44 protein-coding genes (1 of these 44 running past the window's edge) are annotated in these 51,898 nt (G+C 72.4%); 18 read left to right on the top strand and 26 right to left on the bottom strand.

Features of this window, described 5'->3' with window-relative positions; genetic code table 11:
• Window positions 1-401: 401 nt before the first annotated feature.
• On the bottom strand, window positions 402-1,406 hold the full coding sequence (locus ACIQ9G_RS25850) for a stage II sporulation protein M (protein WP_403613767.1): 1,005 nt from the start codon (window positions 1,404-1,406) through the stop codon (window positions 402-404).
• A gap of 131 nt (window positions 1,407-1,537) precedes the next feature.
• Between ACIQ9G_RS25850 and ACIQ9G_RS25845 the strand changes: the two genes are divergently transcribed.
• Window positions 1,538-2,566 (top strand): RDD family protein, encoded by a 1,029-nt coding sequence (locus ACIQ9G_RS25845; protein WP_403613765.1) that lies wholly within the window; start codon window positions 1,538-1,540, stop codon window positions 2,564-2,566.
• Window positions 2,567-2,572: 6 nt separating this feature from the next.
• Here ACIQ9G_RS25845 and ACIQ9G_RS25840 read toward each other — a convergent pair whose 3' ends face one another.
• A complete protein-coding gene (locus ACIQ9G_RS25840) occupies window positions 2,573-3,190 on the bottom strand; it encodes a hypothetical protein (RefSeq protein WP_403613763.1) in 618 nt (205 codons plus the stop codon).
• Window positions 3,191-3,358: 168 nt separating this feature from the next.
• Window positions 3,359-4,816 carry an adenosylhomocysteinase gene (gene ahcY, locus ACIQ9G_RS25835; RefSeq protein ID WP_403613760.1) on the bottom strand — a complete coding sequence of 486 codons (1,458 nt, stop codon included), beginning with the start codon at window positions 4,814-4,816 and terminating at the stop codon, window positions 3,359-3,361.
• Window positions 4,817-5,224: 408 nt separating this feature from the next.
• On the opposite strand from ahcY, the gene lepB reads away from it, so the two are divergent.
• On the top strand, window positions 5,225-5,896 hold the full coding sequence (lepB, locus tag ACIQ9G_RS25830) for a signal peptidase I (protein WP_403613758.1): 672 nt from the start codon (window positions 5,225-5,227) through the stop codon (window positions 5,894-5,896).
• Between the two features lie 71 nt (window positions 5,897-5,967).
• Here lepB and ACIQ9G_RS25825 read toward each other — a convergent pair whose 3' ends face one another.
• The 6 genes from ACIQ9G_RS25825 to ACIQ9G_RS25800 all read right to left on the bottom strand — a co-directional run bounded on the left by ACIQ9G_RS25825 (window position 5,968) and on the right by ACIQ9G_RS25800 (window position 11,973).
• Window positions 5,968-6,948 carry a cation diffusion facilitator family transporter gene (locus ACIQ9G_RS25825; RefSeq protein WP_403613756.1) on the bottom strand — a complete coding sequence of 327 codons (981 nt, stop codon included), beginning with the start codon at window positions 6,946-6,948 and terminating at the stop codon, window positions 5,968-5,970.
• 168 nt (window positions 6,949-7,116) lie between these two features.
• Window positions 7,117-8,268, bottom strand: a complete 1,152-nt coding sequence (gene manA, locus ACIQ9G_RS25820; RefSeq protein ID WP_403613754.1) for a mannose-6-phosphate isomerase, class I — start codon at window positions 8,266-8,268, stop codon at window positions 7,117-7,119.
• A 145-nt stretch (window positions 8,269-8,413) separates the two neighbouring features.
• Window positions 8,414-9,541 (bottom strand): SIS domain-containing protein, encoded by a 1,128-nt coding sequence (locus tag ACIQ9G_RS25815; protein WP_403613752.1) that lies wholly within the window; start codon window positions 9,539-9,541, stop codon window positions 8,414-8,416.
• 28 nt (window positions 9,542-9,569) lie between these two features.
• Window positions 9,570-9,740, bottom strand: a complete 171-nt coding sequence (locus tag ACIQ9G_RS25810) for a Trm112 family protein (RefSeq protein ID WP_086725970.1) — start codon at window positions 9,738-9,740, stop codon at window positions 9,570-9,572.
• 225 nt (window positions 9,741-9,965) lie between these two features.
• Window positions 9,966-11,330, bottom strand: coding sequence for a phosphomannomutase/phosphoglucomutase (locus ACIQ9G_RS25805; protein WP_403613748.1), 1,365 nt, complete (start codon window positions 11,328-11,330; stop codon window positions 9,966-9,968).
• A gap of 220 nt (window positions 11,331-11,550) precedes the next feature.
• Window positions 11,551-11,973 carry a DUF3499 domain-containing protein gene (locus ACIQ9G_RS25800; protein WP_403613745.1) on the bottom strand — a complete coding sequence of 141 codons (423 nt, stop codon included), beginning with the start codon at window positions 11,971-11,973 and terminating at the stop codon, window positions 11,551-11,553.
• Between the two features lie 305 nt (window positions 11,974-12,278).
• Between ACIQ9G_RS25800 and ACIQ9G_RS25795 the strand changes: the two genes are divergently transcribed.
• Window positions 12,279-12,728: a metallopeptidase family protein gene (locus tag ACIQ9G_RS25795; protein WP_356188676.1), complete on the top strand. Its 450-nt coding sequence runs from the start codon at window positions 12,279-12,281 to the stop codon at window positions 12,726-12,728.
• A gap of 68 nt (window positions 12,729-12,796) precedes the next feature.
• Here ACIQ9G_RS25795 and ACIQ9G_RS25790 read toward each other — a convergent pair whose 3' ends face one another.
• The 3 genes from ACIQ9G_RS25790 to ACIQ9G_RS25780 form a co-directional block, all read right to left on the bottom strand.
• Entirely contained in the window at window positions 12,797-14,332 is a 1,536-nt protein-coding gene (locus ACIQ9G_RS25790; RefSeq protein ID WP_403613743.1) for a DUF5719 family protein, read from the bottom strand.
• Window positions 14,329-18,120 carry a glycosyltransferase family 2 protein gene (locus tag ACIQ9G_RS25785; RefSeq protein WP_403613740.1) on the bottom strand — a complete coding sequence of 1,264 codons (3,792 nt, stop codon included), beginning with the start codon at window positions 18,118-18,120 and terminating at the stop codon, window positions 14,329-14,331. Before ACIQ9G_RS25785 ends, ACIQ9G_RS25790 begins: the two co-directional genes overlap by 4 nt.
• 207 nt (window positions 18,121-18,327) lie before the next feature.
• Window positions 18,328-18,591, bottom strand: a complete 264-nt coding sequence (locus ACIQ9G_RS25780; protein WP_003975777.1) for a WhiB family transcriptional regulator — start codon at window positions 18,589-18,591, stop codon at window positions 18,328-18,330.
• 726 nt (window positions 18,592-19,317) lie between these two features.
• Here ACIQ9G_RS25780 and ACIQ9G_RS25775 point away from each other — a divergent pair.
• The 4 genes from ACIQ9G_RS25775 (at window position 19,318) to ACIQ9G_RS25760 (ending at window position 23,555) form a co-directional block, all read left to right on the top strand.
• Window positions 19,318-19,818, top strand: a complete 501-nt coding sequence (locus ACIQ9G_RS25775) for a cysteine dioxygenase (RefSeq protein ID WP_403613737.1) — start codon at window positions 19,318-19,320, stop codon at window positions 19,816-19,818.
• Window positions 19,819-19,851: 33 nt separating this feature from the next.
• Complete coding sequence (gene cofD, locus ACIQ9G_RS25770) at window positions 19,852-20,811, top strand: 2-phospho-L-lactate transferase (RefSeq protein ID WP_403613735.1); 960 nt, start codon at window positions 19,852-19,854, stop codon at window positions 20,809-20,811.
• Window positions 20,808-22,145 carry a coenzyme F420-0:L-glutamate ligase gene (locus tag ACIQ9G_RS25765; RefSeq protein ID WP_403613733.1) on the top strand — a complete coding sequence of 446 codons (1,338 nt, stop codon included), beginning with the start codon at window positions 20,808-20,810 and terminating at the stop codon, window positions 22,143-22,145. The genes cofD and ACIQ9G_RS25765 overlap by 4 nt, the downstream gene beginning before the upstream one ends.
• A 372-nt stretch (window positions 22,146-22,517) precedes the next feature.
• Entirely contained in the window at window positions 22,518-23,555 is a 1,038-nt protein-coding gene (locus ACIQ9G_RS25760) for a DNA-3-methyladenine glycosylase family protein (protein ID WP_403613731.1), read from the top strand.
• A 59-nt stretch (window positions 23,556-23,614) separates the two neighbouring features.
• Here the strand turns inward: ACIQ9G_RS25760 and ACIQ9G_RS25755 are convergent, their stop codons facing one another.
• Both ACIQ9G_RS25755 and ACIQ9G_RS25750 read right to left on the bottom strand, forming a co-directional pair.
• Entirely contained in the window at window positions 23,615-24,697 is a 1,083-nt protein-coding gene (locus ACIQ9G_RS25755; RefSeq protein ID WP_403613729.1) for a sugar phosphate nucleotidyltransferase, read from the bottom strand.
• A gap of 104 nt (window positions 24,698-24,801) precedes the next feature.
• Window positions 24,802-26,160 (bottom strand): peptidoglycan recognition protein, encoded by a 1,359-nt coding sequence (locus tag ACIQ9G_RS25750; protein WP_403613727.1) that lies wholly within the window; start codon window positions 26,158-26,160, stop codon window positions 24,802-24,804.
• Between the two features lie 111 nt (window positions 26,161-26,271).
• Between ACIQ9G_RS25750 and ACIQ9G_RS25745 the strand changes: the two genes are divergently transcribed.
• From ACIQ9G_RS25745 to ACIQ9G_RS25730, 4 genes are all read left to right on the top strand, one after another.
• On the top strand, window positions 26,272-27,027 hold the full coding sequence (locus ACIQ9G_RS25745) for a TIGR03089 family protein (RefSeq protein WP_403613724.1): 756 nt from the start codon (window positions 26,272-26,274) through the stop codon (window positions 27,025-27,027).
• Between the two features lie 240 nt (window positions 27,028-27,267).
• Complete coding sequence (locus ACIQ9G_RS25740) at window positions 27,268-28,563, top strand: LCP family protein (protein WP_403613721.1); 1,296 nt, start codon at window positions 27,268-27,270, stop codon at window positions 28,561-28,563.
• A 227-nt stretch (window positions 28,564-28,790) separates the two neighbouring features.
• Window positions 28,791-30,578, top strand: a complete 1,788-nt coding sequence (locus tag ACIQ9G_RS25735) for an LCP family protein (protein ID WP_403613719.1) — start codon at window positions 28,791-28,793, stop codon at window positions 30,576-30,578.
• A gap of 76 nt (window positions 30,579-30,654) precedes the next feature.
• Complete coding sequence (locus tag ACIQ9G_RS25730; RefSeq protein WP_403613717.1) at window positions 30,655-32,331, top strand: LCP family protein; 1,677 nt, start codon at window positions 30,655-30,657, stop codon at window positions 32,329-32,331.
• Window positions 32,332-32,425: 94 nt separating this feature from the next.
• On the opposite strand, the gene ACIQ9G_RS25725 is transcribed toward ACIQ9G_RS25730, so the two are convergent.
• Complete coding sequence (locus ACIQ9G_RS25725; protein WP_403613714.1) at window positions 32,426-33,454, bottom strand: glycosyltransferase family 2 protein; 1,029 nt, start codon at window positions 33,452-33,454, stop codon at window positions 32,426-32,428.
• A 127-nt stretch (window positions 33,455-33,581) separates the two neighbouring features.
• On the opposite strand from ACIQ9G_RS25725, the gene ACIQ9G_RS25720 reads away from it, so the two are divergent.
• The gene (locus ACIQ9G_RS25720; protein WP_403613712.1) at window positions 33,582-35,072 is read left to right on the top strand and encodes an LCP family protein; all 1,491 of its coding nucleotides are present in this window, start codon (window positions 33,582-33,584) and stop codon (window positions 35,070-35,072) included.
• Between the two features lie 85 nt (window positions 35,073-35,157).
• On the opposite strand, the gene ACIQ9G_RS25715 is transcribed toward ACIQ9G_RS25720, so the two are convergent.
• The gene (locus ACIQ9G_RS25715) at window positions 35,158-35,742 is read right to left on the bottom strand and encodes an acyl-CoA thioesterase (RefSeq protein ID WP_403613709.1); all 585 of its coding nucleotides are present in this window, start codon (window positions 35,740-35,742) and stop codon (window positions 35,158-35,160) included.
• A 92-nt stretch (window positions 35,743-35,834) separates the two neighbouring features.
• Here ACIQ9G_RS25715 and ACIQ9G_RS25710 point away from each other — a divergent pair, with 92 nt between their 5' ends.
• A complete protein-coding gene (locus tag ACIQ9G_RS25710; RefSeq protein WP_403613706.1) occupies window positions 35,835-37,154 on the top strand; it encodes an LCP family protein in 1,320 nt (439 codons plus the stop codon).
• 117 nt (window positions 37,155-37,271) lie between these two features.
• Here ACIQ9G_RS25710 and ACIQ9G_RS25705 read toward each other — a convergent pair whose 3' ends face one another.
• Both ACIQ9G_RS25705 and ACIQ9G_RS25700 read right to left on the bottom strand, forming a co-directional pair.
• A complete protein-coding gene (locus ACIQ9G_RS25705) occupies window positions 37,272-37,640 on the bottom strand; it encodes a four-helix bundle copper-binding protein (RefSeq protein WP_403613703.1) in 369 nt (122 codons plus the stop codon).
• A 329-nt stretch (window positions 37,641-37,969) separates the two neighbouring features.
• Window positions 37,970-39,127 (bottom strand): acyl-CoA dehydrogenase, encoded by a 1,158-nt coding sequence (locus ACIQ9G_RS25700; RefSeq protein ID WP_403613700.1) that lies wholly within the window; start codon window positions 39,125-39,127, stop codon window positions 37,970-37,972.
• Between the two features lie 188 nt (window positions 39,128-39,315).
• Between ACIQ9G_RS25700 and ACIQ9G_RS25695 the strand changes: the two genes are divergently transcribed.
• Window positions 39,316-40,659, top strand: coding sequence for a UDP-glucose dehydrogenase family protein (locus ACIQ9G_RS25695; RefSeq protein WP_403613697.1), 1,344 nt, complete (start codon window positions 39,316-39,318; stop codon window positions 40,657-40,659).
• A 142-nt stretch (window positions 40,660-40,801) separates the two neighbouring features.
• Here ACIQ9G_RS25695 and ACIQ9G_RS25690 read toward each other — a convergent pair whose 3' ends face one another.
• Window positions 40,802-41,308, bottom strand: a complete 507-nt coding sequence (locus ACIQ9G_RS25690) for a CGNR zinc finger domain-containing protein (protein WP_403613694.1) — start codon at window positions 41,306-41,308, stop codon at window positions 40,802-40,804.
• Between the two features lie 127 nt (window positions 41,309-41,435).
• On the opposite strand from ACIQ9G_RS25690, the gene ACIQ9G_RS25685 reads away from it, so the two are divergent.
• Window positions 41,436-41,792, top strand: a complete 357-nt coding sequence (locus ACIQ9G_RS25685; protein ID WP_403613691.1) for a VOC family protein — start codon at window positions 41,436-41,438, stop codon at window positions 41,790-41,792.
• Between the two features lie 223 nt (window positions 41,793-42,015).
• Here ACIQ9G_RS25685 and ACIQ9G_RS25680 read toward each other — a convergent pair whose 3' ends face one another.
• From ACIQ9G_RS25680 to ACIQ9G_RS25670, 3 genes are read right to left on the bottom strand one after another with little or no spacing between them, the layout of a single operon-like run.
• Window positions 42,016-43,194, bottom strand: a complete 1,179-nt coding sequence (locus tag ACIQ9G_RS25680; protein WP_403613688.1) for a dipeptidase — start codon at window positions 43,192-43,194, stop codon at window positions 42,016-42,018.
• Between the two features lie 5 nt (window positions 43,195-43,199).
• A complete protein-coding gene (gene purE / locus ACIQ9G_RS25675; RefSeq protein WP_403613685.1) occupies window positions 43,200-43,730 on the bottom strand; it encodes a 5-(carboxyamino)imidazole ribonucleotide mutase in 531 nt (176 codons plus the stop codon).
• Window positions 43,727-44,866, bottom strand: coding sequence for a 5-(carboxyamino)imidazole ribonucleotide synthase (locus tag ACIQ9G_RS25670; protein WP_403613682.1), 1,140 nt, complete (start codon window positions 44,864-44,866; stop codon window positions 43,727-43,729). Before ACIQ9G_RS25670 ends, purE begins: the two co-directional genes overlap by 4 nt.
• Window positions 44,867-45,074: 208 nt before the next feature.
• On the opposite strand from ACIQ9G_RS25670, the gene ACIQ9G_RS25665 reads away from it, so the two are divergent.
• Entirely contained in the window at window positions 45,075-45,620 is a 546-nt protein-coding gene (locus ACIQ9G_RS25665) for a GtrA family protein (RefSeq protein ID WP_403613680.1), read from the top strand.
• A gap of 105 nt (window positions 45,621-45,725) precedes the next feature.
• On the opposite strand, the gene ACIQ9G_RS25660 is transcribed toward ACIQ9G_RS25665, so the two are convergent.
• Both ACIQ9G_RS25660 and ACIQ9G_RS25655 read right to left on the bottom strand, forming a co-directional pair.
• On the bottom strand, window positions 45,726-46,994 hold the full coding sequence (locus ACIQ9G_RS25660) for an ATP-binding protein (RefSeq protein WP_356188572.1): 1,269 nt from the start codon (window positions 46,992-46,994) through the stop codon (window positions 45,726-45,728).
• A 44-nt stretch (window positions 46,995-47,038) separates the two neighbouring features.
• Window positions 47,039-47,716 (bottom strand): response regulator transcription factor, encoded by a 678-nt coding sequence (locus ACIQ9G_RS25655; RefSeq protein WP_020940464.1) that lies wholly within the window; start codon window positions 47,714-47,716, stop codon window positions 47,039-47,041.
• Window positions 47,717-48,247: 531 nt separating this feature from the next.
• Here ACIQ9G_RS25655 and ACIQ9G_RS25650 point away from each other — a divergent pair.
• Complete coding sequence (locus ACIQ9G_RS25650) at window positions 48,248-49,744, top strand: oligopeptide:H+ symporter (protein ID WP_403613677.1); 1,497 nt, start codon at window positions 48,248-48,250, stop codon at window positions 49,742-49,744.
• Window positions 49,745-50,052: 308 nt separating this feature from the next.
• On the opposite strand, the gene ACIQ9G_RS25645 is transcribed toward ACIQ9G_RS25650, so the two are convergent.
• Both ACIQ9G_RS25645 and ACIQ9G_RS25640 read right to left on the bottom strand, forming a co-directional pair.
• Window positions 50,053-50,601 (bottom strand): ATP-binding protein, encoded by a 549-nt coding sequence (locus ACIQ9G_RS25645; RefSeq protein WP_403613674.1) that lies wholly within the window; start codon window positions 50,599-50,601, stop codon window positions 50,053-50,055.
• 248 nt (window positions 50,602-50,849) lie between these two features.
• The gene (locus ACIQ9G_RS25640) at window positions 50,850-51,227 is read right to left on the bottom strand and encodes an STAS domain-containing protein (RefSeq protein ID WP_403613672.1); all 378 of its coding nucleotides are present in this window, start codon (window positions 51,225-51,227) and stop codon (window positions 50,850-50,852) included.
• A gap of 248 nt (window positions 51,228-51,475) precedes the next feature.
• Between ACIQ9G_RS25640 and ACIQ9G_RS25635 the strand changes: the two genes are divergently transcribed.
• Window positions 51,476-51,898: the start of an RNA polymerase sigma factor SigF gene (locus tag ACIQ9G_RS25635; RefSeq protein WP_403613669.1), read on the top strand. It continues 513 nt past the right edge of the window; only the first 423 of its 936 coding nucleotides appear in the window; it begins with the start codon at window positions 51,476-51,478; its stop codon lies off the right edge, out of view.

Genomic DNA, 51,898 nt, shown 5'->3' with positions numbered 1-51,898 from the left:
CACGCTGTTGAGTTCTCAAGGAACGGACGCTTCCTTTGTACTCACCCTCTCGGGCTTTCCTCCGGGCGCTTCCCTTCGGTCTTGCGTTTCCGACTTTATCAGATCTTTCCGACCCGATTTCCTCGGTGCTTTCCAGATTCCCGCTTCCGCGTTTCTCTTTCCGGCGGTTCCGACTTTATCAGAAGTTTCGCGCCGGTTTGACCGGCCATCGTTTCCGATTTATCGGGAGGTGCTTCTCGGAAATCTTCGTTCCCGGAAGTCGTATAGATGCTCACTGGCCGCCCATCTGGACTCAAGCCCAGCTCCAGGCAACTGTTCGAATCTACCTCCCCACCCGCTCCGTGTCAACGGCTCCGGTGGGGCGAAGAGGAGACTAGCAGCTCAGCAGGTGTGCACGCACATCAGGCGGCCGTCGGCACCGTGGCGCTTCGTTCCGCCGCCTCCACGTCACCCGTTTCGCCGCCCCGGGCCGCGCGGCCGCCGAGGACATAGACGTACGCGAGGAACAGCAGCTCCGCGGCGACGCCGATGCCTATGCGGGCCCAGGTGGGCAGGCCGGACGGAGTGACGAAGCCTTCGATCGCGCCGGACACGAAGAGGACCAGCGCGAGGCCGATCGCCATTCCCACCGCGGCCCTGCCCTCCTCGGCCAGCGCCGTGCGGCGGGGGCGCGGGCCCGGGTCGACCAGGGTCCAGCCGAGGCGCAGTCCCGTACCGGCGGCGACGAAGACGGCGGTGAGTTCGAGCAGGCCGTGCGGAAGGATCAGGCCCACGAAGGTGTCGAGCCGGCCGGCCGAGGACATGAGCCCGATGCCGACCGCGAGGTTCAGCATGTTCTCGAAGAGGATCCACAGCACCGGGAGCAGGAAGACGCCCAGCACCAGGCACATGGCGGCCGCCTGGGCGTTGTTCGTCCAGACCTGGGCGGCGAAGGCGGCCGCGGGGTGGCTCGAGTAGTAGGTCTCGTACTCACCGCCGGGGCGGGTCAGGTTGCGCAGCTCTCCGGGGGCGCCGATGGTGCTCTGCACCTCGGGGTGCGCGGCGATCCACCACCCCAGGAGGACGGCGACGACCGTGGACACCAGGGCGGTGGGGACCCACCAGTGGCGTGCCCGGTAGACGGCGGCCGGGAATCCGTGCAGCAGGAAGCGGGTCACGTCGCGCCAGGAGGCGCGGCGGGTGCCCGTCACGGCGCTGCGCGCGCGGGCCACGAGCTGGCTGAGCCGTCCGGTCAGCTGCGGGTCCGGTGCGCTGGACTGGATCAGGGAGAGGTGGGTGGCCGCGCGCTGGTACAGGGCGACGAGCTCGTCGGCCTCCGCGCCGGTGAGGCGGCGCCGGCGGCGGAGCAGGGCGTCGAGGCGGTCCCACTCGGCTCGGTGGGCGGAGACGAAGACGTCCAGGTCCATCGTGTCTGCCTGCTCCTCGGCTGGTTGTTCTACTGCTCGTCGGAAGTGTCAGCTTGTCTTACTGGGACGCGCACGGCCTCAGCTTGGCAGACTGACCGTCTTCGAGGTGGGTCAGGGGAAGGACGGCAGGCGTGAGTGAGCTGGTGACGGGCGAGGCGGTGGCGCTGGAGTTGCGCCCTGCGAGGCTGCCCAGCAGGGCGCTGGCCGTGTTGCTCGATCTCGCGGTGGCCATGGCGGTCTACATAGCCGTGACCGTGGCTCTGATGGCCGCGACGGCTTCGCTGGACGATGCGGCGCAGATCGCGGTGTCCATCGCGACCTTCCTGCTCGTACTGGTGGGCGGGCCCATCGCGGTGGAGACGCTCAGCCACGGGCGGTCGCTGGGGAAGATGGCGTGCGGGCTGCGCGTCGTGCGGGACGACGGCGGTCCGATCCGGTTCCGGCACGCGCTGGTGCGGGGTGCGATCGGCGTGGTGGAGATCCTGATGACCTTCGGGGTCATCGCCTGCATCGCCTCGCTCGTGTCGGCCCGGGGGCGCCGGCTCGGCGACGTGTTCGCGGGCACGCTGGTCGTACGGGAGCGGGTGCCGGCCGGCCATGCGGCTTCCGTGCCTCCGCCGCCGCCGTGGCTGGCCGGGCGTTTCTCGGGCCTCGACCTCTCGGCGGTTCCCGACGGGCTGTGGCTGGCGGTCCGGCAGTACCTGACGCGCATGCAGCAGCTGGATCCGCAGGTCGGCTGGAGCATGGCGCAGCGGCTCACCGCCGATCTCGCGGCCCGGACCGGGACTCCGGCGCCGCCCGAGGTTCCCCCGGCCATGTATCTGGCGGCGGTGCTGCAGGAGCGGCAGGCCCGCGAGGCGCGGCGCGTGTTCGGGCCCGGTGCGGCCGCGGGAGGGACCGCAGGTGGGAGTGGCGCGGCGGTCGTGGGCGACGGTGCGGCGGTCGGTACCGCTCCCGGCGTGGGCGGCTTCGCCCCGCCCTCGGCGAGTGGGCGCCCGGAGACGGGCGTGAGCGGTGCTTCCGGGGCGGGCGCACCCGGCGTCCCGCCTGTCGTCCCGTCCTCGGTTCCGCCTGTCGTGCCGCAGGAGGCGCAGCAGGACGCGCAGCAGGAGGCGTCGTCGGCGGAGCGGCCGGCCACCGGGTTCGTACCGCCGGCCTAGGACCGGTCAGGGGCCGAAGGCGGACGGCGGTGACTGGAGGTCCTCCAGTTCGACGCCGGGGGCGGCCAGCACCACGTCGCCGGCGAGGTGCACGGTGTGCCGCTCGCCGGTGTCCAGGTCTGTGACCTGGTATTCGTCCACGGTCAGGGGGCCGCTGTCAGTGGTGTGTGCTTCGCTCTTCACCAGCGCCCACGACTGGTCCACTGTGCGGGGGGCGAGGACCGGGTCGGTGAGGGCGACGAGGCGTACGCGGGTCGCGGGAGCGGAGGGGGTGAGGCGCAGAAGACGCGCGGTGGCGACGAGGAACGCGGGGGACGTGCCGGTGAAGGCGTGGGCGCGCACATTGCCTTCGGTGGCATGGGTTCCGGTGGGGTCGGTGCGGACCCAGGTGACGCCGTCGAGTGCGGCGCCGCGTACCTGCCAGTTCCCCGCGTGCAGTTCCAGCCGGAGGGGGCGGCCGAGTTCGTCGAGTGCGAGGTCGACGGAGCCGTGGTGGTCGCCGGTGGGAGTGGTGATCCGGGAGACGTAGCGCCAGCCGGAGGGGCCGGGGGCGCATTGGAAGTGCTCTTCGTAGAGGGGGGTGTGGTCGTGCGGGTCGTGGAGCGAATAGCGGCCGCGGGGCATGGGGGTCCTGGGTCGTGACGGGCGGGTCGGGTCGCCGCCGCGGGTCGGTCGGGTCGGTGTGAAGGCCGGGCCGGCGGGCGCGACGGTGGGTCCGGCCGAAAGGGGCAGGCCCCCGGCACGGGGGTGCGGGGGCCTGCCTCGGGGACCAGGGTGAGACGCGGGTGCGGCTCAGTAGCGGTAGTGGTCCGACTTGTACGGGCCGTCGACCTCCACGCCGATGTACGAGGCCTGCTCGGGGCGGAGCTTGGTCAGCTTCACGCCGAGCGCGTCCAGGTGGAGGCGGGCGACCTTCTCGTCGAGGTACTTGGGCAGCGTGTACACGCCGGTCGGGTACTCGTCGGGCTTGGTGAACAGCTCGATCTGGGCCAGGGTCTGGTCCGCGAAGGAGTTGGACATCACGAACGACGGGTGACCGGTGGCGTTGCCCAGGTTCAGCAGGCGGCCCTCGGACAGGACGATGATCACCTTGCCGTCGGGGAAGGTCCAGGTGTGGACCTGCGGCTTGACCTCGTCCTTGACGATGCCGGGGACCTTGGCGAGGCCGGCCATGTCGATCTCGTTGTCGAAGTGGCCGATGTTGCCCACGATGGCCTGGTGCTTCATCTTGGCCATGTCCGAGGCCATGATGATGTCCTTGTTGCCGGTCGTGGTGATGAAGATGTCGGCCTTGTCGACGACCTCGTCGAGGGTCGTGACCTGGTAGCCGTCCATGGCCGCCTGCAGCGCGCAGATCGGGTCGATCTCGGTGACGATCACGCGGGCGCCCTGGCCGCGCAGGGACTCCGCGCAGCCCTTGCCCACGTCGCCGTAGCCGCAGACGACGGCGGTCTTGCCGCCGATGAGGACGTCGGTGGCGCGGTTGATGCCGTCGACCAGGGAGTGGCGGCAGCCGTACTTGTTGTCGAACTTCGACTTGGTGACGGCGTCGTTGACGTTGATCGCCGGGAACAGGAGGACGCCGTCGCGCTGCATCTCGTACAGGCGGTGGACGCCGGTGGTGGTCTCCTCGGTGACGCCGCGGATCTCGGAGGACAGCTGGGTCCACTTCTGGGGGTTCTCCCCCAGGGTGCGGGTCAGCAGCTCGAGGATGACGCGGTGCTCGTCGGACTCGGCGGTGTCGACGGAGGGGACCTTGCCGTCCTTCTCGTACTCGACGCCCTTGTGGACGAGGAGGGTGGCGTCACCGCCGTCGTCCAGGATCATGTTCGGGCCACCGGTGGGGGTGTCCGGCCAGGTCAGAGCCTGCTCGGTGCACCACCAGTACTCCTCCAGGGTCTCGCCCTTCCAGGCGAAGACCGGGATGCCCTGCGGGTTCTCGGGCGTGCCGTCCGGGCCGACGGCGATGGCGGCGGCCGCGTGGTCCTGGGTGGAGAAGATGTTGCAGGAGGCCCAGCGGACCTGCGCGCCCAGGGACACCAGGGTCTCGATGAGGACGGCGGTCTGCACGGTCATGTGCAGGGATCCGGTGATCCGGGCGCCGCGCAGCGGCTGCCGCTCGGCGTACTCCTTGCGGATCGCCATCAGGCCCGGCATCTCGTGCTCGGCGAGCGTGATCTCCTTGCGGCCGAACTCGGCCAGGGACAGGTCGGCGACCTTGAAGTCCTGTCGGTTGTCGACAGTCGTCATTACGGGCTGCTCCTCGGGTTGGGGCGAGAGGTACGGCTGACCTGCGCGGCGGCGGACACAGGGGTGCCCGAAGAGGACACAGGCATGCCCGCGTACGCGCAGCGCAGTCCGTCGGAGGCCCTCTCTCCCTCGGCCGGTCCGCCACGGGACCGCCCGACCGCCATCAGCAGCGACGTCTGGCTTCGTCCCAAGCTACACCGCGACCCCCGGCACTCCCCAGTCCGTCTCCGGACAGATCGGGCCGATTCGCGGGACCCGGCGGGGCTGGGGGCGGGGCGGGAAGGGAGGTCCCAGGTGGGCCCGAGGGTGGACCCGAAGGGGTCTGGCCTGCGCTGGACCCGTGCGGAGCGGGGGCGGGCCGCCGCTAGCCTGTGCGCCGCGGATGTGCCGCATGGGGAGGGAGTGGTCATGGAGAAGGCGCGCAGACTCCGGGTGGCGGCGTGGGTGGTGGGACCTCTGGGGGTGCTGCTCCTGATCGCGTCCCTGGTGTGGTTGCGGACGGGTTACCTGCTGTCGGAGGTGCGCGGCGACAGCATGTCGCCCACGTACGGCGTCGGTGACCGGCTCGTCCTCGAGCGGATCGACGGCGCCGAGGTGCGGCGGGGCGACGTGGTGCTGTACACGGCGCCGGAGCGCTACCAGTCCGCGCCCGTGGTGCAGCGGGTGATCGGCGTGGGCGGCGACCGTGTCGTGTGCTGCTCGGGCCTGGGGACGGCCCAGGAGCGGATCCTCGTCAACGGCAGGGCGCTCGACGAGCCGTATGTGCGGGACGGCGTCGGGGACGGGACGCACCGGCCGTACGACGTGCGGGTGCCCGACGGGCGGGTGTTCCTGCTCGGCGACCATCGGTCGAACGCGCGGGACTCCCGTGCCTTCCCCGACGACCACGGCGGGACGGTGCCGCTCGGGGCGCTCCAGGGCCGGGTGACCGATCAGCGGATGGTGCCGGGGCTGCTCGGCGTGGTCGCGTTCCTCGGGCTGGTCCTCGCCGTGGTGGGGCCGGCGCTGGCGGTGGCGGCCAGGGCCGCGCGGCGGCGGCCCGCGGCGCTGACGTCGACGCTGTGGCCGGGGCACCTGTGACACCGGCGGCGTGAACGGGCGACGGGGCCCGCCGAGGATTTCGGCGGGCCCCGTCGAGGGGTGCGGACGGATCAGTGCCCGGCGGGGCTCGGTGCCGGGCCGCCGGGGGTGGCTTCGCGGTCCGGGCCCTTCGCGGCCTCGGTCTCGCTGTAGACGTCCGGCTCGAGGTAGATCACGCGGGCGATGGGGACGGCGGCGCGGATGCGGGCCTCGGCGGCGTCGATGGCGGTGGCGATCTCGGCGGCCGTGTCGTCGTGCCGCACGGCGATCTTGGCGGCGACCAGCAGTTCCTCGGGACCGAGGTGGAGGGTGCGCATGTGGATGATGCGGGTGACCGTGTCGCCGTCGACGGTGGCCTTCTCGATCTGCCGGACGACGTCGGCTCCGGCGGCCTCGCCCAGCAGCAGCGACTTGGTCTCGGCGGCCAGCACGAGGGCGATGAGGACCAGCAGGACACCGATGCAGACGGTGCCGATGCCGTCCCAGAGGCCGTCACCGGTGATCAGGGCCAGGCCGACGCCGCCGAGGGCGAGGACGAGACCGATCAGCGCGCCGAAGTCCTCCAGCAGGACCACCGGCAGCTCTGGCGCCTTGGCGCGGCGGATGAACTGCGCCCAGGAGAGCTTGCCGCGCAGCTCGTTGGACTCCTTGATGGCCGTGCGGAAGGAGAAGCCCTCGGCGATGATCGCGAAGACGAGGACGCCCACCGGCCAGTACCAGTGCTCCACCGCGTGCGGGTGCTTGATCTTCTCGTAGCCCTCGTAGATGGCGAACATGCCGCCGACGGAGAACAGCACGATGGAGACGAGGAAGGCGTAGATGTACCGCTCGCGGCCGTAGCCGAAGGGGTGCTGCGGGGTCGCCTCGCGCTGGGCGCGCTTGCCGCCGATCAGCAGCAGGAACTGGTTGCCGGAGTCGGCGAGCGAGTGGACGCCCTCGGCGAGCATCGACGACGAGCCGCTGAAGGCGAAGGCCACGAACTTCGATGCCGCGATCGCGAGATTGGCGCCGAGTGCCGCCACGATCGCTTTGGTGCCGCCTGACGCGCTCATGTGTTCGCGTTGTCCCTTCGCCGTCGTCCGTAGGCCCGCAGCCGGGTGTGTCCCGGGCGCCGCACGCGGGTGGCGTGTGCGCCCCAGGGGCTTTGCCCGTCCTTTGCCGGGGGGCCATTGTTGCAGCCCGGCGCGAATGGAGTACCCCGGGCCACCGGCCCCGTAGCCTCAGACGACGACCGTGGCCCGGAAGAGCGTGCCGGCGCCGGACACTTCGGCCTTTTCGCCCGCCGGTACGAACACGGAGCGGCCCGGGGCGAGCTCGTACTCGCCCGCGCGCACGCAGCCGGCCGTGCAGAGCAGGATCTGCGGGGTGCCGGCGGACAGGTCGCGGACTTCGCCGCCCTCGGGCAGCACGTACCGGGACAGGCGGAACTCGTCGATGGGGGTGTCGTAGACCTCCTCGCCGTCAGCGGCCGCCTCGGGGCGCAGGACGCCGGGGCCGCCGGACGCGAAGCGGACGACGCGCAGCAGTTCGGGGACGTCGACGTGCTTGGGGGTGAGGCCGCAGCGCAGGACGTTGTCGGAGTTGGCCATGATCTCGACGCCGAGGCCGCTCAGGTAGGCGTGCGGGATGCCCGCGCCGAGGAACAGGGCCTCCCCCGGCTGGAGCCGGACGTGGTGGAGCAGCATCGCCGCGAGGACGCCGGGGTCGCCGGGGTGGTGGCGGGCGATGTCGGCGTAGGGGGCGTACGCGCCGCCGAGGCGGGCGCAGGCGTCCGCGGCCTCGGCGACCGTGCCGGCGATCTCCTCGCGGTCGGCGGTGAGGAGGGCGGTGAGCACCTCGCGCAGCGCCGCGTCCTCGGGCTGGGCGCGCAGCAGGTCCACGTAGGGCTTGAGGGAGGCGACGCCGAGCCCTTCGAGCACGTCGGCGGCGCGTCGCGGGTCGCGGAAGCCGCACAGTCCGTCGAACTCGGTGAGGGCGCAGATCAGCTCGGGCTTGTGGTTGGCGTCCTTGTAGTTGCGGTGCGGGGCGTCGATGGGGACGCCGCGCCGCTCCTCGTCCGCGTGGCCGTCCCGCGCCTGCTTCAGGTCGGGGTGCACCTGGAGGGAGAGCGGGGCGCCGGCGGCGAGGATCTTGAGCAGGAAGGGCAGGCGCGGGCCGAACTTCGCGACGGCCGCGGCGCCCAGCTCCCGCTCCGGGTCGGCCTCGACGACCTCGACGAGCGTGCCGCGCCCGGTGCGCGAGGGGGCGCCCGGGTGGGTGCCCATCCACATCTCCGCCTGCGGCTCGCCGCTCGGCTCGACTCCGAGCAACCGCGGGATGGCGGTGGTGGAACCCCAGGCGTAGGGGCGGACGGTGTTGTCGAGGCGGTCCATGCGTTTCTTCCTGCCGGCTTCTCTTCGCGCCTTGCGGCGCGTCCTGTGGCGCGTCACTCGGTGGACGACGCGGAGCCGCCGTGGGTACGGCGGCCGGACACCCTGCGTACGGTCTTCGGACGGTCTCGGGGCGTCGACGTCCAGATCAGGCCCTCGAGGCGAGCGCGAGGTAAACGGCGGCGAAATCCGTGACGGCGATCAGTTCCGCGAGGCTCTCGATCTCGCCGCCGGACTCCGGTTCGAGCTCGCTGATCGGCGTGTCGTGAGTGAGGGCCAGTTCACGGGCGCTGGGCGCGGCGGTGAGACCGTCGAGCGGACGGTCGCGGAGCAGCACCACGCGCGCGTGCAGGGCGGGCGCCTCCTCCACGCGGTCGCGGAAGAAGTCGTCCGGGTCGGCGCTGGCGGCCAGCGGACCGGCGAGCAGGGCGCCGTGCTCGGCGAGCGCCTCGGGGAGTTCCGCGACGACCGCCGGGATGCCGGACAGTTCGGCGAGCGCGGCGGCGAAACGGCGGCCCGCGGCGCCGGCCGAGGTGCCCTCGGTCCAGATCAGGGGCAGCGCGTCGGTGAGTTCGGCGGCGAGTGTCTTGGCGGGGTTGCTGTAGGCGGCGATGGCGGGCCCGCAGCGCTCGGCGATGTGGTCCAGCCGGTCGGCGACCCGCTCGAGGGCGTCAGGCGGGGCGGCGAGCAGGCCGATGCGGTCCAGGAGCGCGAGCAGCGGGGTGAGCAGCGCCCACAGCACGCCGGGCGACGAGGCGGGGAAGGGCTCGTCCTGGTCGTAGGGGGCCGTGGCCATCGGTACGAACAGGCCGTGGGCGCCCGCGACGGCCTCGGCCAGCGGGGTGTGGGCGGGGGCGACGGCGGCGACCGCGCAGCCGCGGCGGTAGGCCTGCTCGGCGAGCAGGGACAGGCTCGGCTCGGTGCCGTCCGGGGTGGCGATCAGCAGCAGGTCGACGGAGCCTGCCCAGCCGGGAAGTTCCCAGCGCAGGGCGCCCGCGGCCGGGGCGACGCCGGTGGGGGCCAGCCGGGTCACGGGGCTGCCCGCGCCGGCCAGTGTGCCGAGGAGGTCGGCGGCCTGGGTGGCGGCGGCGCCCGGTCCGGCGATGAGCACGGCGCGGGGGCGGCCGTCGGGCTTGAGGTCCTTGACGCCTGCCTCGGCCGCGTGCCGGGCGGCGGTACGGACCCGGGCGCCCGCCTCGGCGGCGCCGCGGAGCAGTCCGCGGCGGTCGGCCTCGGCGAGTTGGTCCGGGTTGTCGAGCAGCGATTCGTCGAGCATGGGCGGCAGCCTCCGATCGCCGGGTCGGTTACGCGGGGCGGCGGGCCTCGTCGACGAGCAGGACGGGGATGCCGTCGCGGACCGGGTAGGCCAGGCCGCAGCCCTGGCCGGTGCAGATCAGCTCGGCGTCCTGCTCCTTGAGGGGGGCGTGGCAGGCCGGGCAGGCGAGGATCTCCAGGAGGCCGGCTTCGAGCGGCATGGGGGTTCCCTTCGGGGGCGGGCGTGCGGTGTGGGTGGTACGGGACGTGCCTGGTCAGGGTACCGCCGGTGCGAGGGGGTCGGGCCGGGGGCGGGGTGCCGGGCGTGGGGGTGGCGGCGGCCGCGTCCCGCGGGGTGGCTGCCGCCACCCGCGAGGCTGCCGACCGCCGCCGTGACGCCCGGGGGCGCGGCTCCGCCCCCGGGTCCTGGGTGGCGGTCGGGGGTTTCAGGCCCGGATGATCGCCAAGGCCTCGTCGCGCACCTTGGCCATGGTGGGTTCGTCGCGGGCCTCCGCGTTCAGGCGGAGCAGGGGCTCGGTGTTGGAGGGGCGGACGTTGAACCACCAGTCGGCGGCCGTGACCGTGAGGCCGTCGAGGTCGTCGAGGGTGACGTCCGGGCGGCCCTCGTAGGCCGTCCTGATCGCGGCGAGGCGGGCCGCCTGGTCGTCGACAGTGGAGTTGATCTCGCCGGAGCCGACGTAGCGGTCGTACTGCGCGACCAGCGCCGACAGGGGGCCGTCCTGGCCGCCCAGGGCCGCGAGGACGTGCAGCGCGGCCAGCATGCCGGTGTCGGCGTTCCAGAAGTCCTCGAAGTAGTAGTGCGCGGAGTGCTCGCCGCCGAAGATCGCGCCCGTCCGCGCCATCTCGGCCTTGATGAAGGAGTGGCCGACGCGGGTGCGCACCGGCGTGCCGCCGTTCTCCCGCACGACCTCCGGGACCGACCAGGAGGTGATCAGGTTGTGGATGATCATGCCCTGGCCGCCGTGCCGGGCCAGCTCGCGCGCGGCGACGAGCGCGGTGACCGCGGACGGGGAGACCGGCTCGCCGTGCTGGTCGACCACGAAGCAGCGGTCGGCGTCGCCGTCGAAGGCGAGGCCGAGGTCGGCGCCCTCCTCGCGGACCCGGCGCCGCAGGTCCACGAGGTTGGCCGGGTCGAGGGGGTTGGCCTCGTGGTTCGGGAAGGTGCCGTCCAGCTCGAAGTACATCGGCACCAGGTCGACGGGCAGGCCGGCGAGGACCGTCGGGACGGTGTGCCCGCCCATGCCGTTGCCCGCGTCGACGACGACCTTCAGGGGGCGGATGGAGCTCACGTCGACCAGGGAGCGCAGGTGTGCCGCGTACTCGTCCAGCGTGTCGCGCTGCGTGACCGTTCCCGGCCGGGCGACCGGTTCCGGGGCGCCGGACTCGCGCCACCGCTCGACCAGTTCGCGGATCTCGGCCAGTCCCGTGTCCTGGCCGACCGGTGCGGCACCCGCCCGGCACATCTTGATGCCGTTGTACCGGGCCGGGTTGTGCGAGGCCGTGAACATCGCGCCCGGCAGGTTCAGCGCGCCCGAGGCGAAGTACAGCTGGTCCGTCGAGCACAGGCCGATCTCGACGACGTCGACGCCGCGCAGCGCGGCGCCGCGCGCGAAGGCTCGGGACAGGCCGGGCGACGAGGGCCGCATGTCGTGCCCGGTCACGAGCGCGCTCGCGCCGGTCACCTCCGCGAAGGCCGCCCCGAAGAGTTCGGCCAGCGATTCGTCCCACTGGTCCGGGACCACTCCGCGTACGTCGTACGCCTTCACGATCTGCGACAGATCAGCAGCCACGGCCAACCCTTCTTGATGGTCCAATCGGTCCCCACAAACTACCCGTACCGGCCGGGGGAACCCCCTGGGGCGGCCCGGCCGCCGGCACGCCGTCGCGGCGGGGACGGGTGGAAGGCGGAACTCCGGTGCGGGGCAGGGGACTCCGGGGCGAGACACGGGACCGCGGCAGGGGGACGGCGCAGGACGGTGACGACCGGTCGCGGGCGGGCGGCGAACCGATTCAGTTGTCCGGCGAGCGGAGCACGCGCAGATGGCCGCGGCGCGCGACCTCCATCGGGTCGGCCGTGCGGGGCCCGCCGCCACCCTCGGCCGCGCGCTGCTGGGGCCGGGCCGCCTCGCGCACCGCGTTGGCGAGCGCTTCGAGGTCGTCGCCGCTGGGGCGGGCGGGGGCCGAGCCGTCGAGGAGCCGGACGACCTCCCAGCCGCGCGGGGCGGTGAGGCGCTCGGAGTGCTCGGCGCACAGGTCGTAGCAGTGGGGTTCGGCGTAGGTGGCGAGCGGGCCGAGGACCGCGGTCGAGTCGGCGTAGACGTACGTCAGCGTCGCGACGGCGGGTCGGCCGCAGGCGGTGCGCGAACAGCGACGTACAGGGCTCACGACGTTGGACGGTACCGCACTCTTGAGCGGGCCGCGACGACTCTCCACCAGGTCACTCCCCCGTGTCGTAGTGTGAAACGCCCCACACACCCCTTCTGCCCCACCTTGCTGACCTGCGCGGACGTCCGGTGGCGGAATCCCGATCGACTCCGGGCGTGGTTACAGGTCGACACAAACAACGTCAAAAGCCTTGCGCTCCTCGCGCTCGGAGAGATACGGAATCGAGCCCAATCTTGGCCGGAATGGGCATCCGGCGACATCCGGGATCATGCGGTGAAGCGGGGCGGCGCGGTGTCCGGGATGCGGCGCGGAGCGGGCCGGGCGAACCCCCCGGGGACTACGCTTCACCAGTGATGGACAACCGTGTACCGCCCCGAGCCGCCGGCCCCGGGCCCCGTCGTCGTGATCGCCACGGCCGGGGCATGCGCGGCCCCATCGCGCCGCCGCAGGTGCCGCTCGCCGCGAGCCGCGCCGAGGTGTTCGCGGATCTGGTGCAGGACTCCGTGGAGCGTCTGGAGCGGCGGTGGCCGCAGCTCGCCGACATCGACTTCCTGGTGCTGGAGGTGCCGCGGCTGGACGGCCCGGGGCGGGTCTGGAGCGACGAGGCGGTGCCCCTCGGGGGGACGGTCGCGGCGCGGGACGGGCGCCGGGCGCGGGTGGTCGTATACCGGCGGCCGGTGGAGATCCGCACCAAGGGGCGGGACGAGCGGGCGGCGCTGGTGCACGAGATCGTGGTGGAGCAGGTGGCCGATCTGCTGGGCCTGACTCCGGAGACGGTGGATCCCCGGTACGGGGAGGACTGAGCGAACGGACGCGGCGCCGCCCTCCCGCCGGGGAGGACGGCGCCGCTCATCTGCCACGGCCGGGCCGCCTACCTCTGCAGCACCGACAGATCCTGGTCCGCCTCCGGCACCGACACCATGCCCCGGTCGTCCGGGAGCGTCTGGATCGTGAAGCCCGGGACGCCCTCGTGCTCCGACGCGAGGGTCCGGGCGGCGTAGAGGGGGCCGCCCGAGACACGCTCCACCGTCAGGGCGTACGTGCCCTTCAGACCGGCCGGCACCGGCGGGTCGACGTCCTGCGTCGTGCCCGCCTTCACCGTGTACGTCTTGGAGGCGGCCGTGCCGCCCTCGCTGCCCGCCGACGCGGTGACCTTCACCTGGGCGGTGCCGGTGGGCGCCGTCAGCGAAAGGGTGGACCCCTTGCCGCTGTTGTCGGCCGAGGTCGCCCGCGCGGCGACGGGGCTCGTCGCCGGGATGAACGCCGTCTCCTGCCGGCCGCTCTTGCCGCGCACCACCCGCAGGGCCGCTATCACCGGCACGGACGGGGACGAGGAGGTCAGCACCAGCGAACCCGCCTCACCACGCGTGACGTCGCCCAGGTCGACCGCGGTCGTCATACCTCCCTTGACGTGCACCGTCTCGTGCCCGGCGGGGGTGATCAGCCCGGACGGCGACGCCAGCCGCACCTTCAGGTCGGCGTCCGCGTCGCCGGGCGTGAAGGCGATCAGCTTCACGGAGGTGGCGTCCTTGGGGATGCCGGGCAGCACCAGGCTGTCGGCCGGGTCCGCGGACGCCGCCAGCCAGTCCCCGCCGAGCTGGTCGTCGAGCGCCTGTACGGCCGCCCCGACCCGTCCGCTGCGCACCCGGACGTGCACGGTGAGGTCGTCCTGCGGTGTGTCGGCGAGGGTGGACAGCAGGACCGGCTCGGTGGCGTGCGGCTGCACCGTGATGCCGTCGGCCACCGTGGACTTCAGCGCGCCGTCCTTGCCGTAGAGGTCGATGTCCACGACGGCGGCGGAGTCGTCCGGGTTCGTCAGGTGGAGGTAGTCGGACCGGGCCGACGCCGTGCTGGCGCCGGGGAACCAGAACTCCGTGTCGGGCGCGGTGCAGTTGACCCCCAGGAGTCCGCGCCCGGTGCCCGCCGCGACCTCGGTGGTCTCCTGCAGGGTCCAGCCGGGGGCGAACCCGCCCTCGGCGGTGCCGACCAGCGCGGGCGCGTCCGCGCCGGAGACGACCCCGGTGACCGGCGTGCCGGGTGCCTTGGGCTGGAGGACCGGCTTGCCGGCCGTCTTCGCGCCGGCGCCGCCCTTGTTCTTGTCCTTGCCCGTCTCCGCGCCCGGCGAGCTGCCGGTGCCGGTGTCCGACGCCTCGGCGGCGGACTGGAGTTCGGCCTTGCCCGATCCGTCCGTGCCCCGGGTGACCGGCGTGAAGGACGTGTAGGAGGTGTCGGCGATGTCGGAGGTGCTCGGGGTGGGGCAGACCAGGGTGGTGCGCTCCACGGGCAGGTGGGCGGCTGCCTTGGCGGCGCCGGCCCCGGAGGCGTCCGGGGTGGTCAGCGCGGCGAAGCCGGTGACGGCGGCGAGCGCGGTCGCCCCCGCGATCAGGGACAGGGTCGTGCGGTTCACTGCTGGCTCCCGTCGGGGCGCTCACTGCCGATGCCGTGCGGGCCGTGCGGGTGGGACCGCGCCGGGTCGTACGGCTCCTCGTAGGACTCGTCGTAGGGCTCGTCGTAGCCCTGCTGGTAGGCCTGGTCGTACGGCGCCGGTGCCTGGCCGCCGTAGGCGTACGGGTCGTACTGGCCGCCCTCGTACTGGCCGGCCCGGTACGGCGCGTCGGGCCCGCCGCCGCTCTGGTACTGGCCGCTCTGGTACGCCGGGTCGTAGGCGCCCTGGGCGTAGTGCTGGGCGTCCTGGTACTGCTCGCCGCCGTAGGTGCCGTAGTCGCCCTGCGGGTAGCCGGTGGTGTCCCAGTCGCCGTACTGCGCCTGGTGCGGCACGGCTGCGGGGTCCTCCTCCTCGGCGGGCGGCGCGCCCGGCCCGCCGGGTTCGTCCTGGCCCGCGAGGCCGTCCTGGGCGCTCTGCTCGGCCTCCGCCTCCGCCTGGGCGCGCAGACGGCGGGCCCGGCGGCCCTCGCCCTCGCCGGCCTGGGCGGGAAGCGGCTCCTCGGGCAGGTCGTCGTCGACGTCGCGGCGCCGGCCCGGCAGGGCGAGCACCACGAGGACGACGGCCAGGGCGCCCTGCGCCCACAGCCAGGCGATGTGGCCGGCCGGGTCGTCGTAGGTGACGTCCAGCCTGCCGCCGGTGGCGGGGAGCTGGAAGCCCTGCGCCCAGCCGTCGACCGTGGTCCGGGTGAGCGGCCTGCCGTCCAGGGTGGCCGTCCAGCCCGCGTCCGCGGAGTCGGCCAGGCGCAGCACGCGGGCCGCCGAACCGGCCGGGATCGTGGTGTGGATCTCGACGGGACCGGCGGCGACGGGCTGGGCGGTGCCGGTGCCGGAGGCGGGCACGAGGGCGGCCCGCGAGACCTCCTGGTCCACCCGCCACAGGGCGCTGCCGTCCTGCTGGCTGAGCCGGGCCAGGCCGGGCGTGGCGTCCAGGACCCGGCTGACCTCGCGGGGCGCGCCCTTGTGCACGAGGACGTAGCGCACCGCGAAGCCGCCGAGCTGGCCCGCCTGGTCGGCGCCGGAACCGGCGACGAGGTTGGCGACGACCTTGTCGAGCCTGCTGTTCGACCCGCCCGCCGCGGCCAGTTCGGCGTCGCCCATGCGGGCCCCGGAGCCGCGTACGAGCGTGTAGCCGACGTGGGCCGGGGAGTCGCTGTCGAGGACCAGGGTGCGGGCCTGGTCCCGGGTGTTGGCCTCCTCCGCGACGAACGCGGGCACCTGCACCGGGTCGCGCCGCTCCAGCGGGTCGTCGGCGCCGCGGATGATCCAGCCGGCGGCGGCGAGCAGGGGACCCGCGACCGACGCGAAGACGATCAGCGCGGCGACCGGCTGGCGCCAGCCGAAGCTCTGCTCGGCCACGCGCGCGCGGGCCCCGTCGGCGCCGAGCGCGGCGGCGACCAGCAGGGCGAGGCCGTAGACGAGGGTCGCGGGACCGGCCCATGTGGAGTGGTTGGACAGGACGGCGAGGACCAGCCCCACGAGCGCCACCACCCAGGCCGCGCGGATCCCGCCCTGCCGCTCGGAGCGCAGCAGGGCGGCCAGCGCGGCCAGGACGATGCCGATGAGCAGCAGCCCGTCCAGGGTGCCGGGGCCGCCCGGACTCGCGCCGAGCAGGTCGAGGGCGGAGGCGGCCGAGGCGCCGTACTCCAGGCCGGCCTCCTTGAAGAAGCCGAACGGGAGCAGCGTCAGCGACCAGGGTGCGAGGACCAGCAGCGGGGTGCCCAACTGGGCCAGGAACCGCAGTCCGTAGGCCATGATCTCGCCGCGGCGCACGGCGAGTACGGCGACGCCGAGGACGAGCGCGGCGGGCCAGACGATCGGCGTGAACGCGGTGGTGAGGGTCAGCAGCAGGGCGTACGCCCAGGCGGCGCGCCAACCGCCGCGCGCGCCGGAGGCATTGGCAAGGCCGCTCGCCGCGACGCCCGCGCGGGCGAGGAGCGGCAGCAGCACGGCGAGGACGGCGGTGCCGATGTGGCCGCCGGCGAGCGCGCCGGTGGCCGCGGGCAGGAAGGCGTACACGACCGCCGCCCAGGCGCGCAGCAGCCGGGACTCGACGAGCGGGCGCGAGGCGAAGTACGCGGTGAACCCGGCCAGCGGCACCGAGGCGACCAGCAGGACGGTGACCGCGAGGCCCGTGGAGCCGAACAGCACGGAGGCCAGCATCGCGACCAGGGCGAGGTACGGCGGTGCGGCCGGGGTGCCGCCCGCGGCCACCGGGTGCCAGGCGTCGAGGTAGCGCGACCACAGCTCGGAGGAGTCGGCGGGGGCGGGCAGCAGGGCGCCGCCCGCGAGCGCGCCACCGCCGAGCAGGCCCCGGCAGGCGGCCAGGGACACCAGCAGCAGCACCAGGAAGAGCACCGGTCCCGGCTTGCGGCCGATGCGCTTGAGGCGGGCGAACTGCTCGATCTCCAGGAAGTCGGCGTCGTCGCCGCCGGGTCCGGACTCGACCGCGCCGCCGTGCCGGCCCGCAGAGGACACCTCGGGGTCGGAGCGGCCGACGAGGTTGCCCGCGATCTGTTCGACGGTGGCGCGGATGGTCGCGCCGGGCGGCGGGAACAGGGCCCGCAGCTCGCCCTTGTCCACCTGCGGACGGCCTCTCCTGCGCCGCCCGGCGATGATCCGCTCGGGCCGCAGCAGGGTGCCCATGAGGCCGCGGATCTCGTCGACGGCCTGTCCGGGGACCTTGCCGACGAGGTAGGCGAGGGTCCGCAGCAGGGTGCCGAAGACCAGGCGCAGCAGGACCCACGGCAGCGCCGCGGTGCGGGTGTTGACGAGCAGGGTGTAGACGGCGCCCGCCTTGTCCACCTTGTGCGGGGAGGCGGCGGTGCGGCCCACGCAGTCGACGGTGCGGCGCTCGCGGGAGGACGCCTCCGCGTGCCGTACGACGGCCTCGGGGGCGATGAGGACGCGGTGCCCGGCGGCGTTGGCGCGCCAGCACAGGTCGACGTCGTCGCGCATCAGCGGCAGCCTGCGGTCGAACCCGCCCAGCTCCTCGTAGATGTCACGCCGGATCAGCATCCCGGCGGTGGACACCGACAGCACGGGACCCACGTGGTCGTGCTGGCCCTGGTCCTGTTCGCGCCGGTCCAGGCCGGTCCAGCGGCGGCCGGAGTGCGCGATGGTGACGCCGACCTCCAGCAGCTGCCTGCGGTCGTACCAGCCGCGGAGTTTGGGGCCGACGACCGCGATGTCGTCACGGCCGAGTTCGTACTCGTTGTCGACGACCCGCAACAGCTGGGCGAGGGCGTCGGGTTCGGGCGCGCAGTCGTCGTGCAGCAGCCAGAGCCACTGCACCGGCTCCCCGTGGGGCAGGTCGGGCAGGTCGTAGGCGTCGTCGCGCCAGCTGCGCGTGACGGGGTCCCAGCCGCTGGGGCGCTTCAGGTACGGCAGGTCGTCCGGGGTGAGCACCGGGGCGGTGCGGTTGGCCTCGTCGACGGCCTGGCCGAAGCCGGTGCGCCGGGCGAGGTGCAGCACGCGGTCGTCACCGAGGGCGTCGGTGACCAACTGGGCGGAGGTGTCCGCGCTGCCGGTGTCGGCGGCCACGACGTACTGCACGGGACGCTCCTGGCCGAGCAGGCCGGCGAGGGCGTCGGGCAGCCAGCGGGCGCCGTCGTGCGCCACGAGCACGGCGGTCACCACGTGTCGCGGGAACTCGGGCGGGCGGGTCGGGTCGAACTCCGACGCGCGCGCCGGTTCGGGCGGCGGTGCGGCAGCGGCGTCGTAGTGGGCTGCCGTGTGACTGGGCACGGACATCGAGATACGGCCCCGGTTCGGTGTGGACTGTGATGGACGCCTTGTGCCCCGTGGGGGCAGCGGGGCGTCTCGGACGAGCGACCACACTATCGGCTGGCCAGCACAGCGGCCCGCCGCCTGTGGATAACCCACCGGTGACGGGCCGTTCGTGACGTCATGGGGAAGACGATGTGCGGTTTTCCGGGAGCTCCGGCGCCGAGGCCGGGGTCAGACGGCGGCCTTCTTCAGCCGGCGTCGCTCACGCTCGGACAGACCGCCCCAGATGCCGAACCGCTCGTCGTTGGCGAGGGCGTACTCGAGGCACTCGGAGCGGACCTCGCAGGCGAGGCAGACCTTCTTGGCCTCCCGGGTGGAGCCGCCCTTCTCGGGGAAGAAGGACTCGGGGTCGGTCTGGGCGCACAGCGCGCGCTCCTGCCAGCCGAGTTCCTCGTCCGCGTCGTCGACCAGCAGTTGCTGCACCAGCTCGGTCATGTGCGCCCCTCGTCTGTCTTTCGCGTCCCCGTGATGTAGCCGTTACCGATCCCGGCTGAACGACACGAGTGAAATTACAAGTGTGCTGCTCCGGGCGAGTCAAGCTGAGATCTGCTATTGGGCCCCTTATTCACTCTGCGGAACCAAGGCCATGCGGAAAGTGTTCAAATCGGCATAAACCTCGACACGCAGACGAGGCCCGGAGGTCGCCCGACCCCCGGCGCGACCCACGAGGGGCCCGCATCGGGAAGGACGCCCGGGACTTCGATCTCGTTCCGACACGCGCACCGAGACGCACCGGATCACAATCGGATCACAGGACCGCAACGGGGCCGGCGTGCCCGGCATGTGCGCCATGTGTCCCGCACTCCGGGTGAGCAAACCTTTCACCTGAGAGATGAACCGGATGAGGTGAAACATGTCCCACATTCCGGGCGTCGAGTTGACAGTCGGGGTGTGAGCCGCTGTCCTTGTGGGCATGCTCGCGAACTCGGCACTCACCACGACCCGCACCGCCGGGTCCCTCGGTGCTGCCCCCGTTCGCCGTAGCTGTTGTCGCTGTTCCAGCTGTTGAGCCCAACGCGCTCCGGCTGTCCTTGAGTCCATCCCGACTCGGCTGCTGTCCCCTTCCCGCCCCCGATCCAGGGCCACCCTCCCGCTCGTGACCCGGGCGGACGGTACGCGAGACCCCAGCCCCCACTCTTCCGCCGAGGACCCACCGCATCCATGAACAGCGACAACGACCTCCAGATCGCCGGCGACATCCTCGAAGTCCGGCACCTCCTCCAGCCGCCGCGCGAGCACCCGTCCACCGTCGCCGACTTCGTCGGCCTGGCCCGCTCCGTCGCCGCCGACCGCTCCCAGTGGGAGCACCTCGTCCGGTACGACGCCACGACGCGCTGGTACCACCGGCTGCGCACAGGCCCCGGCTACGAGGTGTGGCTGCTGTCCTGGGTGCCGGGGCAGGGCAGCGGGCCGCACGACCACGGCCGCTCCTCCGGTGTGCTGACCGTCCTGGAGGGCACGCTGACCGAGCGCACCGAGCGCGGCACGCGCGCGCTGGAGGCGGGCGCCCAGCGGGTGTTCGCGCCGGGGTACGTGCACGAGGTCGTCAACGACACGCTGGAGCCGGCGGTCAGCCTGCACGTCTACTACCCGGGCCTGACCGAGATGCCGATGCACACGGCCGCGGCCCCGCACTGCGACACGCGTCCGGTGTCCGCCTGACGCGTTGTCCTACCCGCCTGCAAGACTTGCCCCATGCGCATTGTGGTTCTGGCAGGCGGCATCGGTGGTGCCCGGTTCCTGCGCGGTCTGAAGCGGGCCGCGCCCGACGCGGACGTCACGGTCATCGGCAACACCGGCGACGACATCCACCTCTTCGGGCTGAAGGTCTGCCCGGACCTGGACACGGTGATGTACACGCTCGGTGACGGCATCAACGAGGAGCAGGGCTGGGGGCGGGCCGACGAGACCTTCCACCTCAAGGAGGAGCTCGCGGCGTACGGCGTGGGGCCGGAGTGGTTCGGGCTCGGCGACCGGGACTTCGCCACGCACATCGTGCGCACCCAGATGATGAGCGCCGGCTACCCGCTGAGCGCGGTGACCGAGGCGCTGTGCGACCGGTGGAAGCCGGGGGTGCGACTGATCCCGATGACCGACGACCGCGTCGAGACCCATGTGGCCGTGGAGCTGGACGGGGAGCGCAAGGCGATCCACTTCCAGGAGTACTGGGTGCGGCTGCGGGCCTCCGTGCCGGCCGAGGCGGTCGTGCCGGTCGGCGCCGAGCAGGCCAAGCCGGCGCCGGGCGTGCTGGAGGCGATCGCCGAGGCGGACGTCATCCTCTTCCCGCCGTCCAACCCCGTCGTCTCGATCGGCACGATCCTGGCCGTCCCCGGCATCCGCGAGGCGATCGCCGACGCCGGGGTGCCGGTGATCGGCCTGTCCCCCATCGTCGGGGACGCGCCCGTGCGCGGGATGGCCGACAAGGTGCTCGCGGCCGTCGGCGTGGAGTCCACGGCCGCCGCGGTGGCCGAGCACTACGGCTCGGGCCTGCTGGACGGCTGGCTCGTCGACGCGGTGGACGCGGCCTCGGTGGAGCGGGTCGAGGCGGACGGGATCCGCTGCCGGGCGGTGCCGCTGATGATGACCGACGTGGACGCGGCGGCCGGGATGGCGCGCGAGGCGCTGGCGCTGGCGGAGGAGGTGCGGGGAGCGTGAGCGGCACGCCGCCGGCGGCGGAACCGGGGGCCGGGGCCGCGCCCGGGTACCGGGTCTGGGCGGTCGCCGGGCTGCCCGAGGTGCGCGAGGGCGACGATCTCGCCAAGCTGATCGCCGCCGCGGAGCCGGGGCTGGCCGACGGAGACGTGCTGCTGGTCACCTCGAAGATCGTGTCCAAGGCGGAGGGACGGCTCGTCGAGGCGGCCGACCGGGAGGCCGCGATCGACGCCGAGACCGTACGGGTCGTGGCCCGGCGCGGACCGCTGCGGATCGTCGAGAACCGCCAGGGGCTGGTCATGGCGGCGGCCGGCGTCGACGCCTCCAACACCCGCCCCGGCACGGTGCTGTTGCTGCCCGAGGACCCGGACGGGTCCGCGCGGGCGCTGCGGGAGGGGCTGCGGGACGCCCTCGGCGTCACCGTCGGGGTGATCGTCACCGACACCTTCGGACGGCCCTGGCGCGCGGGACTCACGGACGTCGCCATCGGCGCCGCCGGGGTCCGCGTGCTCGACGACCTGCGCGGCGGCACGGACGCCCACGGCAACCCGCTCAGTGCCACCGTCGTCGCCACCGCCGACGAACTGGCCGCCGCCGGCGACCTGGTCAAGGGCAAGGCAGCCGGGCTGCCCGTCGCCGTCGTGCGCGGACTGCCGCACGTCGTGGCCGACGACGGCGGACCGGGCGCGCGGGCCCTGGTGCGCGAGGCACGCGACGACATGTTCCGGCTGGGCACCTCCGAGGCGGTGCGGGAGGCGGTGACCGGGCGCCGGACCGTACGGTCCTTCACCGACGAGCCCGTGGACCCCGGCGCGGTACGGCGCGCGGTGGCCGCGGCGGTGACCGCGCCCGCGCCGCACCACACCACGCCGTGGCGGTTCGTGCTGCTGGAGTCGGCCGGGTCGCGGACGCGGCTGCTGGACGCGATGCGGGACGCCTGGATCGCGGACCTGCGGCGGGACGGCAAGAGCGAGGAGTCGATCGCCCGGCGCGTCCGGCGCGGGGACGTCCTGCGCAACGCGCCGTACCTGGTGGTGCCGTGCCTCGTCATGGACGGCTCGCACACCTACGGCGACGCGCGGCGGGACGGCGCCGAGCGGGAGATGTTCGTGGTGGCGGCCGGCGCCGGGGTGCAGAACTTCCTGGTCGCGCTGGCCGGAGAGCGCCTGGGCTCGGCATGGGTGTCGTCGACGATGTTCTGCCGCGACGTGGTGCGCGAGGTGCTGGACCTCCCGGCCGGGTGGGACCCGATGGGGGCGGTCGCGGTCGGGCATCCGGCGGAGCAGCCGAGGCCGCGGCCGGAGCGGGAGGCCGGGGCGTTCGTCGAGGTGCGGTGACACCCCGCCCGTCTCCGCTCCGGCCGCGACCACCGCACGGGGCCGCTGCCCGCCGCTCTCCGCGTGCGACCCCCTAGGCGTGCTGTCCGGCGGATCATGCCGCAGACGCGGGGTCCGGCACGCCCTCCCCCAAGCTCTTCGAGCAGGGGGTACCCCCAGCGGCGTTGTCGTCGGTCGCCGACTCCCCCAAGCTCTCGGCTTCGCTCGAGCAGGCGGGACCCCCATCGCGTCGACGCCCTCCTCCGCCTTGCAGCTGGACGCCCCAGACCCCGCTCACCTGAGCTGATGAGGCGCCGTTGCCTCTCTGCGACTTGATCCGCCGGACAGGCCCTAAGCTCGTAGGGCATCTTCGGCTTCCTCGGGACCTCATTCGTGTCAGGACGTTTCACTCCCCGGCCGACGCGTACGACCGTGCGCGGCGGACATGTCGCCGTGCCCTCCCCGGCCGCGGCACCCGGCGCGCCGGGTGCCTCCGGCGGGGCGCCCCGGCCCGCCGCGGTGCCGGGGCGGGTGCGGACGTGGACACCGGAGGAACCGCTCGACCTGGGGCTGGTGCTCGGGCCGCTGCGGCGCGGGGCGGGTGATCCGACGTTCCGGGCGATGCCGGACGGATCGGTGTGGCGGACCAGCCGGACACCGCTGGGTCCGGGCACGCTGCGGGTCTCGACGCGGGGCGGACGGGTGCGCGGCGAGGCCTGGGGGCCCGGCGCCGAGTGGCTGCTGGAGCAGTTGCCGGAGCTGCTCGGGGCGGCCGACGACCCGTCGGAGTTCGCGCCCCGCCACCGGTTGCTGGCGCTGGCCCGGCACCGCAGGCCCGGACTGCGGCTGACGCGGACCGGACTGGTGCTGGAGTCGTTGATCCCGTCGATCCTGGAGCAGAAGGTCACCACCGCCGAGGCGTACGAGGGCTGGCGGCTGCTCGTGCGCCGGTTCGGGGAGCCGGCGCCGGGGCCCGCACCGGGGCGGATGCACGTGATGCCGGCGCCGCGGGCGTGGGCGCTGATTCCCTCCTGGGAGTGGCACCGGGCCAACGTCGACAACAAGCGGGCGTCGACGATCCTGCGGGCCGTGCGGGTCGCCGCGCGGCTGGAGGAGGCGGTGCGAATGCCTCCGGCGGCGGCGCAGCGACGGCTGGAACTGGTGCCCGGGATCGGGCCGTGGACGTCGGCGGAGACCGTGCAGCGCAGTCACGGGGCGCCGGACGCGGTGACCGTCGGGGACCTGCATCTGCCGGGGATCGTCGGGTGGGCGCTGGCCGGGGACCGGGACGCGGACGACGCGGCGATGCTCGCGCTGCTCGAGCCGTACGCGGGGCAGCGGCACCGGGCGGCCCGGCTGATCCTGCTCAGCGGCCGGGTCCCGCCGCGGCGCGCGCCGCGGATGCCGAAGGGCGACATCAGGGGGCTGTGAGCCGGGGCGCTCAGCGCCCTGGGCCTCCCGTCCCCACGCCCCCGGCTTCACCGGCCCGATCACTGGTCCGACGAGAAGCGCACCGCCCCCGCCGGGATCCTGGCGTCGCACCAGACGCGCACGCCCTCCCGCAGTTCGTTGTCCGCGCCGATCACCGCACCGTCGCCGACGACCGTGCCGGTGAGGACGGAGCGTTCGCCGACGCGGGCGCGGGTGCCGACGAGCGAGTCGGTGACGACGGCGCCCGGCTCGATGACGGCTCCGGGCAGGATCGCGCTGCCGGACACCCGCGCGCCCTCGGCGACGAAGGCGCCCTCACCCACCACCGTGCCGCCGGTGAGCTTGGCGTCGGGCGCGACGACCGCCGTCGGCAGGACCAGCCGGTCACCGCAGCGACCGGGGACGGCCGGGGACGGGGCGCGGCCGAGGACCAGATCCGCCGAGCCGCGCACGAAGGCCGCCGGGGTCCCGAGGTCCAGCCAGTAGGTGGAGTCCACCATGCCCTGGAGGTGCGCCCCGGCGGACAGCAGGTCGGGGAAGGTCTCGCGCTCCACCGACACCGGCCGGCCCTGCGGGATGGTGTCGATGACCGAGCGGCGGAAGACGTACGCCCCCGCGTTGATCTGGTCGGTGACGATCTCCTCGGGTGTCTGCGGCTTCTCCAGGAAGGCGAGGACGCGTCCCGTGACGTCGGTGGGGACCAGCCCGAAGGCCCTCGGGTCGGTCACCTTCGTCAGGTGCAGGGAGACGTCCGCGCCGGTCTCCTCGTGGGTGCGCACCAGCGCCCCGATGTCGAGGCCGGTCAGGATGTCGCCGTTGAAGACGAGCACCGGCTCGTGCGGGCCGGAGCGCAGGCGCGAGGCGACGTTGCGGATCGCGCCGCCGGTGCCGAGGGGCTCCTCCTCGGTGACGTACTCCAGGTGGAGCCCCAGCGAGGAGCCGTCGCCGAAGTACGGTTCGAAGACCTCCGCCAGGTAGGACGTGGCGAGCACGATGTGGTCGACGCCCGCCGCTCTCGCCCGCGCCAGCTGGTGCGTGAGGAACGGCACCCCGGCGGCCGGGACCATGGGTTTCGGGGTGTGCACCGTGAGCGGGCGCAGCCGGGTTCCCTTGCCGCCGACCAGGAGGATCGCTTCTGTCACCTGTCGTCTCTGCTTCCTGCCGGGACCGGCCGATCTGTGCTTCGGCCGGTCAGTGTATGCAGACCGTTCTCCGACGCCTTGTACGGCCGTACGGTGTTCCGGCCTCAGCGTCCCTGGTAGCCCGCCGCGGCCTCGCGGGCCGAACCGAGCTTTCCGTAGAGCAGCTTTCCGGGGCAGTCGGTAGCGAAGCCGTCCCGGTGGCCGGAGATCACGTTCAAAAGCACGTTCTTACCTTTTGCGTAGAGATTCCCACCGCCGGACGTGAGGTATGTCTTGGCGAGCGGATTCATCCCATCGAGGCCGAGCTTCCACGCGGCCAGCCGGGCGACGGCCGTCACCGTGGCCGCGGGCGGCTCGGACTTGCTGAAGGTGCCGATGACGGCGACCCCCATGCTGTTGGTGTTGAACCCCATGGTGTGGGCGCCCCTGACCGCCTTGGCGACGCCGCCGGCCCGGCCCTCGTAGATGGTTCCGCACTTGTCGACGAGGAAGTTGTAGCCGATGTCCCGCCAGCCCATGCTCTGGACGTGGTACCGGTAGATACCGCGGATGACCGACGCGGACTGCGCGCAGGTGTAGTTGTTGCCCGAGGCGGTGTGGTGGACGAAGGCCACCTTGACCTTGCTGGTGTACACGAAGCCCTGTTCGCGCAGTGACTCGTCCGCCCCCCAGCCGCGGCGGGTGGTGATGCTCGGGCGCGGCCCGATGTACGGCTGGGCACGCTGACGATCCGTCAGCTCATCACCGCGCAGGGCGAACAGCTCGCGCTCGGTCTCCGCGCGGTCGAGTGCCGGGATCCTGGTGGCGCCGAGCGGGACGAGTTCGGCGTTGGCCGCGGACGCGGCGGCCGCCTCCCCGCTCAGCCCGTCGGCGGGCGGCGTGTCGGCGGGCGGGCCCTGCGGCGGGGACCCCGCGTCCGGGTCGACGAGTTCCAGGCGCAGGCCGGAGGGGAGCGGAACGGGCGGGGCGCCCCGGTCGCCGGCGTCCGCGCTGACGCGCACGTCGACGCCGTCGGAGTCGCCGACCCACAGGGGGGCCGTGGCGCCGCGCACCCGGCCGGAGGCGCGCTCGGCACTGTCGGGGTCGGCCCCGTGGTCGGCGTTGTGCGCTTCGATGTCCTGCCAGCCGGACCAGGTGCCGGTGGCGGTGGCGCGGGTGCGCACCTGGACGCTGCCGTGCAGTTCGGTGTCGGCGTTGTCCCAGACGACGCCGACCAGCGAGAAGTGCCGTACGTCGGAGCGGTACAGGCCCTGGAGGGGGGCGCGACCGAGCACGCGGGCGGGGGTGAGGGGGGCCAGAGGGAGGGACAGGGTGCTGCCGGGGACGGCCGGCCCGGCGGAGGCCGGCCGCGCGGACGCCGGGGCCGCGGGGAGGGTGAGGGGGAGGGCGAGGGCTGTCGCGCAGGAGACACCGATCGAGGAGGCAAGGATTCCGTATCGACGCATGCCCCTGATCTTGGACATAGTCATACATATATGTCCATTGGGAAGTTGACGGGCCGTCTACTGCCGTTGCGCCGAACCGGTGGCCCCGTCACGCCTTGCGCGGATGCGGCCCCGCGTACGCTTGCGCGGATGAACGCCACCGAACGCACCCCCGCCGACCTGCTGCGTTCCGCGCTCGCCGCGGACCCCGGACGCCCCCTGGTGACCTTCTACGACGATGCCACGGGGGAACGCGTCGAACTGTCCGTGGCCACCTTCGCCAATTGGGTGGCCAAGACCGCGAACCTGCTCCAGGACGACCTGGCCGCCGGACCGGGCGACCGGGTCGCGCTGCTGCTGCCGGCGCACTGGCAGACGGCCGTGTGGCTGCTGGCGTGCGCCTCGGTGGGCGCGGTCGCGGACATGGACGGGGATCCGGACGCGGCCGACGTGGTGGTGAGCGGGCCCGGCACGCTGGACGCCGCGCGGGCCTGCTCCGGGGAGCGGGTCGCGCTGGCGCTGCGGCCGCTGGGCGGGCGGTTCCCGCAGCCGCCGGAGGGCTTCCTCGACTACGCGGTCGAGGTGCCGGGGCAGGGAGACCGGTTCGCGCCCTTCGCGCCGGTGGACCCGGAGGGGGCGGCGCTGATCGTGGCCGGGGCGGAGTACACGGCGGCGGAGGTCGTGGAGCAGGCGCGGGCGGACGCTCCGGCGCTGGGGCTGACGGGTCCGGGGTCCCGGCTGCTGTCCGGGCTGCCGTACGACACCTGGCAGGGGCTGAGCGCGGGCCTCTACGCACCGCTGGCCGCCGGCGGCTCGGTGGTGCTGTGCCGCAACCTCGACCGACTGCCCGAGGACGCCCTGGCCCAGCGCATCGAAAGCGAACGGGTCACGGCTACGGCCCGGTGACATCGGGGGCGGCCACACCCGGCCACGCGGGAGTGCCGCCGCCCACCCACGCAGGGGGCCGCCCACCCACACAGGGGGCGGCCCGCCGCACACGGCCCGTCAGCGCGCACGAAAGTGCCGCCGCGCACCGTGTCCCCCCTCACCCGTTCGGCTCAGCAGCATCCGGCCCCGGTGGCCGGGGCGGGGCATCGTCGTAGCAGGCAGGACGGCACGCTCCTACGGCACCGGGGGGACTCAGACGTGACCCGCAGCGCAGGCACCCAAGGTGGGCCGCCGGAGGACCGGGCCGGGGCCGGGGGGCCGGTGGGGTTCATACCCGGGCGCCCGCGGCGGTGGGTGCGGTACGGGGCCCTCGGGGCGGCCGTCCTCGTCGTGGTGGCCGCCGGCGTGGGGTGGGAGGTGTACACCCGGCTCAACGGCAACATCACCGCGGACGAGACCGCCGCGGCCGAGCTGCGCCGGTACGAGAAGGAGCGGCCGAGCGCCCTGGTGAAGGACGCGCAGAACATCCTGCTGATCGGGTCGGACACGCGCGCGGGGGGTGGCAACGCCCGGTACGGGCGGGACTCGGGGACCGAACGGTCCGACACCACGATCCTGCTGCACCTGGCCGCCGACCGGCACACCGCCACCGCCGTGTCGCTGCCCCGCGACCTGATGGTGCGGGTGCCCGGCTGCCACCGCCGCGACGGCAGCCCGTCGGCTCCCATGTACACGGCGTTGAACACCGCCTTCGCGGTGGGCGGTTCGGCCTGCACGATCCGTACCGTCGAGAAGCTGACGGGCATCCGGATCGACCACCACGTCGTGATCGACTTCAGCGCGTTCAAGGAGATGGTCGACGCGGTCGACGGCGTCGAGGTGTGCCTGACCGAGCCCATAGACGACAAGGCCGCCAGGCTGCGGCTGCCCGCGGGCCGGGTGACGCTCGACGGCGAGCAGGCGCTCGGCTACGTCCGCGCCCGCAAGTCGCTCGGCGACGGCAGCGACACCGAGCGGATGGAGCGTCAGCAGCGGTTCCTCGGCGCCCTCGTCAACACGGTGTGGAGCAACGACGTGCTGCTGAACCCGGCGAAGCTGTATCCGGTGCTGGACGCGGCCACCTCGTCGCTGACCACGGACCCGGGCCTGGCCAGCCTGCGCGGCCTGTACGACCTGGTGCGCGGGCTTCGCAAGATCCCCACCGAACGGGTCCAGTTCCTGACGGTCCCGCGGGAGTCGTACGTCTACGACGCCAACCGCGACCAACTCGTGGAGCCGGACGCCGAGAAGCTGTTCGCGCGACTGCGCCGGGACGCACCGGTGGAGGTCGTGAAGGAAACCACTTCGGATTCCGGCGCAAAAGGCCGCAATCCGGCTGCGGCGGATTCACCTTCCTCACGGGAAAGCGATCCATTTACGCAGTCGCGTGACTACGCCGCGTACATTCTGGTGGGCAGATCCGACGACGGGATGCGCGCCGCCCCGATCTGGCTCACACCTTCTCCCACCCCCACGTTCCGCGGCAACACCGCGGCGGAGGACTCCTGTGGGTAAAGCCACGGCCAAAGCCGAACTTTTGTCCAAGGAAATGGGCGGATTGCCCGGTTGTAGGGCCGTGCAATTTGTCACCGGCGTCGCTCTGAGCCGAACCGGCCGGATAGTGTGAGCGATCCGGTGCACCAAGCCGCGAGGTCCTTCCTGGGGTCGTGCACTGAGTGACCAGACCTGAGCGTCTTGTAGGGGGAAGGCGCCGCGTGGCCCCGACGGAGGATCGGACAACCGTGGACGCGCAAGGCCGTGGGCGGGCGGACAACATCGACCCCGCAGACCAGTGGGTGCTCAACCCGAACACCGGCGAATACGAATTGCGACTGACCCCTTCCGCTGCGCAACCGGCGGTTCCGAATCCGCGGAGAGCCGGCTCCCGTCAGAACGGCGGCGGGGCGCGCGGCCGGAGCGCGACGGCGCCGGCCCGGCAGCGCGCCGAGGCCCCGGGCCGCCAGGCGCCCGGCCGCGACGCGCCGGGCCGGGATGCCCCGGGCCGCGAGGTGCCGAACCCGCGTCGTCGGCGTCCCGTGCCGGAGGAGCCGCTGCCGGGGCGGCGCGGACGCCGGCCGGTGAAGAAGTCGAAGGCGAAGAAGGCCCTGCTGTGGACCGGCGGGTCGCTGGCCTTCGTGCTGGTGGCCGCGTCCGTGGGCGGCTACCTCTACATCAAGCACCTCAACGACAACATCACCTCCGTCTCCGACGACGGCGCGAGCACCGGTGGCTTCCAGAAGGACAAGGCGATCAACGTCCTGCTGATCGGCACCGACAAGCGCACCGGCAAGGGCAACGGGAGCTACGGTGACAAGGGCAGCGTCGGGCACGCCGACACCAGCATCCTGCTGCACGTCTCCAAGGACCGCTCCAACGCGACCGCGCTGAGCATCCCCCGCGACCTGATCGTCAACGTCCCGGACTGCCCGACGCGGCAGCCCGACGGCTCCACCAAGGTCATCCCGGGCACCGACAACGTCCGCTTCAACACGAGCCTCGGCCAGGACGGCCGTACGCCGAGCTGCACCATGCGCACGGTCACCGCGCTGACCGGGATCAAGCCGGACGACTTCATGGTCGCCGACTTCAACGCGATCAAGACGCTGACGACGGCCGTCGGCGGTGTCGACGTGTGCCTGGGCAAGGACATCCACGACAAGGACTCGCACCTCAATCTGAAGAAGGGCACGCAGCACATCGAGGGCGAGACGGCGCTCGCCTTCGTGCGCACCCGGCACGCGGTCGGCTTCGGCGGCGACCTGAGCCGCATCCAGCTCCAGCAGCAGTTCCTCAGCGCGCTGATGCGGAAGTTGAAGGACAACGACACGCTCACCAGCCCCACGAAGATGGTGGACGTCGCGGAGGCGGCCACCAAGGCGCTGACCGTCGACTCGAAGATCGACAGCATCGGCAAGCTCAAGGACCTCGGCCTGGAGCTGGGCAAGCTCAACCCCAAGAACCTGACCTTCACCACGGTTCCGGTGATAGACAACCCGGCCGAGAAGGTGCACGCGACGGTGGTCCTCAAGAAGCCCTCGGCCCCCCAGGTCTTCCAGATGGTCCGCAACGACGTCTCCTTCACGGAGGTCAAGCAGCAGAAGAAGAAGGAGAAGGCCGCCGAGGCCGCCCGCCTGAACGGCCCTCAGTCGTCCGCCTCCGAGGTGCGGGTCCGGATCATGAACGGCGGGGCGGTCGCCGGCAGCGCACAGGAAACTCTTACCTGGTTGCAGGTGAATGAGGGGGTGCAGAAATCCGAGAACGCCGGCAACGCACCGCAGGCAATGAGCAGGACCACGCTCGAGTACGCCCCCGACCAGGCCGCCCAGGCACGTAAACTCGCCGCGATCATGGGGCTGTCCGGGTCCGCGCTGAAGCCGGGCGAGAGCGTGACCAACTCCCAGGGCCTGCCCGCGATGACGCTGACTCTCGGCAAGGACTTCCAGGGTGCGGGCATTCCGCTCACGCCTCCGACGAAGGCGCCGGAGGACGTCCAGAAGTCCACAGCGGACAAGGTTCAGTGCGCCAAGTGACCCGACGGGTCTGTCTCGCGTCTATCAGGGCGCGGGGCAGGCCCGTCGGCGGCGCAAGGGTGGGGAGGCAGGGGACATGACGCAGAGCAGTGTGCGCGGGGAGGGGACGCGGTCGAACGTCCGGCGTGCGCGTGGTCTGGACTGGGGGGACGGCCCGCCGCGGGAGGACGCGGCGGAACCGGACGGCGACGGCTCCGGCAGAGGCGGGGACCGGCGGCACGGCCACGGCCACCGGGGCGGCGGCAAGCGCCGTGTACTGCGCTGGTCCGCAACGACACTGGCGCTGCTGATACTTGGCACGGCGGCCGCCGGATACCTCTACTACGAGCACCTCAACGGCAACATCCGCAAGGGCCAGCGCAGCAGCGGCGACGCCAAGGCGCGGCGGTCCGAGCCGAACGCGGCCGGCCAGACGCCCCTGAACATCCTGCTGATCGGCTCCGACAGCCGTGCCTCCGACGAGAACGTGAAGCTCGGCGGCAGCCGGGAGAACCGCAACAACCCGCCGCTGGGCGACGTGCAGATGCTGATCCACCTGTCCGCGGACCGCAAGAGCGCCGCCGTGGTGAGCATCCCCCGCGACACCCGGGTCGCCATCCCCAAGTGCACCGACCCCGACACCGGCCGGGTCTATCCCGAGACCACCGACATCATCAACGTGTCGCTGGCCCGCGGCGGCGCCGGCTGCACGCTCGCCACCTGGGAGAACCTCACCGGCGTCTACATCGACCACTGGATGACGATCGACTTCGCGGGCGTGGTGAAGATGGCGGACGCCATCGGCGGCGTCGAGGTCTGCGTGAACCAGAACGTGTGGGACCACCCGCTGCCCGGCGTGCCCGGCGGCTCCGGCCTGAAGATGAAGGCCGGTGCCCACAAGGTCAAGGGCGAGCAGGCCCTGCAGTGGCTGCGGACCCGGCACGCGTGGGGCAGTGACCTCCTGCGCGCCCGGGCCCAGCACATGTACATGAACTCGATGATCCGCACGCTGAAGGGCCAGGACGTCTTCACCGGCACCGGCCGGCTGATGGACCTGGCGGAGGCGGCCACCAAGTCGCTGAAGGTCTCCGAGGAGATCGGCACGGTCAAGAAGCTGTACGGCCTGGGCATGCAGCTGAAGACGATCCCGACGGACCGCATCACCATGACGACGATGCCCAACGTCGCCGACCCGCAGAACGGCGACCACGTCGTACCGGACGGCACCAACGCCGAGAAGGTGTGGCGGATGCTCCGCGACGACGTGCCCTTCGACGACAAGGGCAAGGCCTCCGGCGCGAAGGACGCGAAGAAGAAGGCGGCGGACGAGGCGGAGGCGGCCAAGGACCCGTCGGTCCCGGCCGACCGGCTCGGCGTGGTGGTGCAGAACGCCACCCGGACCGCCACCGAGGCCCCGGTGAGCGGCCGGGCGAGCACGATCAGCGGGGAGCTGGTGCAGAAGGGCTTCGGCCGGGCGACCGCCGACGGCTCGGCGGCGCTGTCCGCGGACGAGACGGTGGTGCGCTACCCGAGCGCGGATCTGGAGGGCGACGCCCAGAGCGTCGCCAAGGCGCTGGGTCTTCCCATGAGTTCGGTGAGGAAGTCGACCGACGTGTCGGGCGTCACCGTCGTCGTGGGCGCCGACTGGCGCACGGGCACGGTGTACCCGAAGCAGTCCGCGCCGAAGGCCGGCGACCTCCCCGACAACTCCGACGCCCTCAACGGCGCGGATTCCGGCAAGTGCATGGACGTGTACGCGCCCTACCGCTGGTAGCGGCCGTAGACGTGGGAAAGGGCCCCTCTCCGGCGACGGGAGGGGCCCTTTCGTGCAGGTCGTACGGGGCGCGTACCGGCTCGGTGCGCGGCGGTCAGTCGGCGGCGAGGACCGCCGGGCGCCGGGAGGCGATGACCCTCCGCGCCAGCGTGCGGGGGCTGGTGAGGAAGCCCCAGCCCCAGGACAGGTGCATGGTGGCCAGGGCGACCGGGATCCGCAGCCGGGCCTTCGGCGGCAGCCCCCGGCCCGCGGGCACGGACCCGGCGAGGATCGCCGCCAGATAGCCGCCGGGGACCACGAAGCCCCAGGGGGTCAGCGCCGCGCCGACCACGATCCCGGCCGCGATCGCGCACAGCGCGGTCGGCGGGGCGAGGTAGCGCAGGTTGATGGAACCCTCGTGGTAGCGGGCGACGACGTGCCGCCAGCGGCCGTAGTCCTTGTACTGCTTGGCGAGGGCCCGCACGCTCGGGCGGGGCCGGTAGGAGACCCTGAGCTCCGGCGAGAACCAGATCAGGCCGCCCGCCTCCCGGAGGCGGAAGTTGAGCTCCCAGTCCTGGGCGCGGATGAACTCCTCGTTGTAGCCTCCCTGCTGCTCCAGCGCCTCGCGCCGGAAGACACCCAGGTAGACGGTCTCGGCCGGACCGGCCTGCCCTCCGGTGTGGAAGGCGGCGTTGCCGACCCCGATCTTCGAGGTCATCGCGGCGGCGACCGCGTGCTCCCAGTCGTTCTCGCCCTCGGCGTGCATGAGACCGCCGACGTTCTGCGCGCCGGTCTCCTCCAGGAGCCGTACGGCCGTGGCGATGTAGTTCGGCGAGAGCATCCCGTGGCCGTCGACGCGCACCACGATCGGGTGGCGGGAGGCCTTGATCGCGGCGTTGAGCGCGGCGGGGGTGCGGCCGGTCGGGTTGGGGACCGTGTGTACGCGCGGGTCCTCCCGGACGAGGGCGGCGGCGATCTCGTCCGTGCGGTCCGCGGACGGGCCGAGGGCGATGACCACCTCCATCTCGCCGTCGTACTCCTGCGCGAGGATCGCTTCGACGGCTCCGCGCAGATGCCGCTCCTCGTTGAGGACGGGCATGATCACAGACACGGCGGGGAGCCGCACGTCGGGCTTGGCGTTCATAGGGGGCTCACGTTACCGCGAACGGGGGACACCGGTGCGCGCGCCGGGGTCGCCGCACCGGGCTGCAGATCGTATGGGCCTACGGTGCTCACGGTGCCCACCCACGCCGTAAGCGGAGGTGTCCCCCATGTCCACCACTTCGCCCCGGCCTCCCGCGCCGCCACGGCAGCGGCCGCGGCAGTCCCCCGTCCCCTCACGTCCGTCCGGCCCGTCGTACGCGCCCGTACGGCGGAGAAGGCCGCGGTGGGCCATGCGGGCGGTGACAACGCTGTCGGTGGTGGTGCTCGCCTCCGCCGGGATCGGTCACGCGGTCGTCTCCAGCCTGGACGCGGACATCGCCCGGGTCGACCCCTTCAAGGACATGAAGAACCGCCCGCAGCCGGGCCACGGCATGAACGTGCTGCTGGTCGGCACCGACGGCCGGGACCGGATCAGCGCGCAGGAGCGGCGCAAGTACCGGCTGGGCGGGCAGCCCTGCCACTGCACCGACACCATGATGATCGTGCACCTGTCGGAGGACCGGGAGCGGGCCACCGTGGTCAGCCTGCCGCGGGACTCCTTCGCCGAGATCCCCGCGCACGTCGACCAGAACACCGGCAGGCGGCACGGGCCGCACCCGGTGAAGCTGAACGCGGCGTACGCGGAGGGCGGGCCGAACCTCACCGTGCGCACGGTGGAGGAGATGACCCGTCTGAAGATCGACCACTACCTGGAGGTCGACTTCACCTCCTTCATGCGGACCGTGGACGTGCTGGGCGGGGTGCGGATGTGCACCGCCGAACCGCTGAAGGACACCTACACGGGCCTGGACCTGGCCGCGGGCACGCACACGCTCAACGGCGGCCAGGCGCTGCAGTACGTCCGCTCCCGGCACGTCGACGGCGCCAGCGACCTGGGCCGGATGAAGCGCCAGCAGCGCTTCCTGGCCGCGCTGATCGAGCGGGCGACCTCCTCCCGGGTGCTGCTCAACCCGATGAGGTTCCGGGACGTGACCCGCGCGGTGCTCGGCTCGGTGCGCGCGGACAAGGGCTTCCACACGGACGAACTGCTGGACCTCGGGCGGGCGATGCGGACCTTCTCCCCCTCCTCGTCGGAGTTCACGACCGTCCCGCTCGCGCAGACCGCGTACCCCGTGAAGGGCCTCGGCTCGACGGTGAAGTGGGACCGGGCCGGCGCCGACCGGCTCTTCCGGGCGCTGCGCGAGGACCGGCCGTTGGCGGCACACCGGCCCCGGCAGCCGAACCGGCCGGTGGCCGTGGAGGTCACCCCGCGGGAGATCCGCGTCCAGGTGGAGAACGGGACCAGCACCATGGGGCTCGGCAGGCGGGTGGACGCCGCGCTGGCGGCGGCCGGGTTCCGTGCGACGGGGGCGCCGGTGGACGCCAAGGAGCGGGCGGTGAAGCGGACCGTGGTGGTCTACGACCCGCGCTGGGACCGCTCGGCGAGGTCGATCGCCGCCGCGCTGCCGGGCAGCGAGCTGCGGCCGGTGCCGGGGCAGGGCGCCACGCTCAAGGTGATCGCGGGTGCCGATTTCCGCCAGGTGCGCAAAGTGCGGGTCGAGGACCCGGTCAAGGCGGCCGCGGCGGTGGTGACGGGCGACGAGGTCGTCTGCCGCTGACCGGGCAGGCGCCTGTGCTCGTGGGTCCTGTGTCGGCCGGTGCGCTTCCGGGTCCTGTTCGCGGTGCTCCTCCGTGTCCTTCTTCTCAGTCCTCGTAGCCGTCGGCGGCGCGCTTCTCCCGCAGTTCCCTGATCGCGCGGCGGCGGGCCAGGCGGTGGGTGCGGCGGATCTGGGCCTCCTGGTAGCGCCGCTTGTCGCGCTCGGACTCCGGGACGACCGGCGGCACCGCCCGCGGCTTGCCGTCGGCGTCCACCGCGGCGAAGACCAGGTAGGCCGAACCGACCTGGGTGGCCGGGGTGGACTCGTTCCAGCGCTCGGCGAGGACCCGCACACCGACCTCCATCGAGGTCCGCCCGGTCCAGTTGACCTGAGCCTTCACATGCACGAGGTCCCCGACGCGGACCGGCTCCAGGAAGACCATCTCGTCCATGGACGCGGTGACGGCGGGGCCGCCGCTGTGCCGGCCGGCCACCGCGCCCGCCGCGTCGTCGACCAGTTTCATGATCACACCGCCGTGCACCGTCCCGAGGAGGTTCGTGTCGTTGTGGGTCATGATGTGGCTGAGTGTGGTCCGGGAGGCCGAAGTCGGCTTGCCCGGGATATCCGGCGTGCCGGATTCCACGGCGGGGGCCTGGTGTGTCATGCCCTCCACCTTATGCCGCGGCCGCATCCGGGGAATTTGTGTCAGCTTCGCAACAGCGGCGCCCTTATTTTCCGACGGGCCTTGTAAGGCACACCGTCGTGACGGGCACACTGGGGCCCATGAATGATTGGCCCGAGGGATGGTCCGACAACAACCGCGGCCCCCGCTACGGACGCGGCAGTGCCGGCGCGCAGTCCGAAAGCGCCCGCGTGATGCGCCAGGTGCGGCGCGGCCCGGGGGCGCCCGGGCAGGGCGGCGCCTACGGGGGCGGCCCGGGCGGTCCCGGTCCCTCGGCGCCGCCGTACGGGGTCCCGCAGCAGCCGTCGTACGTCGACGGCCGGGGCTACGACGACCACGACGACTACGACAGCGGCTACAACACCGGCCAGGTCTACGGCCGTCCCGGAGGCGGCGGCCCCGCCGGACCGGACGACGGCTACATCCGCGGACCGCGCCCCGCGGCGAACTGGGGCCGCCGCATCAGGCTGACCTTGACGACCCTGGTCACCCTGCTCCTGGTCGCCACCGTGGCGACCTACTTCTGGGCCGACTCCAAGCTGAACCGCCAGGTCGACCTCTCCACGGTCATAGACCGGCCGTCCACCGGCGACGGCACGAACTACCTGATCGTCGGCTCCGACAGCCGCGCGGGGCTGTCCGCGGACGACAAGAAGAAGCTGCACACCGGCTCGGCCCAGGGCAAGCGCACGGACTCGATGATGATCCTGCACGTCGGGTCCAACGGCGACACGCTGATCTCGCTGCCGCGCGACTCGGACGTCGTGGTCCCCTCCTACAAGGGGTCGACGTCCGGCAAGGTCTATCCGGCCAAGGGCCGGCACGCGAAGCTGAACGCCACGTACGCCGAGGACGGGCCGACGCTGCTGGTCCGCACCATCGAGTTCAACACCGGCCTGCACATCGACCACTACGTGGAGATCGGCTTCGCGGGCTTCGCCAACATCGTGGACGCGGTGGGCGGGGTCGAGATGAACATCGACCAGCCCTTCAAGGACAAGTACTCCGGCGCGGACTTCAAGGCGGGCAAGCAGACGCTGAACGGCGAGCAGGCCCTGGCCTTCGTCCGGACCCGGCACGCGTTCGCGACCTCCGACCTGCAGCGCACCAAGAACCAGCAGAAGTTCCTCTCCGCCCTGGCCCACCAGGTCGCCACCCCGTCGACGGTGCTGAACCCGTTCAAGCTCTACCCGACCATGGGCGCGGGCCTGGACTCCCTGATCGTCGACAAGGACATGGGCCTGTGGGACCTGGCCTCCATGTTCTGGGCGATGAAGGGCGTCAGCGGCGGCGACGGCAAGTCGATGAACATGCCCATCTCGGGCTCCTCGGGCGGCAACCTCGTATGGGACAAGGCGAAGGTGAAGACGCTGGTGGACGAGCTGAACAACGACCAGCAGGTGACCGTCTCCGGCAACTGACCGGCCGTTCGGCACCGGGCCCCCGGGCCATCGGTTCGAGCGGGAGAAGACGGGACGGCACGGAAGAGCCCCGCGGTGTGCGGCCGCGGGGCTCCGTCGTGCGGGCCGGGAGTCCGGTCACATGGCGACGCCCGTCATCGTCCGGCACATCTCGGAGCAGCGGCGACACGCCTCGGCGCAGCGCATCATCATCCGGTCGTCCGGCATGGACATACACGCCTCGGCGCACATGTCGCAGGCCTTGGCGCACATCGCGCACATCTCGGCCGACATGGGCGAGCGCCGCATCATCATGTCGGCGCAGATACGGGTCATCTCGGAGCAGTCCATCAGCGCACGCATGATCTGCATCTGCGCCTGGCCGCCCACCTGCATGCAGGAGCTCATGGCCTCCTCGCAGACGTTGTGGCAGTTCATGCAGGCCTGGACGCAGTCCTGCATCTCCTTGCTCATGGCGGTCATGGATCCGGGCTGGGTGTGGGTCATGACTCCTCCTGGGGGGGGACGCCGGGGCCCCGGGGGCGGGGCCCCGTGCCCTTACGTCGTACGCCCGCCCGGGCCCCCGCGCCATCGGACGGAACCACAGAATCCGGTACCGCCGCCCGGGTGAGCGGCACCGGCCGGGCCCCCGGGCCCGCGCCCGCGATCGCACCCCGTACCCGCAAGCCGCAAGCCGCAAGCCGCGAGCCGCACCCGCACCCGCACCCGCACCCGCACCCGCACCCGCACCCGCACCCGCACCCGCACCCGCACGCAAACAGCCCCCGGTGTCCACCGGGGGCTGCTTCACTGCCGGGTCGGCCGGCACGCGCGGGTTACGGCAGGTTGCGCGCCATGACGATGCGCTGCACCTGGTTCGTGCCCTCGTAGATCTGGGTGATCTTGGCGTCGCGCATCATGCGCTCGACCGGGTAGTCGCGGGTGTAGCCGTAGCCGCCGAGGAGCTGGACCGCGTCCGTGGTGACCTCCATGGCCACGTCCGAGGCGAAGCACTTGGCCGCCGCGCCCTGGAAGGTGAGGTCGGAGTCGTTCCGCTCGGACTTGGCCGCCGCCGCGTAGGTCAGCTGGCGGGCGGCCTCGATCTTCATGGCCATGTCCGCGAGCATGAACTGGATGCCCTGGAAGTCGGCGATCGGCTTGCCGAACTGCTTGCGCTCCTGGACGTAGCCCTTGGCGTAGTCGAGGGCGCCCTGGGCGATGCCGAGGGCCTGGGCGGCGATGGTGACGCGGGTGTGGTCCAGGGTCCGCATCGCCGTGGCGAAGCCGGTGCCCTCCTCGCCGATCATGCGGTCGGCGGGGATGCGGACGTTGTCGAAGTAGACCTCGCGGGTCGGGGAGCCCTTGATGCCGAGCTTCTTCTCCGGGGCGCCGAAGGAGACGCCCTCGTCGGACTTCTCCACGACGAAGGCGGAGATGCCCTTGCTGCGCTTGCCGGCGTCGGTGACGGCCATCACCGTGTAGTACTCCGAGACACCGGCGTTGGTGATCCAGCGCTTGACGCCGTTGAGGACGTAGTGGTCGCCGTCGCGGACCGCCTTGGTCTTCATGCCGGCCGCGTCCGAGCCCGCCTCCGGCTCGGACAGGCAGTACGAGAACATCCCGTCGCCCTTGGCGAGCGGGGTCATGTACCGCTTCTTCAGCTCCTCGGAGCCGGAGAGGATCACGGGCAGCGAGCCCAGCTTGTTCACCGCGGGGATCAGGGAGGACGACGCGCAGACGCGGGCCACCTCCTCGATGACGATCACCGTGGCGAGGGCGTCCGCGCCCGCGCCGCCGTACTCCTCGGGGACGTGCACGGCGTGCAGGTCGTTGGCGACCAGCGCGTCGAGCGCCTCCTGCGGGAACCTGGCCTCCTCGTCCACCACGGCGGCGTACGGCGCGATCTTCGCCTCGGCCAGTGAGCGGACGGCGTCGCGGAGCATGTCGTGCTCCTCGGACGGGCGGTACAGGTCGAAGTCAGCCGATCCGGCCAAGGTCTCTCACGCTCCAAAGACGACGCACTGATTGACGCTAATTACCGTTAAGTAACTCAAATTTTAAAGGGCCGCCCACGCCGGTGATACGTGAGCTTGGCGACAGCGGGGGATTGCCCGGCGAAGAGCCCCGGCAACCCCCGGCTATGCTCGTCCACCGCATCACCATCGTCCCTCCTGGAGCACCCATGAGCCTCAAGATCACCGTGATCGGCACCGGCTATCTCGGCGCGACGCACGCCGCGGCCATGGCCGAGCTCGGGTTCGAGGTACTGGGGCTCGACGTGGTGCCCGAGAAGATCGAGATGCTCCAGCGGGGCGAGGTCCCGATGTACGAGCCCGGCCTGGAGGACCTGCTGCGCCGGCACGTGGCCGGGATCGAGGGCTCTACCGGGCGGCTGCGCTTCACCATGGACTTCGCCGAGGTGGCCGCCTTCGGCGACATCCACTTCGTCTGCGTGAACACCCCGCAGAAGCACGGCGAGTACGCCTGCGACATGTCGTACGTGGAGTCCGCGATCGCCTCGCTCGCCCCGCACCTGACGGGTCCCGCGCTGGTCGTCGGCAAGTCGACGGTCCCGGTCGGCTCGGCGGACCGCCTGGCCCGGACGATCGCCGAGCTGGCGCCCGCGGGCGAGGACGCGGAGCTGGCCTGGAACCCGGAATTCCTGCGCGAGGGCTTCGCCGTCCAGGACACCCTGCACCCGGACCGGATCGTGGTCGGCGTGCGCAGCGAGCGGGCCGAGAAGCTGCTGCGCGAGGTCTACGCGACGCCGGTCGGCGAGGGCTCCCCCTTCGTGGTCACCGACTTCCCGACCGCCGAGCTGGTGAAGACCTCCGCCAACTCCTTCCTCGCCACCAAGATCTCCTTCATCAACGCGATGGCCGAGGTCTGCGAGGCGGCGGGCGGCGACGTCGCCCGGCTGGCGGAGGCGATCGGGTACGACGACCGGATCGGCCGGAAGTTCCTGCGGGCCGGCATCGGCTTCGGCGGCGGCTGTCTGCCCAAGGACATCCGGGCCTTCATGGCGCGCGCCGGTGAGCTGGGCGCCGACCAGGCGCTGACGTTCCTGCGCGAGATCGACTCCATCAACATGCGCCAGCGCGGCCAGATGGTGGAGCTGGCCCGGGAGGCGCTGGGCGGCGGGTCGTTCCTCGGCAAGCGGGTCGCGGTCCTGGGCGCGACCTTCAAGCCCGACTCGGACGACGTGCGCGACTCGCCGGCGCTGAACGTGGCCGGCCAGATACACCTCCAGGGCGGCCAGGTCACGGTCTACGACCCCAAGGGCATGGACAACGCACGCCGCCTCTTCCCGACCCTCGGCTACGCCGGCTCCGCGCTGGAGGCCGTCCGGGGCGCCGACGTCGTCCTGCACCTGACCGAGTGGCGCGAGTTCCGCGAGCTGGACCCGGCGGAGCTGGGCGAGCTCGTGTCCGCGCGGCTCGTCCTCGACGGGCGCAACGCGCTGGACCCGGAGCTGTGGCGGCGGGCCGGATGGACCTACCGGGCGATGGGCCGACCCACCGCCTAGGGACCTGTCCCGGACGCGGACCCGACGGATGACGCCGGTTCGGCCGAGGCTCAGTCGGCCGAACCGGCGTCTTGTCGCATTCTGCACCACCAGGGCTCCCCGTGGCCGGTGAACCCCCTGTGGATCACGCCGCTCGTCCCCCTCACGCCTCCCTCGCCCGGTAGCGGCGCATCTTGGCGCGCGCCCCGCACACCTGCATCGAGCACCAGCGGCCGCGGCCGGCCGGGCTGCGGTCGTAGTACGCCCAGTGGCACGTCACGGCCTCGCAGGCCTTGAGGCGGGTCCAGGTGCCCGCGACCAGTGCCTCGGCGACGGCCGCCGCGATCCGGGAGGCCAGCGGCCCCCGGTCGGCCGGGGCCAGGGCGGCCGAGCCGTCCCGCTCGTCGACCGCGACCAGCAGCGGGGCGCCGGCCAGCAGCTCGCCCAGCGGGGTCACCGTGCGGTGCGGCGGATGGCCGGCGTGGGCGAGGAGCGCGGCGCGCAGCGACTCACGCAGTTCGCGCGCCCGCGGCAGTTCCGCCTCGGTGATCCCGAGGCGCGCCCGCCCGTCCGCCGTGTCGAGCGAGTCGGCGCCCGTCTCGATGTCCAGCGTGTTGACCAGGGACTCCAGCAGAGCCAGGCCCCCGGGCGCGGGCGATCTCCCACTCATGGCAGCGACGGTACCTCGCGAATGCGGTTGCGGCGTTACCCGCACTACGGGAACATGCGGTAACAGTTACCGGTAGATCCCTTCTACAGGTAACCGAAGCTCCGTCATCCATCACTGGGAGGAATTCATGGCTCTCGCCAAGCTGGGTGTCGTCGTCCTGGACTGTCCCGACCCGCGCGCGCTCGCGGATTTCTACGCCGGGGTGCTCGGCGGGACCGTCGAGGACGAGGGCCGCTGGGTGGACCTCAAGGTGCCCGGCGGGCAGTCGCTGGCCTTCCAGGCGGCGCCGGGGTTCGTCCCGCCGAAGTGGCCCGCGGCCGACGCCTCGCAGCAGTTCCACCTGGACCTGGTCGTCGAGGATCTGGACGCGGCCGAGCGGGGGGTGCTGGCGCTCGGCGCGAAGCCGCTGGACCGGCAGGAGGGCCGCACCTTCCGGGTGTACGCGGACCCGGCCGGGCACCCGTTCTGCCTCTGCGCCTGCTGACAGGCTCCGCTACGGCCCACCGCATCCGCGCCTGCTGACCGGCCTCTGCGCCGGTGACCGCCTACGCGCCGGCTGATCCCGGCGGGCTCGGGCGGGGTCCCCGCCGCCACCCTCGCGCGGCGCCGGAGGAGCTTCCTGGGCGAGGCGTTCGTGGACACGGCGGTACGGCGTGACGGGGGCGACGCGACGCCCCCGTCACGCCCCGCCCCGGCCCGCGGGCCGGTCAGCCGTCGAGGTCCTCGATGGTCGCGTGGGACGGCCCGCGCGTGGCCTGGAGGTCCCGGGCCACGTCCTCCGCCGCGCCCAGCACCCGGACCGCGTTCTCCCAGGTCAGCTTGGCCAGGTCGGCCTTGGACCAGCCGCGGTCCAGGAGTTCGGCCAGCAGGTTGGGATAGCCGGAGACGTCGTTCAGGCCGTCCGGGGTGAAGGCCGTGCCGTCGTAGTCGCCGCCGATGCCGAGGTGGTCGATGCCCGCGACCTCGCGCATGTGGTCGAGGTGGTCCGCCACCGTGGAGACGGTGGCGACCGGGCGCGGGACGCGCTCCTCGAAGGACCGGTGGACCTTCATCGCCTCCGCGGTGGTGTCGAGGTGGTGGAAGCCGTGCGCGCGCATGTTCTCGTCGGCCGCGGCCGTCCAGTCGACGGCGGCCTGGAGCACGAACTTCGGCACGAACGTCACCATCGCCATGCCGCCGTTCGCGGGCAGCCGCTCCAGCACGTCGTCCGGGACGTTGCGCGGGTGGTCGCAGACGGAGCGCGCCGAGGAGTGGGAGAAGATCACCGGCGCGGACGTGGCGTCCAGCGCGTCGCGCATGGTCGTTGCCGCCACATGGGACAGGTCGACCAGCATGCCCAGGCGGTTCATCTCCCGGACCACCTCGCGGCCGAAGGCGGACAGGCCGCCGACGCCGGGCTCGTCCGTCGCCGAGTCCGCCCACGCCACGTTGTCGTTGTGGGTGAGCGTCAGGTAGCGGACGCCGAGCGCGTACAGCCCGCGCAGCGTGCCCAGGGAGTTCGCGATGGAGTGGCCGCCCTCCGCGCCCATCAGCGAGGCGATACGGCCGTCCCGGCGCGCCCGCGTCATGTCGGCGGCCGTCAGGGCGGGGGCCAGGTCGGCCTCGTAGCGGGCCAGCAACTCCCTTACGCAGTCGATCTGTTCCAGCGTGGCCGGCACCGGTGCGGGCAGGTCCGCCGGCACGTACACCGACCAGTACTGCGCGCCGACGCCGCCCTCGCGCAGGCGGGGGATGTCGGTGTGCAGGTGGTCGTGCTGGTGGGCGGCGATGTCGAGGACGTCGAGGTCGTAGCCGGCCTTGGCGCGCAGGGCCCAGGGCAGGTCGTTGTGACCGTCGACGACCGGGAACTCGCGCAGGAGTTCCCGGGCGGTCTCCAGGGAGCTCACCGCGGTCACTTCCCCGCGCCGAAGCCGAAGCCGCCGGAGCCGCCGTCGACCTTGGCGCGCAGCCGCTTGCCCTTCTCGGTGGCCTGGTCGTTGAGGTCCTGCTGGAACTCCCGCATCCGGCCGAGGAGTTCCTCGTCGTGGGTGGCGAGGATCCGGGCGGCGAGCAGACCGGCGTTGCGGGCGCCGCCCACGGACACGGTCGCCACCGGGACCCCGGCGGGCATCTGCACGATCGACAGCAGCGAGTCCATGCCGTCGAGGTGCTTCAGCGGGACGGGGACGCCGATGACCGGCAGCGGGGTGACGGAGGCGAGCATGCCGGGCAGGTGGGCGGCGCCGCCGGCGCCCGCGACGATCACCTTCAGGCCGCGGTCGGCGGCCTGCTCGCCGTACGCGATCATCTCGCGCGGCATCCGGTGCGCGGAGACCACGTCGACCTCGTACGCGATCTCGAACTCGTCCAGGGCCTGGGCGGCGGCCTCCATGACGGGCCAGTCGGAGTCCGACCCCATGACGATGCCAACAACAGGGCTCATTCGGTGATGGTGCCTCTCAGGTAGCCGGCAGCGTGACGGGCGCGGTCCAGCACGTCGTCGAGGTCGTCGCCGTAGGTGTTGACGTGACCGACCTTGCGGCCGGGCTTCACGTCCTTGCCGTACATGTGGATCTTGAGCTGCGGGTCGCGGGCCATGCAGTGCAGATACGCGGAGTACATGTCCGGGTAGTCGCCGCCGAGGACGTTGACCATGACCGTCCATGCCGCGCGCGGGCGCGGGTCGCCCAGCGGCAGGTCGAGGACGGCGCGGACGTGGTTGGCGAACTGCGAGGTGATCGCGCCGTCCTGGGTCCAGTGGCCGGAGTTGTGCGGGCGCATCGCCAGCTCGTTGACGAGGATGCGGCCGTCGCGGGTCTGGAACAGCTCGACCGCGAGATGGCCGACGACGCCGAGTTCCTTGGCGACGGTCAGGGCCAGCTGCTCGGCGCGCAGCGCGAGCTCGTCCTCCAGGTCGGGCGCCGGGGCGATCACCGTGTCGCAGACGCCGTCCACCTGGCGGGACTCCACGACCGGGTACGCCACCGCCTGGCCGTGCGGGGAGCGCACGACGTTGGCGGCCAGCTCCCGGACGAAGTCGACCTTCTCCTCGGCGAGGACCGGGACCCCCGCACGGAAGGGGTCGGCGGCCTCCTCGACGGAGTCGACCACCCACACGCCCTTGCCGTCGTAGCCGCCGCGGACGGTCTTGAGGACCACCGGGAAGCCGTCCCCCTCGGCGGCGAAGGCCGCCACGTCCGCGGGGTCGGAGACGATCCGGTGCCGCGGGCAGGGCACACCGATCGCGTCCAGCCTGGCGCGCATCACGCCCTTGTCCTGGGCGTGCACGAGCGCGTCGGGCCCGGGACGCACGGGGATGCCGTCCGCCTCCAGGGCGCGCAGATGCTCGGTGGGGACGTGCTCGTGATCGAAGGTGATCACGTCGCAGCCCCGCGCGAACGCGCGCAGCGTCTCCAGGTCGCGATAGTCGCCGACGACGACGTCGTTCACCACCTGCGCCGCGGAGTCCTGGGGAGTGTCACTGAGGAGCTTGAACCTGATGCCCAGCGGGATGCCCGCCTCGTGGGTCATACGAGCGAGCTGGCCACCGCCGACCATGCCGACTACCGGAAACGTCACGCTCCTAGGGTATCGGCCGCGCCGACCGTGCCGGATCGGGCGCCCGGCGCGCGCCCTCCCACCGACCGTTTCGGGGTTTCTTTCCCGCCTTTTGCGGGACTCTTTCCGACCTGTTGCCCATCGGCGCGCCCATCCCCGGGCGCCGTCACGGGCCGCTGGTTAGCATGGCTGGGTTGACGAAACCGACCGGACGGGGGCCTTTGCGACCATGGGACGTGGTTCCTCGGGGCTTCGACCGGCCCCCATGACGCCCCGCAGCGCGCTGAGGGAGCGCGTCGACCGGCTCTGGCGCGAGCTCGCCAAGTTCGGCGCGGTGGGCGGCGCGGGCCTGTTGGTCAACCTGCTCGTGTTCAACCTGGTACGGCACGTGACCGGCCTCCAGGTGGTGCGGGCGAGTGTGATCGCCACCGTCGTCGCGATCGTCTTCAACTACATCGGCTTCCGCTACTTCACCTACCGGGACCGGGACAAGAGCGGCCGCACCAAGGAACTGACCCTGTTCCTGCTGTTCAGCGTGGTCGGCCTGGTGATCGAGAACGGCGTGCTCTATCTGGCGACGTACGGCTTCGGGTGGGACAGCCCGCTGCAGAGCAACGTCTTCAAGTTCCTCGGCATCGCGGTGGCGACCCTGTTCCGCTTCTGGTCGTATCGCACCTGGGTGTTCCGCGCCATGCCGGGCCGGGTGGCCGTGGCGGACGCGGAGTCGATCCTGGAGGCGGAGTCCGCCCGGTCGCGCTCGCGGGCCTTCCGCTAGAGCCGCCTCGCGGGCCTGTCGCAGGGACCGGCCCGCGGGTCTTCCGCCCAGCACCGGACCCCGGGTCTTCCGCCGGGACCGGAGTGAGGTCGGGCCCGTCGGCGGTCAGCGCACCGTCAGATGCTCGTCCGACTGCTTCCTGGGCGGGGTGCGCGAGAGGAACAGGCCGAACACCGGCGGCTGGGCCTGGAGCAGCTCCAGGCGGCCACCGTCGGCCTCCGCGAGGTCCCGGGCGACGGCCAGGCCGATGCCCGTGGAGTTGCGGCCGCTGATCGTGCGCTCGAAGATCCGCGCGCCGAGGTCGGCGGGGACGCCGACCCCCTCGTCGGTGACCTCCACGATCGCCTGGTTGCCGGTCACACGCGTGCGCAGCGCCACCGTGCCGCCGCCGTGCATCAGGGAGTTCTCGATCAGCGCGGCCAGCACCTGCGCGACCGCGCCGGGCGTGCCCACCGCCTGGAGGTGCCGCTTGCCGGAGCTGACGATCGCGCGGCCGGCGCTGCGGTAGGCGGGGCGCCACTCGGCGAGCTGCTGCTGGATGACCTCGTCGAGGTCGAAGGTGACGGCGGAGCCGGTGCGCGGGTCGCGGGCGTTGGTCAGCAGCCGCTCCACCACGTCGGTCAGGCGTTCCACCTGGGTGAGCGCGACGTTCGCCTCCTCCTTCACCGTGTCCGGGTCGTCGGTGAGGGTGATCTCCTCCAGACGCATGGACAGCGCCGTCAGCGGAGTGCGCAGCTGGTGGGAGGCGTCGGCGGCCAGGCGCCGCTCCGCGGTCAGCATCCGGGCGATGCGCTCGGCGGAGGAGTCCAGGACGTCGGCGACCCGGTCCAGCTCCGGCACGCCGTAGCGCTTGTGGCGGGGGCGGGGGTCGCCGGAGCCGAGGCGTTCGGCGGTCTCGGCGAGGTCGGTCAGCGGGGAGGCGAGCCGGTTGGCCTGGCGGATCGCGAGCAGCACCGCGGCGACCACCGCGAGCAGCGCCACCAGGCCGATGATCAGCAGCGTGCGGCCGACCTCGCGGGTCACCGAGGAGCGCGGCTCCTCGACGGTGACCGTCTCGCCCTGCTCACCCCGGGCGGTGGAGCGAATCACCTCGCCGGCCGGCCTGGCGCCGACCTCGATGGCGCGCTGCCCCGGGATCCGGATCACGGCGTAGGGGCTGTCGGTGACCTGTTCCTTGAGGATCTGCGCGTTGACCGTCTCGGCGCCGAGCAGCCGGCTGTCCACGATGCTGGCGAGCCTCAGCGCCTCGGAGTCGACCCGTTCCTGGGCGCTGTTGCTGATCGTCCGGGTCTCCACGATCACCAGGGAGACGCCGAAGACGGCGATCACGACGAGCACCACGGCTAGCGTGGACTGGATCAGTCGACGGCGCATGTCCTCTTACCTGCGAATACCTGCGAGGCGCCCGGGAGGCGTGCTCAGCTCTTCTCGAAGCGGAAGCCCACGCCGCGCACGGTGGCGATGTAACGGGGGTTGGCCGCGTCGTCCCCGAGCTTCTTGCGCAGCCAGGAGATGTGCATGTCGAGGGTCTTGGTCGACGACCACCAGGTGGTGTCCCAGACCTCGCGCATCAGCTGGTCGCGGGTGACGACCCGGCCCGCGTCCCGCACGAGCACCCGCAGCAGGTCGAACTCCTTGGCGGTGAGCTGGAGTTCCTCGTCGCCCATCCAGGCGCGGTGCGACTCGACGTCGATGCGCACGCCGTGCGTGGCGGGCGGCTGCTGGGGTTCGGCGGCGCCGCGCCGCAGCAGGGCCCGGACGCGGGCGAGCAGCTCGGCGAGGCGGAAGGGCTTGGTGACGTAGTCGTCGGCACCCGCGTCCAGCCCGACCACGGTGTCCACCTCGTCGGCGCGGGCGGTCAGGATGAGGATGGGCACGGTGTGGCCGTCGGCGCGCAGCCGGCGGGCGACCTCCAGGCCGTCCATGCCGGGCAGGCCGAGGTCCAGCACGACCAGGTCGACGCCGCCCTGCATTCCGGCGTCGAGCGCCGTGGGTCCGTCCTCACGCACCTCGACCTCGTAACCTTCCCGGCGCAGTGCGCGGGCCAGCGGCTCCGAGATGGACGCGTCGTCCTCGGCGAGCAGTACACGGGTCATGAGCTGATGGTAGTCCGCCGATGCGGGGACCCGGGGCGGAGCTGCGGTGTGATCGTCGGCAGCCGTTCTTACCTTTCCGCCCGACACCCCCCGGCGGTACGGACCAATGACCGCGGGATGCGATCCTGGAGGAGACGACCTCACTCCACCTTCGAAAGGCTGTTCACGGTTCCCCCGCTCCCTGTGATCCGTGTCTCAAGTCCTTCCATATGCGGCAGTGTCCTGCCGTATGGTGAGTTGAACGCCTGTAACACACCGGGGACCTTCGGCGCTCGTCTATTGACGCTGAAGGTCTCATTTGTGTGCGGGGTTGGCTGATGCCCGCCCTGAACGGAATGACCTAGGGCCGGGCCTCGAGCGCGCATCGACGCGCGTAGAGGTGTGGATCCCGGCGACCGCAGTCCCCCGCTCCGCGACCCGGAGCGGACTCCCCCCGGGCGTGGGGTGGACGAACGGTCCTGCCGGTGCCGGCCGCCCCCACCGGGCGCGTACCAGCTCACCGCTGCGCGTCCCGACCAGCAAGGAACGACCATGGCGTCCAGCCTGACGAAGGACTCGGTCCACCCGGGCACCCCCGGTTCCGAGAAGACCTTCTTCGGCCACCCCCGCGGCCTGGCCACCCTCTTCATGACCGAGATGTGGGAGCGTTTCTCCTACTACGGCATGAAGGCCCTGCTCCCGCTGTACCTGGTGGCACCGGGCGGCCTGCACATGAACGCGGCCACCGCGACCGCGATCTACTCGGTGTACCTCTCGCTCGTGTACCTGCTCGCGCTGCCGGGCGGCTGGTTCGCGGACCGCGTCCTCGGCCCCCGCAAGACGGTCGCCGTCGCGGGCGTGATCATCATGCTCGGCCACCTGATGCTGGCGCTGCCGACCTCGGGCACCTTCTTCGCCGGCCTCGGCCTGGTCGCCATCGGTTCCGGTCTGCTGAAGGCCAACATCTCCACGATGGTCGGCCACCTCTACGACGGTCCGGACGACCCGCGCCGTGACGGTGGCTTCACCCTCTTCTACATCGGCATCAACCTGGGCGCCTTCCTCGCGCCGCTGGTCATCGGCACCGTCGGTGAGAGCGTCAACTGGCACCTGGGCTTCGCGCTGGCCGCGGTCGGCATGGCGCTGGGTCTGATCCAGTTCCTGCTCGGCACCCGCCACCTGGACTCCCGCTCCGACATCGTGCCGACCCCGCTGTCGGCCGAGGAGAAGCGCGCCACCCTGATGAAGGCCGCCCTGTGGGCGGGCGTCGCGGTCGTCTTCTACGCGATCGTCGGCTTCTCCGGCGTCTACACCCTGAACTGGCTGCTGGTCCCGATCACCCTGGCCGGACTGATCATCCCGGTCATGGTCATCGCCCGCATCAAGCGGGACAAGGAGCTCGACCGCGCCGAGCAGTCGAAGATGACGGCCTACATCTGGTTCTTCGTCGCCGCGGCCGTGTTCTGGATGATCTACGACCAGGGCGGCTCCACGGTCTCGCTGTTCGCCGACTCCTCCGCGAAGAACACGATCTTCGGCTGGAACTTCCCGGTCTCCTGGTACCAGTCGGTCAACCCGGTCATGATCATGGCGCTGGCCCCGGTCTTCGCCTGGGCGTGGCTGTCGCTGGCCCGGCGCGGCAAGGAGCCGAGCACCGCCGCCAAGTTCGCGATGGGCCTGCTGATGATCGGCGCGTCCTTCTTCCTCTTCCTCGTCCCGCTGGGCATCGCCGACGGCGGTCACAAGGCGGCCGCGATGTGGCTGGTGGCGATCTACTTCGTCCAGACCGTCGGTGAGCTGACCCTGTCTCCGGTGGGCCTGTCGGTCACGACGAAGATGGCGCCCGCGAAGTACGCCTCCCAGATGATGGGCGTCTGGTTCCTGGCCGTCACCGCCGGTGACGCCACGACCGGTCTGCTCTCCATCGCCGGTGTCGACCTGAACAAGACGGGCATCGTGGCCCTGCAGGCGGCCCTCGCGGCGCTCGCCGGCGCGGCGGTGCTGATGTACCGCAAGAAGGTCAGGGAGCTCATGGGCGACGTGCACTGACGCGCGTCCCCGAGGTCCGTGGAGGGCCGTCGCATCCCACGGGGTGCGGCGGCCCTCCGGGCGTTTCCGGGGCCGTCCCGGGGCGTTTCCGGGGCCACCCACCCGGGGCGTTTCCGGGGGCCGCACCGGGGCGTTTTGGGGCTCGTACCGGGCACTTCCGGGCTCGTACCGGGCGTTTCCGGGCTCGTGCGGCTCTCGGGGGAGCCGAGGCAGAACGCGATACGCGCCGGATCCGTGGGGATCCGGCGCGCGATGAGGCGGTACGGGCGTCGGGGTGACCGCGGGTGACCCGTGCGGGGTCCCGGTCCCTACGCCGGCGCCCCCAGCTCGGCCCACACCTTCTTGCCGGCGACGCCCGGCAGGCGCACGACGCCCCAGTCGAGGCAGAGCCGCTGGACGATGAACATGCCGTGGCCGCCGGGGCGCCCGGCGCGGTGCGGGGTGCGCGGGGCCGGCTGGCCGGTGCCGCGGTCGGAGACCTCGACCCGGATCACCTTGTTGTCGCAGGTGATCTCCAGCGCGTCCGGGCCCTCGGCGTGCAGACAGGCGTTGGTGACGAGCTCGGAGACGACGAGCAGCACGTCCTCCGCGGCGGCCCGCCGGTCGGCGGTCGCTGCGGGCAGCCAGCCCCACGCGTACAGCGCCTGGCGGGTGAAGTCACGGGCGAGCGGCACGACGCCGCTCTCACCGTCGAAGCTCAGCCTGCGGACCTGACGACCCCCCGAAGACACCGCAGGCACGGCCGACGCGCCCCCTGCGGACGCCCCGGTCGCGGACGCGCCCCCCTCGGACGCCCCGGAAGCGCCGGTGGGCTCCGGGCCGCGGTCGCCCGGCGGGTAAGGCCGGGTGGTGCTCATCAGCGCTTCACCTCACCGATTCACCAGTTCACGATTCAGAAGTCAGTTGTGGACATGTGGTCAGTACGTCGATACAGACGCCGGTAAGGCGCTAGTCGGCTCCCCGTCGAGCGGACGACTCGTTCAGGATGTCTCCTGCCCGACCGATCCCGCAGAACACCCCCGTTTTCGGCACGAACGGCGTGACGCCCGATACGTACCGGTCGGAGGAGGACGGAAGAGGACACGTCGGCGGCCCGGCGACCGGATCAGCCGGTCTCGTCGGCCAGGGCGTCCTCGAGAGTGGCGTGCACGGTGAAGACCGCGTCCGCCCCTGTGATCTCGAACACACGCGCCACCACCGGCAGCATTCCGGCGAGGTGCACACCTCCCCCGGCCGCCTCCGCCTTGAGGCGCGCCCCCAGCAGCACATTGAGGCCCGTGGAGTCACAGAACTCCAGGCGCGAGCAGTCCACGACCAGGCGCGAACGTCCCTTGTCGAGGCACTCCTCCAGAGGCTCGCGCAGCAAGTCGGCCGTGTGGTGGTCGAGTTCGCCCGCAGGCGTCACGACGGCACTGGAGCCCTCTTGCCGCACCTCCACCAGAAGCCGGCCCGACTGTGCGCTGCCGACCGTCCCGCGGTCCATGCCGTCTCTCTCTCCCGGGGTCTTGGCTGGTCTCTGACGTCTCCGACGCCCTCGAACACTACGCCTTCCCTCACCACTTCGACACCCGAACAACCGCACACAAACGGACATATCCGTACAGAAGGCACTTGCGGCGGCCTCGGGAAAGCGGGTAGGGCTAGTAAAGACACGTACCCGACACGGCCGGCTTTGGAGGCGCCGCACACCGCAGTGCACGTACCGGCTTCGGCAGCCTTATGCCGAGAACGATGGAGGACATCATGTCACCCCGGCTCGACGCCTCGCATACCCGGACGGCGACGTCGACACCCCCACCGGACCTTCTTGATCCCATCGAGCTGCACTGCGTGAGCGCAGAGCGGGACGATCAGGCCGACGCGCTCGCCGGACTTCCGGACATCCCCCCGTACGACGAAGTGGCCCCGGACGACGCCCGGGCCCTGTCGAAGTCCCTCTTCGGGCGGCTGGAGTCCCTCGAGGAAGGCACCCACGAGTACGCGTACGTCCGCAACACGCTCGTGGAACTGAATCTCGCCCTCGTCAAGTTCGCCGCCTCCCGCTTCCGCTCCCGCAGCGAGCCCATGGAGGACATCATCCAGGTCGGCACCATCGGCCTGATCAAGGCGATCGACCGCTTCGAGCTCGCTCGTGGCGTGGAGTTCCCCACGTTC

The organism is Streptomyces sp. NPDC096152 (assembly GCF_044763235.1).
Classification (GTDB): domain Bacteria; phylum Actinomycetota; class Actinomycetes; order Streptomycetales; family Streptomycetaceae; genus Streptomyces.
This window is presented reverse-complemented; position numbering and strand designations above follow the sequence as displayed.

Coding starts and splice junctions, on each gene's coding strand:
- ACIQ9G_RS25850 (WP_403613767.1), bottom strand. CDS start 1,406: ATGGACCTGGACGTCTTCGTCTCCGCCCACCGAGCCGAGTGGGACCGC.
- ACIQ9G_RS25840 (WP_403613763.1), bottom strand. CDS start 3,190: ATGCCCCGCGGCCGCTATTCGCTCCACGACCCGCACGACCACACCCCC.
- ahcY (WP_403613760.1), bottom strand. CDS start 4,816: ATGACGACTGTCGACAACCGACAGGACTTCAAGGTCGCCGACCTGTCC.
- lepB (WP_403613758.1), top strand. CDS start 5,225: ATGGAGAAGGCGCGCAGACTCCGGGTGGCGGCGTGGGTGGTGGGACCT.
- ACIQ9G_RS25825 (WP_403613756.1), bottom strand. CDS start 6,948: ATGAGCGCGTCAGGCGGCACCAAAGCGATCGTGGCGGCACTCGGCGCC.
- manA (WP_403613754.1), bottom strand. CDS start 8,268: ATGGACCGCCTCGACAACACCGTCCGCCCCTACGCCTGGGGTTCCACC.
- ACIQ9G_RS25815 (WP_403613752.1), bottom strand. CDS start 9,541: ATGCTCGACGAATCGCTGCTCGACAACCCGGACCAACTCGCCGAGGCC.
- ACIQ9G_RS25810 (WP_086725970.1), bottom strand. CDS start 9,740: ATGCCGCTCGAAGCCGGCCTCCTGGAGATCCTCGCCTGCCCGGCCTGC.
- ACIQ9G_RS25795 (WP_356188676.1), top strand. CDS start 12,279: ATGGACAACCGTGTACCGCCCCGAGCCGCCGGCCCCGGGCCCCGTCGT.
- ACIQ9G_RS25785 (WP_403613740.1), bottom strand. CDS start 18,120: ATGTCCGTGCCCAGTCACACGGCAGCCCACTACGACGCCGCTGCCGCA.
- ACIQ9G_RS25780 (WP_003975777.1), bottom strand. CDS start 18,591: ATGACCGAGCTGGTGCAGCAACTGCTGGTCGACGACGCGGACGAGGAA.
- ACIQ9G_RS25775 (WP_403613737.1), top strand. CDS start 19,318: ATGAACAGCGACAACGACCTCCAGATCGCCGGCGACATCCTCGAAGTC.
- cofD (WP_403613735.1), top strand. CDS start 19,852: ATGCGCATTGTGGTTCTGGCAGGCGGCATCGGTGGTGCCCGGTTCCTG.
- ACIQ9G_RS25750 (WP_403613727.1), bottom strand. CDS start 26,160: ATGTCCAAGATCAGGGGCATGCGTCGATACGGAATCCTTGCCTCCTCG.
- ACIQ9G_RS25745 (WP_403613724.1), top strand. CDS start 26,272: ATGAACGCCACCGAACGCACCCCCGCCGACCTGCTGCGTTCCGCGCTC.
- ACIQ9G_RS25730 (WP_403613717.1), top strand. CDS start 30,655: ATGACGCAGAGCAGTGTGCGCGGGGAGGGGACGCGGTCGAACGTCCGG.
- ACIQ9G_RS25725 (WP_403613714.1), bottom strand. CDS start 33,454: ATGAACGCCAAGCCCGACGTGCGGCTCCCCGCCGTGTCTGTGATCATG.
- ACIQ9G_RS25720 (WP_403613712.1), top strand. CDS start 33,582: ATGTCCACCACTTCGCCCCGGCCTCCCGCGCCGCCACGGCAGCGGCCG.
- ACIQ9G_RS25715 (WP_403613709.1), bottom strand. CDS start 35,742: ATGCGGCCGCGGCATAAGGTGGAGGGCATGACACACCAGGCCCCCGCC.
- ACIQ9G_RS25710 (WP_403613706.1), top strand. CDS start 35,835: ATGAATGATTGGCCCGAGGGATGGTCCGACAACAACCGCGGCCCCCGC.
- ACIQ9G_RS25705 (WP_403613703.1), bottom strand. CDS start 37,640: ATGACCCACACCCAGCCCGGATCCATGACCGCCATGAGCAAGGAGATG.
- ACIQ9G_RS25695 (WP_403613697.1), top strand. CDS start 39,316: ATGAGCCTCAAGATCACCGTGATCGGCACCGGCTATCTCGGCGCGACG.
- ACIQ9G_RS25690 (WP_403613694.1), bottom strand. CDS start 41,308: ATGAGTGGGAGATCGCCCGCGCCCGGGGGCCTGGCTCTGCTGGAGTCC.
- ACIQ9G_RS25685 (WP_403613691.1), top strand. CDS start 41,436: ATGGCTCTCGCCAAGCTGGGTGTCGTCGTCCTGGACTGTCCCGACCCG.
- purE (WP_403613685.1), bottom strand. CDS start 43,730: ATGAGCCCTGTTGTTGGCATCGTCATGGGGTCGGACTCCGACTGGCCC.
- ACIQ9G_RS25665 (WP_403613680.1), top strand. CDS start 45,075: ATGGGACGTGGTTCCTCGGGGCTTCGACCGGCCCCCATGACGCCCCGC.
- ACIQ9G_RS25660 (WP_356188572.1), bottom strand. CDS start 46,994: ATGCGCCGTCGACTGATCCAGTCCACGCTAGCCGTGGTGCTCGTCGTG.
- ACIQ9G_RS25655 (WP_020940464.1), bottom strand. CDS start 47,716: ATGACCCGTGTACTGCTCGCCGAGGACGACGCGTCCATCTCGGAGCCG.
- ACIQ9G_RS25650 (WP_403613677.1), top strand. CDS start 48,248: ATGGCGTCCAGCCTGACGAAGGACTCGGTCCACCCGGGCACCCCCGGT.
- ACIQ9G_RS25645 (WP_403613674.1), bottom strand. CDS start 50,601: ATGAGCACCACCCGGCCTTACCCGCCGGGCGACCGCGGCCCGGAGCCC.
- ACIQ9G_RS25640 (WP_403613672.1), bottom strand. CDS start 51,227: ATGGACCGCGGGACGGTCGGCAGCGCACAGTCGGGCCGGCTTCTGGTG.